Below are 55,900 nucleotides of genomic sequence, written 5' to 3' on the forward strand. Positions count from 1 at the left end.
GCTTGACGGGTGCGGGCGGGGCTGAGGGCATGCCCACAGCTTAGATACAACACGTACGCATGCCGCTGATCGTTCCAGCATGCGGACGCGCCGAAATCTGCCCCACGCACCGCGCAACCATCTCTGCTGGTTACATGTCCCACGTATGCGGCCTGCCTGTTTTGCCATTCAACTCGGCCGCATCTCAGGGGCATTCGACGTATTCGGGGTATATCAGTTGATAACTGCCACCAAGGGCATCCGTGTCCGCAGAGCCGCCGCCGTCGCCGTCACGGCGGGCGCGATGCTCGCCACCGGAGCCCTCACCGCGGCGCCGGCGCAGGCCGCGACGGCGCCCACCATCACCGCCAAGGGCGGATTCCTGATGAACGGTGCCAACGGCGCGACGCTCTTCTCCAAGTCGCCCGACACCAAGCGGCTCACCGCCTCGACCACGAAGATCATGACCGCGAAGGTCGTGCTCTCGCAGGCGAATCTGAACCTGAACACCAAGGTCACGATCAAGAAGGCGTACAGCGACTACATCGTCGCCAACGGCGCCTCGTCGGCCCGGCTGATCGTCGGTGACAAGGTCACGGTCCGTCAGCTGCTGTTCGGGATGATGCTGCCGTCCGGCTGCGACGCCGCGATGGCTCTCGCCGACAAGTTCGGTTCCGGCTCGACGGTCTCGGCCCGCACCAAGAACTTCATCGGCAAGATGAACTCCATGGCCAGGAGCCTGGGCATGGCGAACACGCACTTCGACTCGTTCGACGGCATAAGCCGCGGCTCGAACTACTCGACGCCGAAGGACCTGACGAAGCTCGCCCGCAGTGCGATGAAGACGTCCATGTTCCGGGGCGTCGTGAAGTCGAAGTCGTACACGGCGAAGACGATCACCAAGACCGGCTCCACCCGCACGATGGCAGCGTGGAAGAACACCAACACCCTGCTCGGCTGGAACGGCACGCTCGGCATCAAGACCGGCTCCGGCACCGAGGCCAAGTACTGCCTCGTCTTCAGCGCGACGAAGAACGGCGAGACGGTCGTCGGCGCCGTCCTCACCGCTTCCTCGGCGGCCAACCGCACGACGGACGTGAAGAAGCTCATCAACTACGGCTACGCACGCATCAGCTGACACCGGCACCTCAGAGCACTGTTGGAGAAGGGGCCCGCCACGACGTCCCGAGCGGACGGGCGGGCCCCTTCGCCGTTCAGCGACAGCTGTCCCCTCAAGGGCACCTGTTCAGTCGAGGACCGCGGTGGCTTCGATCTCGACCAGGTGGTCGGGGACGTCCAGTGCCGCTACGCCTATCAGCGTGGCCGGCGGGACCGGGGTGACTCCCAGCTTCGCGGCTGCCCGGGAGATCCCTTCCAGGAGCGGGGGCATCTTGTCGGGGGTCCAGTCGACGACGTAGAAGGTCAGCTTCGCCACGTCGTCGAAGGAGCCACCGACCTCGGCCAGGGCGGTGCCGACGTTGAGATAGCTCTGCTCGACCTGGGCGGCGAGGTCGCCTTCGCCGATCGTGACTCCCTCGGCGTCCCAGGCGACCTGCCCGGCGATAAAGACCAGCCTCGACCCGGATGCGATCGACACCTGCCGGTAGACGTCGATCTTGGGCAATCCGTCGGGATTCACAAAGGTGATGGCCATGCTGCCTGTCTCCTCGGTCTCTTGTGGTTACTCAGGAACCATAGGAGAGTGGTTGCTGACATGGAAGAACGCACTTTTCAGTGACTGGAGAACCTTATGGTGACCAAGCAGCTCACAGGCTCGCCCGAGGATGCGGACCTGGCGCGGGCGGACTCCTTGGCACGGGAGATCTTCTCCGACGTCGCCAACAAGTGGGCGTTCCTCATCGTCGAGAGTCTCGGTGATCGCACCCTGCGCTTCAGCGAGCTGCGGAACGAGGTCGAGGGCATCAGCCACAAGATGCTCACCCAGAACCTGCGCATGCTGGAGCGCAACGGCCTCGTCGAGCGCACGGTGCACCCCACCGTCCCACCGCGGGTCGAATACACCCTCACCGAGCCGGGTCAGGCTCTGCGCGCAACCGTCGATGGAATGTGCGGCTGGACCCACCAGTACTTCGGTCACATCGAGGCCGCCCGCCGCCGCTTCGACGCCTGACGGCCGGCTGGACGCCTACGCCAACTCGCTCCACCGGTCGGACTGAGCGCAACGACAGGTGACAGAGCGCCCTGCCTCGATCGAGGCAGGGCGCTCTGTCATTGCCGCCGAGGGCCGGCCCACGCGGCTCACGCCCAGGTGATCAACCTCTTCGGCTGTTCCAGAATCGCCGCCACATCCGCCAGCACCCTCGAGCCCAACTCCCCGTCCACCAGCCGGTGGTCGAAGGACAGTGCCAGTGTCGTCACCTGGCGGGGCTTGACCTTGCCCTTGTGGACCCACGGCTGGAGTTTGATCGCGCCGACGGCGAGGATCGCGGACTCTCCGGGGTTGAGGATCGGCGTGCCGGTGTCGACGCCGAAGACGCCGACATTGGTGATGGTCGCTGTGCCGCCCTGCATCGCGGCGGGGGAGGTCCTGCCTTCCCGCGCCGTCGACACCAACTCGCCCAGTGCCTCGGCCAGTTGGGGCAGCGTCTTGTCCTGCGCGTCCTTGATGTTCGGGACGATCAGGCCGCGGGGGGTGGCCGCGGCGATGCCCAGGTTGACGTAGTGCTTCTGGACGATCTCCTGGGCCGCCTCGTCCCAGGACGCGTTCACTTCCGGGTGACGCTTGATCGCGACCAGCAGGGCCTTGGCGATCAGGAGGAGCGGGTTGACCCGCAGGCCCTCCATCTCCTTGTCCTGCTTGAGCTCCTCGACCAGCTTGATCGTGCGGGTCACGTCGACCGTGACGAACTCCGTGACATGCGGCGCCGTGAACGCCGAGGCGACCATCGCCGCCGCCGTCGCCTTGCGGACGCCCTTGACGGGGATGCGGGTCTCGCGGGACGTGTCGTATGTCGGCATCGGGATCTGGGCCGGGGGTGCCGTCGACGCCGGCTCAGGGGCCTTCGGTGGTGCCACCGCCGCGTGGACGTCCTCGCGCGTGATGATGCCGTCCGGTCCGGAGGGGGTGACCGTGGCCAGGTCCACGCCCAGGTCCTTCGCCAGCTTGCGCACCGGCGGCTTCGCCAGTGGACGGTCCTGAGGGGCCGCGGAGGAGGGCGCCACAGGGGCAGGAGCCGCGGGGGCGGGAGCCGCAGGCGGCGGGGCCGCTGCCCCGTGTCCGTTCAGCTCTGTCTGGATCGCCGCCGACGCCGCCTGGACCGGGACCTCCGGGCCCTTGCGGGGGCGGCGCTTGGTCGAGGACGTGGCGACTCCGTAGCCCACCAGTACCGGCGTGCGGCCCGAGCCCGTGCTCTGCGGCTTGGGTTCTTCCGCGGGTGGTGGCGCGACCGGCGCCGCCTCCGAGGGTGCTGCCCCGCCTGCCACGTCCACCGCGATGATCGACGTGCCCACGTCCACCGTGGTGCCCTCGGGGAAGTGGAGTTCGCGGACCACGCCGTCGTAGGGGATGGGGAGCTCGACCGCGGCCTTGGCCGTCTCGACCTCGCAGACCACCTGGCCGTCCGTCACGGTGTCGCCGGGTCGCACGTACCACTTGAGGATCTCGGCCTCGGTGAGCCCCTCGCCCACGTCGGGCATCTTGAACTCGCGTACGGACGCTTCAGTCATCGTCGTCACGACCCTCTCCTCAGTACGCCAGGGCGCGGTCGACGGCGTCGAGCACCCGGTCCAGGCCCGGCAGGTACTCCTCCTCCAGGCGGGCCGGCGGATACGGGGCGTGGTAGCCGCCGACCCTGAGCACCGGGGCTTCCAGGTGGTAGAAGCAGCGCTCCGTGATCCGGGCGGCGATCTCGGCGCCCGAGCCGAAGAACACCGGTGCCTCGTGGACGACGACCAGGCGGCGGGTCTTCTCGACCGACGTCTGGATGGAGTCGAAGTCGAGCGGAGACACCGAGCGCAGGTCGAGGATCTCGAGGTTCTTGCCCTCCTCGGCGGCCGCGTCGGCGACCTCCTGGCAGAGCTTCACCATCGGGCCGTACGCGGCAAGCGTCAGGTCGGTGCCCTCGCGCACCACGCGCGCCTTGTGCAGCGGGCCGGGGATCGCCTCGGTGTTGACCTCGGCCTTGTCCCAGTACCGCCGCTTGGGCTCGAAGAAGATCACCGGGTCGTCGCTCTGGATGGCCTGCTGCATCATCCAGAACGCGTCCGAGGCGTTCGACGGGCTGACGATCTTCAGGCCCGCCACGTGCGCGAACAGGGCCTCCGGGGACTCCGAGTGGTGTTCCACCGCGCCGATCCCGCCGCCGTACGGGATGCGGATGACGACCGGGAGCTTGACCTTGCCCAACGCGCGCGCGTGCATCTTGGCGAGCTGGGTGACGATCTGGTCGTACGCCGGGAAGACGAAGCCGTCGAACTGGATCTCCACAACCGGACGGTAGCCGCGCAGGGCCAGGCCGATCGCCGTGCCGACGATGCCGGACTCGGCGAGCGGGGTGTCGATGACCCGGCTCTCGCCGAAGTCCTTCTGCAGGCCGTCCGTCACCCGGAAGACTCCGCCGAGCTTGCCGACGTCCTCGCCCATGATCAGGACCTTGGGGTCGGACTCCAGAGCGCGCCGCAGCGACTCGTTGATCGCCTTGGCCAAAGCCATGTTTTTTGACGTCACAGCTTCCGCTGCCATGATCAGGCCCCCTCTCCGTCAGCGAACGACGCCTGGTAGGCGGCGAACTGGGCTCGCTCCTCGTCGACGAGCGCATGCCCGTCCGCGTACACGTTCTCGAAGATGGCGAAGTGGTCCGGGTCCGGCATGGCACGGACCGCCTCACGCACTCGCCTGCCCAACGCTTCGCTCTCCGCTTCAAGTTCCGCGAAGAATCCCTCGTCCGCGTGGTTTGAGGCCTCGAGATAGGCGCGGAGACGGGCGATCGGGTCCTTCGCCTCCCAGGACAGCCGCTCGTCGTCGCCCCGGTAGCGGGTCGGGTCGTCGGAGGTGGTGTGGGCGCCCATGCGGTACGTGTACGCCTCGACGAGCGTCGGTCCCTCACCGCTGCGGGCCCGCTCCAGCGCCCACTTCGTCACGGCCAGACACGCCAGTACGTCGTTGCCGTCGACGCGGACGCCCGGGAAGCCGTAGCCCTGTGCGCGCTGGTAGAGCGGCACGCGGGTCTGCTTCTCGGTCGGCTCGGAGATCGCCCACTGGTTGTTCTGGCAGAAGAAGACCACCGGGGCGTTGTAGACCGCGGAGAAGGTGAAGGACTCGGCCACGTCGCCCTGGCTGCTGGCGCCGTCGCCGAAGTAGGCGATGACCGCGCTGTCGGCGCCGTCCTTGGCCACGCCCATCGCGTAGCCGGTCGCGTGCAGCGTCTGCGAGCCGATGACGATCGTGTAGAGCTGGAAGTTGTTGCTGTTGGGGTCCCAGCCGCCGTTGTTCACGCCGCGGAACATGCCGAGCAAGTTGGCCGGGTCGACGCCGCGGCACCAGGCGACGCCGTGCTCACGGTAGGTCGGGAAGACGTAGTCGTCCTCGCGGGTGGCCCGGCCGGAGCCGATCTGGGCGGCCTCCTGGCCGAGCAGCGAGGCCCACAGGCCCAGCTCGCCCTGGCGCTGCAGGGAGGTGGCCTCGGCGTCGAAGCGGCGGGTGAGCACCATGTCGCGGTACAGGCCGCGCAGGTCTTCGGGGGTGACATCGGCGACGTACGGGTCGTACTGGGCGTTCTTGACGCGCTTGCCCTCGGGCGTCAGCAGTTGAACCTGCTCGGGCTTGGTGCTCGGGGACTTCTTGGTCCCGGCGCTGCGTCGCGGCTTGCGCGCGGCAGTGCTCTCCACGGTCACGTGTGCTCCTCCGTCGGTCCGGCCCCCGGGGTTGCCGGGTTGACCAGTGCGGCTCACCTGGTCCGACACCCGTGCACGGGGTGGGTGCCACTCGGCCGGAACAGGCGTGACAGGTGCCCCGGCGAGCGCCCTGCAAGCATCACGTTACCCAGTGCTCCACATTTCTGGGAAACCCCATTTGACCTGCGATTTTGCTTGGATTTCCAAGTAAATCGGGAAGAGCCCGAAGGGGTACTGGTCACAGCCTTGCAGGAGGCCGGAGCAACGGCACGTTATCCCGCCGACCCAGGTCACCGGAAGGGTTTGTGTTCCGCCGTGTATGTGGCGCGGATTAGGCGGAGCCCGGAACGCCACTTCGAGGACGTCCTGTGACCTAAAGCGACCACTGACGACGTGCTGTGACAATGCCCAGCTCATGGGCTCGGCCGGTGCCCTAGCATCTGGCGCGTGCCGCGCCCCTGTGTACCACCCCTCGTGCCCCACGCGCCCCCGCTGGGCGCCCTGCTCCGCCAGTACGCCGCCGGTTCCGCCGTCGCCTGCGAACCCGTCGACGAGGGGCTCCTCAACCGCGGCTACCGGCTGCGCACGACCCGCGGCCGCTACTTCCTCAAGCACCACTTCGACCCCGAGACCGCCGACCCGACGGCGCTCGAACGCCGGCACCGCGCCACCCAGCGCCTCGCCGACCTCGGCGTCCCGGTGGCACCGCCCGTGGCCGCGCGCGACGGGCGGACAGTGGCGGTGGTCGGCGGCCACGCCTACGCCCTGCACCCGTGGGTCGAGGGCCGGCACCGGCACGGCGGCCAGCTCAGCGCGGAGCAGTGCGGACGGCTGGGGGCGCTGTTAGGGGTGGTGCACGCCGGCTTGGAGCGCGTGATGCCGGTGCGGAGGCGGGGACGTACGGAGCCTCCCCGCAGCGCCAACCCGACCGACACCTTCGCCCTCATCGACGACCTGCTCGCCCGCGTACGCCGCCACCGCCCCGCCGACTCCTTCGACGAACTGGCCCGGCACCGGTTGCGGGAGCGGCGCGTGCTCCTGGAGCGGCACGCGGACCGGCGCCCGCCGCGCGGAGGCTGTGTCGGCTGGGTGCACGGCGACTTCCACCCGTTCAACCTGCTCTACCAGGGGGACGCGCCCGCCGCGATCGTCGACTGGGACCGGCTCGGCGTACAGCCCCGCGCGGAGGAGGCCGTACGAGCCGCCGCGATCTTCTTCGTCCGTCCCGTCGGCACCCTCGACCTGCCCAAGGTGCGGGCGTACGCGCGCGCGTACCGGCGCACCGCCGGCGCCACGCCCTCCCAGCTCGCGGCGGCCGTGCACCGCGTGTGGTGGGAGCGTCTCAACGACTTCTGGATGTTGCGCTGGCACTACGAGCGGGGCGACACGCGCGCGGATCCCCAGTTCCCGGCCGCCTCGGCCCTCGCCGTGTGGTGGACACGGGAGTACGACGCGGTGTGCGAGGCGTTCAGCGGCTGACGTCCTGGCCTCCGCCGCAAAAAGCAGCACGCGCGCGTGCAGCCCGTTTCCGGGCCGTACGCGCGCGTGAACGCTGTCTTCCGGCGTGCCGGGTCAGCCCTCGGCGCCCGTGGTGTCACCGCCGTCGGTGCCCGTCGGCCCCCCCGACGGGGTCGGCTCTTCGGACGGCGTGAAGGACGGCGTCGGCTCCCCGGACGCGGTCGGCTCGTCGGACGGCGTGTAGGACGGCTCCGAAGAAGCCGTCTGGGACGGCGTGTAGGACGGCTCGTACGACGGCGTGTAGTTCGAACCGCCGCTCGTGTCCGAGTCGCTGTCCGTCTCCGTGTCGGTCGGCTCGTTGCTCGCCTCGTCGCTCGGCGACTCGCTGGTCTTCTGGTCCTCGGTGGTCTGCGAGGTCGTCGGCGACTGCTTGGTGCCACCGCCGCCGCCACTCCCGTCACCGCTGTTGAGCGCCAGCGCGACGCCCGCGGCGATGGCGATCACCGCGAGGACGGCGAGGATCCACAGCTTGCCGCGACCGCTGCCCCTGTTGCCGTTCCCCTCGAAACCGCCGTCGTCCCCGCCGCCGTATCCGGACGGCAGGATCTGCTGCGGGATCTGCGAGGTGCTGGAGCCGTCACTGTGATGCTGCATCACGGTGGTGCCGGCGAAGCCGCCGGCCGGGGTCTGCCGACCGTCGTGCGCGGTGACCGGGCCGGTGTTCCAGGTGCCGGTGTGGCCGCCCTGGTCGTACAGCATCTGCAGGCCGTACTGGACGAGCCCGCGCATCTCCTCGGCCGTCTGGAACCGGTCGTCCGGCTCCTTGGCCAGCGAGCGCATGACAAGGCCGTCGAGCTCCGGCGGGCAGGCGTCGGAGGCCTCGGACGGCGGCGTCGGGATGTCCTGGACGTGCTGGTAGACCACCGACAGCGGTGTCTCGCCGGTGAACGGAGGCCGCAGCGCGAGGAGTTCGTAGAGCAGGCAGCCCACTGCGTACAGGTCGGAGCGGTGGTCGACGGCCTTGCCGAGCGCCTGCTCAGGTGAGAGGTACTGCGGCGTGCCCATGACCATGCCGGTCTGCGTCATCGTCGTGGACGCGCCGTGCAGCGCGCGGGCGATGCCGAAGTCCATCACCTTCACGGCGCCGTTGTGCGTGATGATGACGTTCGCGGGCTTGATGTCACGGTGGACGATGCCGTGCTGGTGCGAGTAGGCGAGCGCCTCCAGGACGCCGGAGACGATGATCAGGGCCTGCTCGGGCCCGGGCGCCTCGGCGTTGATGAGGAGGTCGCGGATGGTGCGGCCCTCGACGATCTCCATCACGATGTACGGCACCGACTGGCCGCCCACGAAGTCCTCGCCGGAGTCGTACACGGCGACGATCGCGTGGTGGTTGAGCCCGGCCACCGACTGGGCCTCGCGTGTGAAACGGGCCTTGGAGACCGGGTCCTCGGCGAGATCGGAGCGCAGCAGCTTCACCGCCACCGTGCGGCCCAGGCGCACGTCCTCGGCCGCGAAGACCTCGGCCATACCGCCTCGGCCGAGTCTGTGGGTGAGCCGATACCGGCCATCGCCGACCAGCCCGCCATTACCCCACATCTCCGGCGCATCTGACATACCGCCGCCAGTCGCCTCGGGGTCGGACGGGCCCTGAGCGCGCTGCTGCTGTGCCATCAGTCCTCGCCGTCGTTTCTGCCCGCGGTGCGCGCGGTGTTGTTACGGTCTCCGTCGGCCACGCTACAGCCTCCACGCAAGCCTCCGGTCCGGTACGGGCTCCCGGACCGGCACGAGACGGACCGGCCATCAAACCCGTACTCCACGGTGTCGTGCAAATTCTGTGTACCGGCAGTACGGCCGCTGTAACGCTTCCGCGACGCTTCTTTCGCGTACGGTCACGGAACGGGCACCGCGCTTGACCTGTCAGTGCCGCGGGGCAGACTTGGGCCGGGAACAGGACATTGGATCACTGACTTCCGGCCGCCGGCGCCGATGGGGGACGCAGAACATGAGCCAGGACGGCGCACAGGGCCGGTACGCGGGGCGGGCGCTGGCCGGTGGCCGCTATCAGCTGCGCGACTTGCTCGGCACGGGCGGCATGGCGTCGGTGCACCTCGCGTACGACTCCGTGCTCGACCGGCAGGTCGCGGTCAAGACGCTCCACACCGAGCTGGGCCGCGAGCAGGCGTTCCGGGAGCGCTTCCGCCGCGAGGCCCAGGCCGTGGCGAAGCTCACGCACACCAATATCGTCTCGGTCTTCGACACCGGCGAGGACGATGTCGACGGCGTGACGACGCCGTACATCGTCATGGAGTACATCGAGGGCCGCCCGCTCAGCTCGGTGTTCGACGAGGACGTCCGGCAGTTCGGCGCGGTGCCCGCCGACAAGGCGCTGAAGATCACCGCGGATGTGCTGGCGGCGCTGGAGATCAGCCATGAGATGGGGCTGGTCCACCGCGACATCAAGCCGGGCAACGTGATGATGAACAAGCGCGGTGTCGTCAAGGTCATGGACTTCGGCATCGCGCGCGCCATGCAGTCCGGTGTGACGTCGATGACACAGACCGGCATGGTCGTCGGCACCCCGCAGTACCTCTCGCCGGAGCAGGCGCTGGGCCGGTCCGTGGACGCCCGCTCCGATCTGTACTCGGTCGGCATCATGCTGTTCCAACTGGTCACCGGACGGCTCCCGTTCGACGCGGACTCGCCGCTGGCCATCGCGTACGCGCATGTGCAGGAGGAGCCGGTGGCTCCGTCCTCGATCAACCGCGCCCTGCCTCCGGCCGTGGACGCGCTGGTCGCCCGCGCGCTGAAGAAGAACCCGAACGAGCGCTTCCCCAGCGCCGAGTCCATGCGCGACGAGTGCCTGCGGGTGGCCGCGTCCCTCCAGCCGGCCCCGCCGAACATCGTGCCGGGCGCGCAGACGCAGAGCGGCCAGGGCGTCGGCGCCTCGGTGTTCCCGCCGGTCGGCCAGACGCCCCCGCCGTCGGCCCCCGTCCAGACGCCGTACCAGCAGCCCCAGACCCCGAACCCGTACGGCACCCCGCCGCCGTCGATGCCGTCACCGGCGTACGGCTACCCCCAGCAGTCCGGCTACCCGACGCCCCAGCAGGCGGCGTACTCCCCGCAGCCGGGCCACTCGACCCCGCCGCCGTACACCATGTCGCCCCAGCCGCAGACCACTTCGGGCGGCGGCAGGAACAACCGGTCGGTCATCATCGGCTCGGCCGTCGTGTCCGTCGTCGCGGTGGTCGGCCTGATCGTGGCCCTGACGCTGAACAACGGCGGCACCGACGACGACGCGGGCGGCAGCGGCGGCTCGTCGGCCTCGGAATCGGCGACGAAGGCCGCCGGGTACCGGGAAGGCGACAGCACCAAGACCGTCGAGACGACCGAGTGCACCGAGCCGCGGGAGTCGTACCGGGACCCCGATCAGGTGCAGATGCCGAACCTGACGTTCAAGTACTGGCCGTCGGTCGTCGCCTGCCTCGACGCGGCCGACTGGAAGTACAAGAAGGTCGACATCAACGAGAACACGTACGGCCAGGGCACGATCATGCGGCAGACGCCCGAGGCCCGTACGGACTTCGACCCGGAGAACCCGCCGACGTTCACGTTCGAGGTCTCGACCGGCAACCCGGAGTGACGTGGCACAACTGCTACTCCGGCGGGAAGTTCAACCCCCTCTTCTGACGCCTGCGCGGCCGTTCCGCATCTCCCTGAACGACGCAGCGAAGGGCCCGGCAGCACAGGCTGCCGGGCCCTTCGCTGATCGTGGGCAGGTGGGTTGGTTACAGGTACGGTCCTCCCGAACGGCCGCCTGGCTGGCCCTCCTCGCCCGGCTCATGGCCGCCGACGCCCGGTGGGAGGGCGCGGCGCATCTGCTCCAGCTGGGCGCGTGCGGCCATCTGCTGGGCGAAGAGCGTGGTCTGGATCCCGTGGAAGAGGCCCTCCAGCCAGCCGACCAACTGGGCCTGCGCGATCCGCAGTTCCGCGTCGGAGGGGGTCGCCTCGTCCGTGAACGGCAGGGAAAGCCGCTCCAGCTCCTCGACCAGCTCGGGCGCCAGGCCGTCCTCCAGCTCCTTCACCGAGCTCGCGTGGATCTCCTTGAGCCGGACCCGGCTGGCCTCGTCGAGAGGTGCGGCGCGCACCTCCTCCAGCAGCTGCTTGATCATGCTGCCGATCCGCATGACCTTCGCCGGCTGCTCGACCATCTCGGTCACCGGGATCTCGCGGGAGTCCTCGTCCCCGTTGCCGCCACCGAGCGCCATGCCGTCCTGGCCCACGACCAGGATCTGCGGGTTCTCGGGCGACCGTTCGTTCCTCGGCATCTCCATGCCGCCATTCTCTCGCACCCGTACACCTCACCACTGAGGTGCCCCCGGTGACAGCTGATCCACCGTTTTCCAGTGCGCCTGATCTCGATATGCGCGCTTTCGACCCGTCGGCGGTACCCGGAGTGCCGGAACAGTGCGGAGATGTGAGGCTTGTTCCGTGATTCCGTGGTGGCGGGTGCTTCCGGGGCTGGTGGCGGGGCTGGTTCTGCTGCCGTTCGGAGGTGTTACGTCCGCGGCCGTCCTGTCGTACGGGGCTGTCTCGTCGTACGACATCCAGGTCGGCGCCTCCGCCTCGCCCTCCCCTTCCGATCAGCCGTCCCGGGCCGGAAGCCGGGCCGGGGAGGGGCGGGAGCGGCCGGGGCGGCAGGGTGTGGCCGAGCCGGTGGAGGAGGTGCCTCGGGCGACCCTGCCGCCTCGGCAGCCCCGGGAATCCACCACGCCGCCGCAGCCGGTGGAGCAGGCCGCCGAGGCGGAGAGCCCCGCCGAACCCGTGCTGCGGATCATGCCGCTGGGCAGCGGACTGGTCCTGATCGGGCTCGGGCTGGGGCTCGCGTTTCTCGGGCTGCGGCTGCGGCGGGGCTGAGCCTGTCCGGCACACCGGTGCTGCGGCTGCGGCGAAGCTGAGTCTGTCCGGCGCACCGGTGCTACGGCACTACGAGCAGCACCTTGCCGACGTGGCCGCTCTCCTCGACCACGCGGTGGGCGGCGGCCGCGTCGCTCATCGGGATCTCGCGGTCGACGACCGGACGGACGTGGCCGGCGTCGAGCAGGGGCCAGACGTGTTCGCGTACGGCCGCGACGATCGCCGCCTTCTCGCCGAGCGGGCGGGCGCGCAGCGAGGTCGCGCTGATCGCGGCGCGCTTGCCCAGCAGTGCGGCGATGTTCAGCTCGCCCTTGATCCCGCCCTGCATGCCGATGATCGCGAGCCGGCCGTTGACAGCGAGGGCCTGGACGTTGCGGTCGAGATACTTGGCGCCCATGTTGTCGAGGATGACGTCCGCGCCCGCGCCGTCGGTGGCCTTCTTGACCTCCTCGACGAAGTCCTGCTCGCGGTAGTTGACCAGGATGTCCGCGCCCAGATCGGCACAGCGCCGCAGCTTCTCCTCGGTGCCCGCGGTGACGGCGACCTTGGCGCCGACGGCCTTGGCGAGCTGGATCGCCATGGTGCCGATACCGCTGGAGCCGCCGTGCACGAGGAGGGTCTCGCCGGGACGCAGGTGGGCGATCATGAAGACGTTCGACCAGACCGTCGCGGTCACCTCGGGCAGTGCGGCGGCCTGCACCAGGTCGAGGCCCCGCGGCACGGGCAGCAGCTGACCGGCCGGGACGGCGACCTTCTCGGCGTAGCCGCCGCCCGCGAGCAGCGCGCACACCTCGTCGCCGACCGCCCAGCCGGAGACACCGGGGCCGACCGCGGTGATCCGCCCGGAGCATTCGAGGCCGGGGTAGGGGGAGGCGCCGGGCGGCGGGTTGTAGAAGCCCTGGCGCTGCAGGATGTCGGCCCGGTTGACCGCGCCGGCCGCCACCTCGACCAGCACTTCGCCCTCGCCGGGCACCGGATCGGGGACCTCGTGCCACACCAGCGCCTCGGGCCCACCAGGTTCGGGAATCGTGATCGCGTACATGGGCAGGACGCTACTCCCCTCTCCCTCTCTTCCCCGGGCTCCGGCCCTCTGCCGCTACGCCCCCGGACCGGTGCGCCTACGTCGCTGGACCGGTCCGCTTCGGTCCTTCGACCGGTCCGCCGGGAAATCCCTGTGCGGCACCGATGAGTTTGAGGGACGGTAAAGGTCTCCCCATGCGTAGCCCACGAACGCGGAAGGAAACCACCATGAGCCAGCAGAGCTCAGGCCTGGCCATCGAGACCGCGGGCCTGGTGAAGACGTTCGGCGAGACCAGGGCCGTGGACGGCGTCGACCTCGCCGTCCCGGCCGGCACGGTCTACGGCGTCCTCGGTCCGAACGGCGCCGGCAAAACCACCACTGTGAAGATGCTCGCCACCCTCCTGCGGCCCGACGGCGGCCAGGCCCATGTCTTCGGGCACGATGTCGTGCGCGAGGCCGACGAGGTGCGCGGCCGGGTCAGCCTCACCGGTCAGTACGCGTCCGTGGACGAGGACCTCACCGGAACCGAGAACCTGGTTCTGCTCGGCCGTCTTCTCGGGCACCACAAGAAGGCCGCCCGGGACCGTGCCGCGCAGCTTCTGGAGGCCTTCGGGCTGACGGACGCGGCCGGAAAGCAGGTCAAGAACTACTCGGGCGGCATGCGGCGCCGTATCGACATCGCCGCGTCCATCCTGAACACCCCCGAGCTGCTGTTCCTCGACGAGCCGACGACCGGGCTCGACCCGCGCAGCCGCAACCAGGTCTGGGACATCATCCGCGCGGTGGTCTCCCAGGGCACGACCGTGCTGCTGACCACGCAGTATCTGGACGAGGCCGACCAGCTGGCGTCCCGGATCGCCGTGATCGACAAGGGCAAGGTGATCGCGGAGGGCACCAAGGGCGAGCTGAAGGCGTCCGTCGGCGCCGGGTCCGTCCATCTGCGTCTGCGTGACGCGGCACAGCGCCCGCAGGCCGAGCAGGTGCTGCGGCTGGCCCTGGACGCGGACGTGCAGCTGGAGCCCGATCCGGTGGCGCTGACCGCGCGCGTGGGCGGCGGCGCGGCCAACGGACAGGGCGCCGCCGAGCAGGCGGCCCGGGCACTCGCCGAGCTCGCCCGCGGCGGCGTCATCGTCGACAACTTCTCGCTGGGCCAGCCCAGCCTGGACGAGGTCTTCCTCGCCCTCACCGGACACGACACCCACGAGCCGAAGGACAAGGTGTCAGCATGAGCACCGCGACCACCCCCGAGACCAAGGAACTCGCCCCCGTCAGCGCCGAATCGCTGGCCGCGCTGCTCGTCGCCGGCGAACGGCCGCCGAGGCCCAGCGCCCTGTCGGCCTCCCTCACCTTCGGCTGGCGGGCGATCCTCAAGATCAAGCACGTTCCCGAGCAGCTCTTCGACGTCACCGCGTTCCCGATCATGATGGTGCTGATGTACACGTACCTGTTCGGGGGCGCCCTGGCAGGGTCCCCGAAGGAGTACATCCAGTTCCTGCTGCCCGGCATCCTGGTGATGTCGGTCGTGATGATCACGATGTACACGGGCGTCTCGGTGAACACGGACATCGAGAAGGGTGTCTTCGACCGCTTCCGCTCGCTGCCCATCTGGCGGCCGTCGGTGATGGTCGGCTATCTGCTCGGCGACGCCCTGCGGTACACCATCGCGTCCATCGTGATGCTCACCGTCGGCATCATCATCGGCTACCGCCCGGACGGCGGGGTCGGCGGCGTACTCGCCGGGATCGCCCTGCTCGTCGCCTTCTCGTTCGCGTTCTCGTGGGTCTGGACGATGTTCGGGCTGATGCTGCGCTCCGAGAAGTCGGTGATGGGCGTCAGCATGATGGTGATCTTCCCGCTGACGTTCCTGTCCAATGTCTTCGTCGACCCGAGCACCATGCCGGGCTGGCTCCAGGCCTTCGTCAACAACAGCCCCATCACCCACCTTTCGTCGGCGGTGCGCGGACTGATGGCAGGCGACTGGCCGACCGACGAGGTCGCCTGGTCGCTGGGCTGGGCGGGCCTGTTCGTGCTGGTCTTCGGGCCGATCACGATGCGGCTGTACAACCGCAAGTGAGCCGTTTCGGACGGCGATTCAGTCCTGCGGCAGCGGGCGGACGTCGGGTGCGACATGCGTACCCGGCGTCGCCCGCACAATGGTGATCAGCCGGTCCGTCAGCTCCAGCGTCCCGATGGCGGGATCGTCGTATCCGAGCACCCGATGCCCGCGTACGACACTCACCACCAAGTCCTCCGTCTGCCGTGGGCTCTTGCCCACCTCGGCCTTTATGACGGGCCGTTCGATGATGTCGAGCCCGCTGCCCTGCTGGATGAGGTCCTCCATCACCATGCCGGCGGCGGGGCTGAGTACCGAGAGGCCGAGCAGCCGGCCGGCCGCGCTGGCGCTGGTGATGACCGCGTCGGCGCCGGACTGCTTCAGCAGCGGTGCGTTCTCCTCCTCCCGCACCGCGGCCACGATCTTGGCAGCGCGGTTGAGCTGCCGGGCCGTCAACGTGACCAGGACGGCCGTGTCATCGCGCTGCGTCGCGATGATGACCTTCCGCGCCTTGTGCACCTCAGCCCGCTTCAGCACATCGCTGCGTGTCGCGTCGCCCACGATCCCCGCATACCCCTCGGCCGTCGCGGCGTCGATCGCCTTGGAGCTGGGGTCGACCACAACAACCTGCTCCGCCTTGACCCCCGACGCGCACACGGTCTGGATCGCCGAGCGCCCCTTCGTCCCGAATCCGACGACAACAGTGTGATCACGCAAGGTGGACCTCCAGCGGGCCAGGCGCCATTCGTCCCGGGTCCGTTCGGTGAGGACCTCGAGGGTGGTGCCGACCAGGATGATCAGGAACATCACGCGCAGTGGCGTGACGACGAAGATATTGGTGAGCCGGGCGGCATCGCTGACCGGGGTGATGTCGCCGTATCCGGTGGTGGAGAGGGTGACGGTCGCGTAGTACCAGGCGTCGAGAAAGTCGACGGAACCGTCGGAGTTGTCGTTGTAGCCCCCGCGGTCGGCATAGACGAGCAGCGCGGTCACCACCAGGACCAGCAGGGCCAACGCCAGCCGCTTGGCGACCTGCCGAAAGGGGTGCGTCACCACCTTCCGCGGAAGCCTCACCCGATGGGTTGTCAGATGTTCACCCGCCTCGCGGGCGATCACGTCATGGCCCGGTTGTTTCACGTGAAACACACCTCGATACCGGCGAACGCCCAGGGCAGATCGAGCAGTTCCACCTCCTGCCCCGGTCGGGCACCGCCCGGTGGTACGACGGCCAGCGCGTCGGCCGCCGCGATGCCCCGCAGCATCGCCGGGCCGTTGTAGTGCAGCGGAACAGCACTGTCGACGCGCAGCGCCACGGGGATGAGCCGGGTGTCGTACGGATGCCCGTGCGCCGCGTCCTGGAGCGGCAACGCCAGCGGCTCGGGGGCGGGACGGGCGGCGAGGGTGCGCAGCAGCGGTTCGGCGAGCGTGAGCAGGCCGGAGACGGCCGCGAGGGGGTTGCCGGGCAGGCCGACTAGGTGCTGGTCGTCCTTGATACGGGCCAGCAGCATGGGGTGGCCGGGGCGCACCTCGACGCCGTTGACCAGCAGCTCCGCGCCGATACGGCTCAGAGTGGGGTGGACGTGGTCGACGGGGCCGGAGGCGGTGCCGCCGGTGGTGACGATCAGGTCGGCGTCGGAGGAGGTGATGGCCTTGCGCAGGGCCTTCGCGTCGTCGCCGATCCGGCGCACCGCGATGACCTCGGCGCCAAGCCCTCGCAGCCAGGGGGGCAGCATCGGGCCGAGCGCGTCCCGGATCAGCCCGTCGTGCGGCAGCCCTTCCGTCAGCAACTCGTCGCCGAGGATCAGGACTTCGGCGCGGGGGCGGGGGACCGCGGTGACGGTGTCGTATCCGGCCGCCGCGGCGAGCCCGAGCACGGCCGGGGTGACCAGGGTGCCGACGGGGAGGAGTTGGTCGCCGGTACGGCATTCCTGGCCGCGTGGGCGGATGTCCTGGCCGTGGCCCACCTCGCGGGTCGCGTGCAGGCGGCCCTGGGTGTCCGTGCGGCCGTGCTCGCTGCGGATGACGGCGGTGGTGTCCAGGGGGATGCGGGCACCGGTGGCGATCCGGACGGCCTCGCCGTCGGTGAGCGGTTCGGGCTCGGCGTGCCCGGCCAGCACGCCCTCGTCGCGTACGTCCCAGGGTCCGGGCCCGGCGACCGCCCAGCCGTCCATCGCGGAGGTGTCGAACGAGGGCAGGTCGGTGAGGGCGGTGAGGGGAGCGGCCAGGGTGAGGCCGAGGGCGGCGTCGAGGGTGACGGAGACGGGGGCGCGGCGGGCCCCCGAGCGGCCCGCGCGCTCGGCGATCCTCCGAGCCTCGGACCATGGCGTGGCCTGGTGGCGAGGGTGTGCCGAGGATGCCGGGGACGCCGCGGCACTCTGCGGGGCGGGCACGGCGTGGTCCTCACGACCGCTGTCTTCCTTCACGAGGGCCAGCACCTCCTCGACGTCGAATTCCTCGGCGTCGTCGCCGGTCCGGACGGAGCGGGCGGTCATCCGGCGTCCGGGGTGCGGTCGGGTTCGCCGGCGCTCGAGGTACTCCCGGGCTCGGCGGCCTCCTTCGCGGCGTCTGTCTCGGCCTCTTCGGCCCAGCGCAGCGCCAGCGCGGCGGCCTTGCGCGCGGCCTCCGCGACGGCTTCGGGGCCTCCTCCGGCCTGCGCCGCCGCGTAGCCGACGAGGAAGGTGGTCAGCGGCGCCGCGGGCCTGGCCACTCCGTGGGCGGCGTCGCGCGCTAGGTCGAGCAGGACGCCTTTGTCGACGTCGAGGTCGAGGCCCAGCTCGTCCTTGACTGCGGAAATCCATTCATCCAACACGTGCCCATGCTCCCTGATACGTGCCCTGGCAGTGGCGATGTCGTCCCAGGTGTCGCAGTCGAAGGACGCGACGGGGTCCGGGACGCGGGTGAGGTCGAGCCCGCCGGTCAGCCGGCGCAGAGGCAGACCGGTGAGGCCGCCGTGCTCCCGGGTGAGCGCGGCCAGCCCACGGCGCAGCGCCCGCGCCTGGTAGGCCGCCACCAGCGGCTGGTCGCGGCCGTCGGGGTCGGTCAGGACCGCGCCGTCGGCGGAGCCGTCCCACAGCGTCGCCAGCAGCCGCCCGACGGTCCGCTCGCCGAGGAACGGCAGATCGGCGGAGAGTACGACGACGTACGGAGCCGTGGTGTGCCGCAGCCCGGCGTCGAGCGCGGCGAGCGGTCCGCCGCCGGGAGGGTCCTCGCGGGCCCAGGTCACGGCCCGCACGGTGGGGCGGGGATCGGCGACGACGACGGTGCTCCGCGCCCCGGCGCAGGCCGTCAGCACCCGGTCGAGCAGCGCCCGCCCGCCGACCCGCACCCCGGGTTTGTCCACACCGCCGAGCCGGCGTGCGGCGCCGCCGGCGAGGACGACGGCGTCGTACGCGGCGCCGGGTTCGCTGGAGGGCTCGTACGCGGTCACTCCCCGAGTATGCGTGCCGTCATGATCGGAGGGAACGGCCACGTGCCTTTCTCACCACGTGCCTTTCTCACATGGTGCGCAGCAGCACCGCCGGCTGTTCCACGCAGTCCGCCACATGCCGGAGGAAGCCGCCGGCCGTGCCGCCGTCGCACACCCGGTGGTCGAAGGTGAGCGAGAGCTGGACGACCTGCCGCACCGCCAGCTCGCCCTGGTGCACCCAGGGCTTGGGGACGATACGGCCGACGCCGAGCATGGCCGCCTCGGGGTGGTTGATGATCGGCGTGGAGCCGTCGACCCCGAACACCCCGTAGTTGTTCAACGTGAAGGTCCCGCCCGTGAGTTCCGCGGGCGTCAGCGTCCCCGTCCGGGCCGCCTCCGTCAGCCGGGCGAACTCCGCGGTCAGCGACTCGGCGTCCCGCGCGTGCGCGTCCCGTACGACGGGCACGACGAGCCCGCGCTCGGTCTGCGCGGCGAAGCCGAGATGGACCTGGTCGAGCCGGACGATCTCCCTGGCCTCGACATCGACCGTGGAGTTGAGCTCGGGGAACCGGGCGAGGGCGGCCGTGCAGATGCGTGCCAGCAGGGCGAGAAGGGAGATCTTCGTCCTTCCGGCCCCGTTCATCGCTTCGCGCGCCCGCATCAGCTCCGTCGCGTCGGCGTCCACCCAGCAGGTCGCGTCCGGTATCTCCCGCCGACTGCGCGACAACTTGTCGGCGACCGCGCCCCGAATGCCCTTGAGGGGGATACGGGTGCCGCCGGGCGTGGAGGTGACCGGGGCCCCGGCGGGCGCGTGCGTCACCCGGGCGACGAGCGATTCGGCGGGCGTGTGAGCGAGGGGGGAGTCGGCGGGGGCGCACGGGGCGGCGGCCGTCGGGGCGGCCGAGGAAGGTGTGGTGGCGGACGGCTCGGTCGCGGACGACATGGCCGTACGCGGCGACGGTCGGGCGGGCGACGCGGCGGCCGCCCGCAGCGCGTACTCCACATCGGCCCGCAGGATCAGCCCGTCCGGTCCCGAGCCCGTCAACTCCCGCAGATCCAGCCCGTTCTCCCGAGCGAGCCGCCGCACCAGGGGCGAGATCACGGCGACGGGACCGTCGGCCCGGTGGCCGTTGCCGGAATCGGGCGCGATGTCTGTGGTGGCGTGGGTGATGTCGAGGGCGTCGGGCGTCGGCGAGGCCGCACTCGTACGAGCGGACGGATCCGTCGGAGCCGTACGAGCCGTCGGCCGTACCCTCCGGCGGCGGGCCGGGGCGGCGCCGGTGCCGTAGCCCACGAGCACGTTGCCTGAGCCTTCGTGGGGGTGCCCAGCCGAGCCGCTGCGCGTGCCCTCACCGGAACCCACACGCGCGTCCTCACGCGAGCCCTCGTCCGATCCCGTGGCCGGACCGCCGGAGGCCGCCGCCCCCACGGCCACCGTCAACAGCGGCGCCCCCACGGGAAGCTCCGTGCCCTCCTCGCCGAAGCGGGCCGTGACGACGCCGCCGTACGGGCAGGGCACCTCGACCATTGCCTTGGCCGTCTCGACCTCGACGACCGGCTGATCGACGGTGACGACGTCGCCGACCTGGACCAGCCAGCGCACGATCTCCGCCTCCGTGAGCCCTTCGCCGAGGTCGGGAAGCTTGAACTCCAACACCTGTGCCATCAGCTCTGGGCCTCCCATTGCAGACGCCCCACGGCGTCCAGGATCCGGTCCACGCCAGGCAGGTGGTGACGCTCCAGCATCGGCGGCGGGTAGGGGATGTCGAACCCGGCCACACGCAGCACCGGCGCTTCCAGGTAGTGGAAGCAGCGCTCCGTGACACGGGCCGCGATCTCCCCGCCCGGGCCGCCGAACCCGCCCGACTCGTGCACGACCACCGCGCGCCCGGTCCGCCGCACCGAAGCGGAGACCGTCTCGTCGTCGAACGGCACCAGGGAGCGCAGGTCGACGACTTCGAGGTCCCAGCCCTCGGCCCGCGCCGCCTCGGCGGCTTCGAGGCAGACGGGTACGGACGGCCCGTACGTGATGAGCGTGGCGCTCCGGCCCGAGCGCCGCACCACCGCGCGGCCTATCGGTTCAACGGCCGTCGGCTCCTCGGGGTTCCAGGACTCCTTGGACCAGTACAGCCGCTTGGGTTCGAGGACGACGACCGGGTCGTCGGAGGCGATGGCGGCGCGCAGCAGGCCGTAGGCGTCGGCGACGGTGGCGGGCGTGACGACATGGAGCCCCGGAGTCGCCATGTAGTACGCCTCGGAGGAGTCGCTGTGGTGCTCGACGCCGCCGATGCCTCCGCCGTAGGGGACCCGGATGGTGATCGGAAGCGGCATCGTCCCGCGTGTGCGGTTGCGCATCCGGGACACATGGCTGATCAGCTGCTCGAAGGCGGGGTAGGCGAACGCGTCGAACTGCATCTCCACGACCGGCCTGAGGCCGTACATCGCCATGCCGACCGCCGTGCCGAGGATGCCCGCCTCGGCCAGCGGCGTGTCCGTGCAGCGGTCCTCGCCGAACTCCTTGGCGAGCCCGTCGGTGACCCGGAAGACCCCGCCGAGGGTGCCGACGTCCTCGCCCATGACGTGCACGGCGGGGTCGGCGGCCATGGCGTCGCGCAGCGCGCGCGTGAGGGCCTGCGCCATGGTCGCGGGTTTGAGGGCGACGGTGGTCATCGGTGCGTCCCTTCCCGTTCGGCCTCCAGCTCCGCCGCCAACTGCTCCCGCTGCTCGCGCAGTTGCGGTGTGGGCTCGGCGTACACGTGGGCGAACAGGTCCATGGGGTCGAGCGCCGGGTCCTGGTTCATGTGCTCGCGCAGGTCGGCGGCGAGCCGCTCGGCGTCCTCGCGCGCGTGCCGGATGCCGTCCTCGTCGATCAGGCCCCGCTCGGTCAACTCCCGCTCCAGGAGGGCGATCGGGTCGTGTGCGCGCCAGGTCTCGACCTCGGTGTCGGCGCGGTACCGCTTGTCGTCGTCGGCGTTCGTGTGGGCCTCGATGCGGTACGTCACGGCCTCGACCAGCGTCGGACCGCCGCCCGCGCGCGCGTGCCGTACGGCGTCGCTGAGGACCTCATGCACGGCGGCCGCGTCGTTGCCGTCGACCAGGCGGCCGGGCATGCCGTAACCGACGGCCTTGTGGGCCAGCGACGGGGCCGCGGTCTGCTTGGCGAGCGGGACGGAGATCGCGAAGCCGTTGTTCTGGACCAGGAAGACGACCGGGGCCTGCCATACGGCGGCGAAGTTGAGCGCCTCGTGGAAGTCGCCCTCGCTGGTGCCGCCGTCGCCGACCAGCGCGAGCGCGACCACGTCGTCGCCCTTGAGGCGGGCGGCGTGCGCGAGGCCCACGGCGTGCGGGAGCTGGGTGGCGAGCGGGGTGCACAGGGGGGCGACGCGGTGCTCGTGCGGGTCGTAGCCGGTGTGCCAGTCACCGCGCAGAAGCGTCAGAGCCTGCACGGGGTCCACGCCACGGGCGACGGCGGCCAGCGTGTCGCGGTAGCTCGGGAAGAGCCAGTCGCGCTCCTCGAGGGCGAGCGCGGCGGCCACCTCGCAGGCCTCCTGGCCGGTGCTGGAGGGGTACACGGCGAGGCGGCCCTGCTTGGTGAGGGCGGTGGCCTGCGCGTTGTACCGGCGTCCGCGCACCAGATGGGCGTAGAGCCGGCGCAGCAGGGCTGGGTCGGCCTTCGCGGCGGCGTCCGTGCCGAGCACGCGGTACGGCTCCGCGTCGGGCAGCAGCGGCGCGGGGTCCGTACGGGGCTGCCAGGCGGGCGGCGGCGTTGGCCGATATGCGCCCCGCTGCTCCATGACCGTCATCACGGCACCTCCTCATGGGAGTGGCTTGGAGAGGCGCGTCGGATGTGATGCGCCTCACCTACCGATTGTTCGGTCGTCGGCACATTTTGGCTACAGGCACCTTCAGGCTGTGGACAAACGGTTCTCCACAGCCTGAGATGGACGCAGTACGTCCATGGTAGAGAGGCGGGGGGACATGGCACCTGAACAAATGGCCGAAGGTCCCGAGGGCGGCCCCCTGCCGCCCGCGCGGCCCCTCGACGCCATCGATCAGGACATCCTGCAGATGCTCCAGGCGGACGGCCGCGCGTCGATACGGTCGGTCGCCGAACGTGTCCATGTCTCGCGCGCCAACGCCTACGCGCGCATCAACCGCCTCATCGAGGACGGCGTCATCCGCGGCTTCGGGGCCCGCGTGGACCATGAACGCGCGGGCCAGGGGACATCGGCGTACATCACCCTGAAGATCGTCCAGAACACCTGGCGCACGGTGCGCGAGCAGCTCAAGCAGCTCCCCGGGGCAGCCCATATCGCCCTGGTGGGCGGAGACTTCGACGTGCTGCTGCTCGTGCACACGTCCGACAACCGGGCGCTGCGGGAGCTGGTACTGACCCGCATCCAGGCGATCCCCGAGGTGCTCAGCACCCGCACGCTGCTGGTGTTCGAGGAGGAGGACCTGGAGCCGCAGGGCTGACCCGGACGTCGGTCTAGGAGGACTTGCGCAGTCCCCCGAACACCAACTGCGCGACCGCGTCGGCCACTTCGCGCTCGTTCATGCCGCGCCCGTCCGGCCGGTACCACTCGACGATCGAGTTGATCATCCCGAAGACCAGCCGGGTCGCCAGACGCACCTCCACATCACCGCGCACATCCCCGTCGGCGGCTGCCGCCTTCAGCAGCTCGGCGACCCGGTGGTCGAAGTCGCGGCGCTGCTCCAGGGCCCACCGCTCGGTGTCCGTGTTGCCGCGCACGCGCAGCAGCAGCGTCACATACGGCAGTTCGGCGATCAGCACCTCGACCATGCGCCGCACGACGTACTCCAGGCGCTCGGCGGCACGCCCCACGCGCGCGTGCTCCTCGTCGAGGATCCCGAAGAGCCCGTCCAGCGCCCGGCTCACCGCGCGGCGCAGCAGCTCCTCCTTGCCGGCGACGTGGTGGTAGATCGACGACTTGGAGATGCCGGCCGCTTTGGAGAGGTGCTCCATGGAGGTGCCGTCGTAGCCGCGCTCGTTGAAGACCCGCACGGCGACGGTGAGCAGCGACTCCGGGGTGTACGTGTCCCGCTTCGCGGTGGTCATGACGTGCTGCCCTCCCGCCTGTCGGTGGCGTACGCATGGCGGTAGAGCGCGAGCGAGGGCGCGTAACGTCCCGAGGGGTCGCGCATATGCAAGTCGTCGAGGAGGGCGTACGCCCAGTTGCGGCCGAGTCTGCGGCTCCATTCGAAGGGGCCCAGGGGGTAGTTCACGCCCAGCCGCATCGCGGTGTCGATGTCCTCCTCGGTGGCCACCCCCTTGGCGACGGCGTCGTGCGCCAGGTCGACGATCCGCGCGACCGTGCGGGCGACGATCATGCCGGGTACGTCGCCGATGACGCTGACGTCCTTGCCGAGTGCCTGGAACAGGCCGATCGCCTCGGTGAGGGTCTGCGAGGCGGTGTCCTGGGAGGCGGACAGGGCGATACGGGTGGCCCTGCGGTAGTCGAGCGCGAGGTCGAAGTAGACGACGTCCCGGAACTCCACGGAGGTCTGGCCGTCGGCGAGCGCCAGCTGTCCGCCGCCCGGCAGCACCAGGCGGGTGCCGTGGTCCTCGTCCTCCTCGCGGACGGCGATGCCCGCCTCGCGTATCAGCGCGAGCAGTTCGGCGGCGGGGCCCAGGTCGCCCTCGGCGACGACGTACGCGGGCGGCTGGGCGCGTTCCGCGGTGTGCGGCTCGGCGGGCTCGGCGCCCTCCTGGTAGTCGTACCAGCCCTGTCCGGTCTTGCGGCCGAGCCGGCCCGACTCGACCAGGCGCCGCTGGGCGAGCGAGGGCGTGAAGCGCACGTCCTGGAAGAAGGACTGCCACACGGAGTGCGTCACCGACTCGTTGACGTCCTGGCCGATGAGGTCGGTCAGCTCGAAGGCGCCCATCTTGAAGCCGCCGGACTCGTGCAGGATCGCGTCGATGGTGGCGGGGTCGGCGCCCTGGGCCTCGTAGACCGCGAAGGCCTCGGCGTAGAAGGGCCGTGCGATGCGGTTGACGATGAAGCCGGGGGTGTCGGCGCAGGCGACCGGGGTCTTGCCCCAGGCGCGCGCCGTCTCGTACGCGCGCGTGGCCATCGTGACGTCGGTGGCGTGCCCGGAGACGACTTCGACCAGCGGCAGCAGCGGGGCCGGGTTGAAGAAGTGCAGGCCGACGAGACGGCCGGGGTTGCCGAGCGCGCCGCCGATGGCCGTCACCGACAGGGACGAGGTGTTGGTGGCGAGCAGACAGTCCGCGCCGACGATGCCTTCCAGCTCGCGGAAGAGGTCCTGCTTGACGTCGAGCCGCTCCAGGACGGCCTCGACGACCAGGGCACAGTCCGCGAGGTCGGTGAGGCTCTGGGCGGGCAGCAGACGGGCGCGTGCCGCGTCCCGGTCGGCGGCGGTGAGCCGGTCCTTCTCGACGAGCCGGTCGAGGCGGGCGCCGATCGCGGCGGACGCCTCCTGGGCCCGCCCGGGGACGGTGTCGTACAGCCGCACGGGGTGGCCGGCGACCAGCGCGACCTGGGCGATGCCCTGGCCCATGGTGCCGGTGCCGACGACGGCCACGGGGCTGCTGAGGTCGAGTGCTGTCATGTGCGCGATCCTCCCGCACGGGGTTTTCCACAGATGCGGCGGACCCCCTTGTCCCGACCGATCGTTCGGTTACTCTAACTCTGTCCGGCTGTTTCCGCCCAGGTCATGAGCTCAAAGAAGAGTTCTTGAGACGAGGAGTTGGTCCCGTATGGCCGCCGAACTCACCGCGCACCAGCTGATCGCCGCTCACCGGCCCACCCTCGACCAGGCGCTGGAAGCGATCCGCACGCGCGCGTACTGGTCTCCGCACCCCGAGCACCCCAAGGCCTACGGCGAGCAGGGCAGTCTGGACGCGGCAGCCGGCAAGGCCGCCTTCGACGCCCTTCTGGGCACCCGCCTCGACCTCGGCCAGCCCGGCACGGACGGCTTCACGGGCGGCGAGGTCTCGCCGTACGGCATCGAGCTGGGCGTCACGTATCCGCACGCGGACATCGAGGTCCTGCTGCCCGCGATGAAGGCCGGTCAGCGCGCCTGGCGGGACGCCGGCGCGGAGATCCGGGCCGTGGTGTGCCTGGAGATTCTCAAGCGCATCAGCGACCGGACGCACGAGTTCGCGCACGCGGTCATGCACACCTCCGGCCAGGCGTTCATGATGGCGTTCCAGGCGGGCGGCCCGCATGCGCAGGACCGTGGCCTGGAGGCGGTGGCGTACGCGTATGTGGAGCAGGTCCGCACCCCCGACACCGCGGAGTGGACCAAGCCCCAGGGCAAGCGCGACCCGCTCGCGCTCACCAAGCAGTTCACGCCGGTCCCGCGCGGGATCGCCCTGCTGATCGGCTGCAACACCTTCCCGACGTGGAACGGCTATCCGGGCCTGTTCGCCTCCCTGGCCACCGGAAACGCGGTCCTGGTCAAGCCCCACCCGCGCGCGGTGCTGCCGCTCGCGCTCACCGTGCAGGTCGCGCGCCAGGTGCTGGCCGAGGCGGGCTTCGACCCCAACCTGGTGGCGCTGGCCGCCGAGCGCCCTGACGAGGGCATCGCCAAGACCCTGGCCGTGCGCCCGGAGATCCGGATCATCGACTACACCGGTTCGACGGCCTTCGGTGACTGGCTGGAGGCCAACGCCCGCCAGGCGCAGGTCTACACGGAGAAGGCGGGCGTCAACTCGGTGCTCGTGGAGTCGACCGGCGACTACAGGGGGATGCTGTCCAACCTGGCCTTCTCGCTGTCCCTGTACAGCGGTCAGATGTGCACCACCCCGCAGAACCTGCTCATCCCGCGCGACGGCATCCGCACCGAGGAGGGCCCCCGGACCTTCGACGAGGTCGTCGCCGACCTCGCCCGCGCGGTCGACGGCCTGCTCGGCGACGACGCGCGCGCCAACGCGCTGCTCGGCGCGATCGTCAATCCCGATGTGAAGGCTCGTCTGGAGGCGGCGGCGAGCCTCGGCGAAGTCGCCCTCGCCTCACGGGAGATCAGCAACCCGGAGTTCCCGGACGCGGTCGTCCGTACGCCGGTGATCGTGAAGCTGGACGGGACCAAGCCGGACGCCGAGGCCGCGTACATGAGCGAGTGCTTCGGGCCCGTCTCCTTTGCCGTCGCGGTCGACTCGGCGTCCGATGCGGTGGAGTTGCTGCGGCGGACGATCCGCGAGAAGGGTGCGATGACCGTCGGTGCGTACACCTCTGACGAGGAGGTCGAGCAGGCGGTTGTCGAGGTCTGCCTGGAGGAGTCGGCGCAGTTGTCGCTCAACCTCACCGGTGGGGTGTATGTGAACCAGACGGCCGCGTTCTCCGACTTCCATGGGTCGGGGGGCAATCCGGCGGCGAACGCTGCGTTGTGTGATGGGGCGTTCGTGGCCAACCGGTTCCGGGTTGTTGAGGTGCGGCGGGAGGCCTAAGAGCTCGGGGGTTCGGTGATCGCGCGGCTGCCGGTGCGTTGTGGCTTGTCGCGCAGTTCCCCGCGCCCCTATAGGGGCGCTTCCGTGCCCGTGCTCCAGTGGTAGAGGGTCATTCCCACGCTCGTCGCCAAGTTGTAGCTGGAGACCTGCGGGCGCATCGGCAGGGAGAGCAAATGGTCGGTACGCGCGCGTAGGTCGGCCGACAGGCCGCTGCGCTCGGAGCCGAAGGCGAGAACGGCGTCGTCCGGGAGCTTCACGCCCCGGATGTCGTCGCCCTCGGGGTCCAGGGCGAACAGCGGCCCGGACGGCAGTTCGTCGACGGTCAGCCGCTCCACGGCGGTCGCGAAGTGCAGGCCCGCTCCGCCGCGTACGACCGTGGGGTGCCACGGGTCGAGGGTGCCGGTGGTGACCACTCCGGTCGCGCCGAAACCGGCGGCCAGACGGATGACGGCGCCCACGTTGCCGAGGTTGCGCGGGTTGTCGAGGACGACGACGGGTGCGGTGCGGGGTGAGTGCGCCAGCTTCTCCAGGTTGGCGGCACGGGGCGGTCGTACGGCCAGGGCCGCCACCGCGGTCGGATGCGGGCGCGGCACGAGGGACCTGTACGTCGGCTCCGGGACCTGCGTGAGCAGCGCGGCCAGGGTGTCTCGTACGTCCGGAGCCAGCTCGTCGGCCAGGGCGAGTGTGGCCGCCCGGTCGACGGCCACCGCCACCGGGACAGCGGCTTTGAAACGCACCGCGTGCTTGAGGGCATGGAAGCCGTCGAGCAGGACGGAGGCGTCGGCGAGCCGGTGCCAGGAGGTCACGGGATCGGCGGCGGTCATGCCGTGAAGCCTACGTGCGTGTGCTCGGGGTTCTCCGGGTTGTCCGGGTTGTCAGGGGCTGACGCGTCCCCGGTCCGCTGGCCCGGCACCTTGGGGCCGTCCTTGCCCCGGAACACGCGTCCACGCGCGCGTGCGGCCCAGTCGCCCAGCCGACGCAGGAACGACGTCGGCAGGAATACCGCGTCCGCCGCGATCATCGCCAGGGAGAAGAAGGGCAGTCCGAGGACGACGGCGATCACGGCGTGCTCGGTGATCATCGCGGCGAGCAGGACGTTCTTGACGCGTCGATGGAACAGCGTGAACGGGAAGGCGACCTGGACGGCCACGGTGCCGTATGTCACGAGCATCACCGCCGTGCCGCTGGCCGACAGCAGGTCGGCGAGGGCGGGCCAGGGTGAGAAGTAGTCGAGGTGCAGGGGGTAGTAGACGGCGGTGCCGTCCTGCCAGCGGGAGCCCTGGATCTTGTACCAGCCGGCCGTCGCGTAGATCAGACAGGCCTCGGCCATGATCACGAGCAGGGCGCCGTTGTGGACGATGTTGCCGACCACATCGAGCAGGATCCGCGGCTCGTCACTCCTGGCCAGGCGTCCGACGACCCACCACACGGCCAGGGCTACCCACACAGCCCAGATGATCACCGGCACGGTCAAGTCGCCGTCGAGCTGGCCCGCCGCGGTCACCACCACCAGCACCAGCCCGAGCGCCCCCCACAGGGCGGGCCCCACCCGGTCCACCACACGCTCTCCACGCGCGCGTGCCGCACGCACGCGCCGTTCCCGGCGCTCGTCCAGCGACCACACCTGGCCACAGCGCGTGAAGACGAGGTACATGCACATCAGGTGCAGGACGTTGTCGCCGCCGTCCCCCATGAAGATGCTGCGGTTCTGCAGCGAGAGCACGCCGACCATGAAGAGCACGGACATGGTGCGGGTGCGCCAGCCCAGCAGCAGCAGGACGCTCGTGAGGACGGCGAGCGCGTACACGGCCTCGAACCAGAGCCGGCCGTCGGACCACATCAGGGCCGTGAAGGCGCCGTTCGTCGAGATCAGTTGCTCGGCGAGTCCAAATGTCCAGGGGCCGTCGGGGCCGTACAGCTCCTGGCGGTGGGGCAGCTCCCGCAGCAGGAAGAGCAGCCAGGTCGCGCTGAACCCGATGCGGATGACGGCGGTCTGGTACGGGCCGAGGGCGGCCCCGGTGACACGGGCGATGCCGCCCGACACGGCCTGCGCGTAGCGGTTCACCGGGCGCCTCCCCCGAGGTCGCCGGCCGAGACCGACCACCAGGGCAGCACCCGGAACACCGGCTGGTCGGAGACCTGCTCCGCGCTCCACTCGGGCGGGCGGACGTTGGTGGTGCGGGAGCGCAGCTGGACCCGCTCGATCGTCTCGCCCCGCCCGGCCGCGTTGTCGCGGTCGAGGCGCAGCAGCACGATCCGGCGCAGATAGGTCTCCGAGAGGGCGCCGCGCAGGCCCGACGGGCGGTTCTCGGCGTCGTGGGTGGCGAGGAAGAAGTCCCACGCGCGACGCAGTTCGTTCTGCTGGGTGTGGCTCGGCAGCAGATTGCCGTCGATGGCCCGGCCGTCCTGCGCGGACAGGTCGTACCAGCCGGTGGTCTCCCTGCCGCCGTCGGGCCTGCCGATCTGGGCGCGGACCTGGACGGCGATGTTCTGCTGCAGCGGGTTGGGCGCGAAGAGCTTCCAGTTCTGCTCGAACTCGGGGTAGATCCAGTCGTCTATCGCGCGGCCGTGCTGCTTGGTGACCGTGTTCGACGGGGCGACGTGCAGGAACACCATGCCGATGTGGACACAGACGGCGACCGCGACGCAGGCGAGCGCGAGCGCGACGCCGATCTGGTAGCGGAGGGAGAGCGCGGCGAGAGCGGTGCGGGGGCCGGCGGCCGGTTCGCCGGACGTCTCGCGCCCGTCCGGTTCGACCACCCCGCCCGCCCCGTCCGGGGCGTTCGAGCCACCGTCGTACGCGTCGTCCATTCCGCCCCGTTCCCGATTCCGCTCAGTCTTCCGGCCACCTGGACGGGAACGGTACTCAGCCCCGCGCGCCCGGCACACCCCATCGGCCCGTCCGCCGGTCGGGCCGGTTGTCCACAGGTGGTCCCGGCAGGTTATCCACAGCGGTTGACACCTTACGGCGGCCGTCACACCATGGAATCGCACGAACCGAACGATCGGTCGGGAGCAGGTTCCAGGCAGAGCCCAAGGTCGAGGGGGCCCCATGGCGACAGCAGCCGCGCAGCAGACGGCCGGCACACAGGCGTACGGCGCAGGAGAGGGCACCGTCGACACGGCGGCGTACGAGCGCGCGTTCGACGCCGCGGTGGCCGCCGACGAGCGCATCGAGCCGCGCGACTGGATGCCGGACGCCTATCGCGCGACGCTGGTGCGGCAGATCGCCCAGCACGCGCACTCCGAGATCATCGGCATGCAGCCCGAGGCGAACTGGATCACGCGCGCGCCGTCCCTGCGCCGCAAGGCCATCCTGATGGCCAAGGTCCAGGACGAGGCGGGGCACGGCCTGTATCTCTACAGCGCGGCCGAGACCCTCGGCACCGGCCGCGACGAGCTGCTCGACAAGCTCCACACCGGCCGCCAGAAGTACTCCTCGATCTTCAACTACCCCACCCTGACCTGGGCGGACGTCGGCGCGATCGGCTGGCTGGTGGACGGCGCCGCGATCACCAACCAGGTCCCCCTGTGCCGCTGCTCATACGGCCCGTACGCGCGCGCGATGGTCCGCATCTGCAAGGAGGAGTCCTTCCACCAGCGCCAGGGGTACGAGCTGCTGCTCGCCCTCAGCCGCGGCACCCCGGAGCAGCACGCGATGGCGCAGGACGCCGTGGACCGCTGGTGGTGGCCGTCCCTGATGATGTTCGGCCCGCCCGACGACGAGTCCGCGCACTCCGCGCAGTCGATGGCGTGGAAGATCAAGCGCCATTCGAACGACGAGCTGCGCCAGCGCTTCGTCGACATCTGCGTCCCCCAGGCCGAGTCCCTGGGCCTGACGCTCCCCGACCCGGACCTGAGGTGGAACGAGGAGCGGGGGCACCACGACTTCGGTCCGATCGACTGGTCGGAGTTCTGGGCCGTCCTCAAGGGCGACGGCCCGTGCAACGAACAGCGCATCACCCAGCGCAGGCAGGCGCACGACGAAGGCGCATGGGTCCGGGAAGCCGCCGCGGCGTACGCGGCCAAGCACTCGGCTCCTGCCCCGCGCGCCCATGAGACGGGAGCGGCACACGCATGACGAATACCGACTGGCCCCTGTGGGAGGTCTTCGTACGCTCCCGCCGCGGTCTCTCGCACACCCACGCCGGCAGCCTGCACGCGCCGGACGCGGAGCTCGCCCTGCGCAACGCGCGCGATCTGTACACCCGGCGCGGCGAGGGAGTCTCGATCTGGGTCGTGCCGTCGTCCGCGATCACGGCGTCCTCACCGGACGAGAAGGACCCGTTCTTCGAGCCGGCCGCCGACAAGCCGTACCGGCACCCGACGTTCTACGAGATCCCGGAAGGGGTGAAGCACCTGTGACCGTCGCCGTTCCCACCACGGCCGCGCTCGCCCTCGGCGACGACGCGCTGGTGCTCTCCCACCGCCTGGGCGAGTGGGCGGGCCACGCGCCCGTGCTCGAGGAGGAGGTCGCCCTCGCCAATATCGCCCTCGACCTGCTGGGCCAGGCCCGGATCCTGCTGTCGATGGTCGGCGACGAGGACGAGTTGGCCTATCTGCGCGAAGAGCGCGCCTTCCGCAACCTCCAGCTGGTCGAGCAGCCGAACGGCGACTTCGCCCACACCATCGTCCGCCAGCTGTACTTCTCCACCTACCAGCACCTGCTCTACGCCCGCCTCGCCACCGCGGACGGCCCCTTCGCGCCGCTCGCCGCGAAGGCCGTCAAAGAGGTCGCCTACCACCGCGACCACGCCGAGCAGTGGACCCTGCGGCTCGGCGACGGCACTGAGGTCAGTCATGAGCGGACGCAGCACGCGTGCGAGGCGCTGTGGCGGTTCACCGGCGAGATGTTCCGGCCGGTCGAGGGCCTGGATGTGGACGCCGACGAGCTGCAGGCCGCCTGGCTGAAGTCCGTGTCAAGCATCCTCGACCGCGCCACCCTGACCGTCCCCGAAGGGCCGCGGTCCGGTGCGTGGGCCGCCGGGGCGGGCCGTCAAGGCCTGCACACCGAGCCCTTCGGGCGGATGCTCGCCGAGATGCAGCATCTGCACCGCAGCCACCCGGGGGCGTCATGGTGACCCTCACCGCCCTGGAGGCGGAACTCCTCGAGGTCGCCGGTGCGGTGCCCGACCCCGAACTGCCCGTGCTCACCCTCCAGGAGCTGGGCGTCCTGCGCGCGGTGCACGTCCGCGGCACGGACTCGGTGGAGGTCGAGCTGACCCCGACGTACACCGGCTGCCCGGCGATCGAGGCGATGTCCCTGGACATAGAGCGGGCGCTGCACGAGCACGGCATAGGGCAGGTGTCGGTCCGTACGGTGCTCTCGCCCGCCTGGTCGACGGACGACATCTCGGCCGAAGGGCGCCGCAAACTGCGGGAGTTCGGCATCGCACCGCCGCGGGTGCGTGAGGCGGCCGAGCCGATGCTGATCGAGCTGGGCCCGACCCGCACCACGGATCCCGTTCTCTGCCCGCACTGCGGATCGGCGGACACCGAGCTGCTCAGCCGGTTCTCCTCCACCGCGTGCAAGGCGCTGCGGCGGTGTCTGTCCTGCCGCGAACCGTTCGACCACTTCAAGGAGTTGTGATGGCCCGCTTCCACACGCTCCCGGTGGCCGCCGTCGACCGGCTCACCGACGACTCGGTGGCCCTCACCCTCACCGTGCCGCCGGAACTGCGGGAGGAGTACCGCCACGCCCCCGGCCAGCATCTCGCGCTGCGCCGCAGGGCCGACGGTACGGAGATACGGCGCACCTACTCGATCTGCTCCCCGGCGCCCGGCCCCGAGGGTCCACGGACCCTGCGGGTGGGGGTGCGGCTGGTGGAGGGCGGGGCCTTCTCGACGTACGCGCTCAAGGAGATCAACGTCGGTGACGAGCTGGAGGTGATGACCCCGGCGGGCCGTTTCACGCTGGAGCCCGCGGCCGGCCTGTATGCCGCGATCGTGGGCGGCAGTGGCATTACCCCGGTTCTGTCGATCGTCTCGACACTGCTGGCGCGTGAGCCCGGGGCCCGGTTCTGCCTGATCCGCAGCGACCGTACGACCGCGTCGACGATGTTCCTGGAGGAGGTCGCCGACCTGAAGGACCGCTACCCCGAGCGGTTGCAGCTGGTGACGGTGCTCTCCCGGGAGGAACAGCAGGCGGGTCTGCCGTCCGGGCGGCTCGACCAGGACCGGCTCACCGGGCTGCTGCCGGCGCTGCTGCCGGTGGACGACGTGGCGGGCTGGTTCCTGTGCGGGCCGTACGGGCTGGTGCAGGGGGCCGAGCGGGCCCTGCGCGGACTCGGAGTGGCGCGGACCCGTATCCACGAGGAGATCTTCCACGTGGACCCCTTGACCACCCTCGCGACTCAGGTCCCGGCCCCCGCCCACAGCGCCGTGACGGCACGGCTCGACGGCCGCGGCGGAACCTGGCCCGTCCAGGACGGCGAGTCCCTGCTGGAGACGGTCCTGCGCAACCGGCCCGACGCGCCCTACGCCTGCAAGGGCGGGGTGTGCGGGACATGCCGGGCCTTCCTGGTCTCCGGCGAGGTGCGGATGGACCGCAACTTCGCGCTGGAGCCGGAGGAGACGGAGTCGGGGTATGTGCTGGCGTGCCAGTCGCATCCGGTGACGGAGAAGGTGGAGCTGGACTTCGACCGCTGAGCGCTCCGCGAGCTGTGCCCCTTCGGGGCGCTGCCCGGCCGTTCCTTCGTCAGGGCCGTCACCCTTACCCGGCGCCGCCCGCCCGTTCCCTTCTCCTAGAACCTGTTCTATCTTGACGCTCCGTCAGATCAGCGGATCCGCCGGAGGGACAGGGACTGTGGACTTCACCTTCACCGAGGAGCAGCAGGCGGCGGCCGAGGCGGCGCGGGGAGTGTTCGGCGGGGTCGCGCCGGATGCCGTGCCCAGCCCGGCGCTCACCCTGGGCGCCGTGGCCGACGACTTCGACCGGGAGCTGTGGGCCAGGCTCGCCGACGCGGACCTGCTGAGCCTGCTCCTCGCCCCGGAGTACGGCGGGGCGGGCCTCGACGCCGTCGCACTGTGCCTCGTCCTGCGGGAGTCGGCGAAGGTGCTGGCGAGGGTGCCGCTGCTGGAGAGCTGCGCGGCCGCCGCGGCCGTACAGGCTTATGGCAGCGAGGAGTTGAGGTCCGAGCTGCCGGCGCGGGCGGGCCGGGGTGAGGTGGTCCTGACCGTCGCCGCCGCCGGCCGTACCGGGCACGACCCGGCCGAACTCGCCGTCACCGCACGCCATGAAGGCGACCACTGGACGCTGGACGGGCTGCAGACGGCGGTGCCCTGGGCGTACAACGCGGACTTCGTCCTCGTACCGGCCCGGACGGACGCCGACCGGACCGTCCTCGCGGTGGTGCCCCGGGTCCACGAGGGGGTCGCGCTCGCCGAGCAGTTCTCCACGAACGGGGAGCGGCTGGCCGAACTGCGCCTGGACTCCGCGCGGATCGTGGCCCGCGATGTCATCGACGCCGACGGCGCCTGGGAGTGGCTGCGCGATCTGCTGGCCACCGGGACCTGCGCGCTGGCCCTCGGGCTCGGCTCCCAGGTACTGCGGATGACCAGTGAATACACGGGCAAGCGCGAGCAGTTCGGGTTCCCGGTGGCCACGTTCCAGGCGGTCGCCGTGCAGGCCGCCGACCGCTACATCGACCTGCGCGCGATGGAGGCCACGCTGTGGCAGGCCGCATGGCGGATCGCGTCGGGGGCACCGGGGGCGCTACCTGCCGCCGGGGACGTGGCCGTCGCGAAGATCTGGGCGGGGGACGGCGTACGGCGGATCGTGCAGACCGCGCAGCATCTGCACGGCGGTTTCGGTGCAGACACCGACTATCCACTGCACCGGTACCACGCCTGGGCCAAGCACCTGGAACTGTCGCTCGGCCCGGCGTCGGCACACGAGGAGGCACTGGGCGATCTACTGGCGGCGCATCCCCTGGGCTGACCCGCCGACACGGCTGCCCGAGCAGCGCTACCAGGACGACCGCCGCGCCCACGTCATGGAGCCCGAAGGCCCGGAGCCCGAACGCCAGGAACCCGAGGACCCCCAGCCCCAGCGCCTGTTCCTGCGGGCCGGCCCCTAGAGGACGTACCCGGGCTGTCCCTGGTCCGTCACGACCGGTCGGCCCGCGTGGGCCCACATCTCCATGCCGCCGTCGACGTTCACGGCGTCGATGCCCTGCTGGACGAGGTACATCGTGACCTGGGCCGAACGTCCGCCGGAACGGCAGATCACATGGACCCGGCCGTCCTGCGGCGCCGCCTCGGTCACCTCGCCGTACCGGGCCACGAACTCGCTGATGGGGACGTGCAGTGCCCCTTCGGCGTGACCCGCCTGCCACTCGTCGTCCTCGCGGACGTCCAGCAGGAAGTCGCCGTCCTTGAGGTCTGAGACCTCGACCGTGGGCACACCAGCTCCGAAACTCATGCCCCCGACGCTACCGGACCGCCCGCACGGCCCGACGCGGCTACGGCAGCAGCTCCGCCAGCTTCGCCTCGCGCTCGGCGACCTGGGCCAGCAGTTGCTCGGCGACCTCCTCCAGAAGGCGGTCGGGGTCGTCCGGGGCGATCCGGAGCATGGCGCCGATCGCGCTCTCCTCCAGTTCGCGGGCGACGACCGCGATCAGTTCCTTGCGCTGGGCGAGCCATTCGAGGCGGGCGTAGAGCTCCTCGGCTGGGCTCGCCTGCCGCTCCTCGGGGACCGGTCCGGCGGCCCACTCCGCGGCCAGCTCCCGCAGCAGCGCCTCGTCGCCACGGGCGTAGGCGGCGTTGACCCGCGTGATGAACTCCTCACGCCGTTTGCGCTCGCCCTCCTCCTGCGCCAGGTCGGGGTGGGCCTTGCGGGCCAGCTCACGGTAGAGCTTGCGGGCCTCGTCGCTGGGGCGCACCCGCTGCGGAGGCCGTACCTGCTGCTCGGTGAGCATCGCGGAGGCCTCCGGGGACAGCCCGTCCCCGTCCATCCAGCCGTGGAACAGCTCCTCGACGCCCGGCATCGGCATGACGCGCGCCCGCGCCTCGTCCGCCTTGCGCACGTCCTCGGGATCGCCGGTGCGGGCGGCCACGGCCTCGGCGATCTGCGCGTCCAGTTCGTCGAGCCGGGCGTACATCGGGCCGAGCCTTTGGTGGTGCAGCCGCGAGAAGTTCTCCACCTCCACCCGGAAGGTCTCCACCGCGATCTCATACTCGATGAGCGCCTGTTCAGCAGCCCGCACGGCCCGCTCCAGCCGCTCCTCGGGCCGGGGAGCGGCGTCTTCGGACGCGGCACCAGTGTCTTCGGACGCGGCACCGGCGTCTTCGAGCCCGGCCGCACTGTCCTCGGCCTCGGGCAGCCCGTCCTGCGGCGTCACCCCCGCCTCTCCGGCGACGCCACCCTGCTCAGCTTCCGACCTCGTCACGCGACCAGCGTAGGCCACGCCCCGGCCGACCCCGACGGCCTCAGCGCTCCGCTGGATATGCGGTTCGTTCCCCGCGGGCCGATGGGGGCTGATCGCGCAGTTCCCCGCGCCCCTTGCGGAGCGCGGTCACACCCCTGTCTCCGCCTTGAGCCGCCCCGCCCGCACCGCCGCCACCAGCTCCGCGTGGTCCGCCTCCGTGCGGTCGGCATAGGCCACCGCGAACGTCGCCATCGCCTCGTCCAGCTCCTCGTTCTTGCCGCAGTAACCGGAGATGAGGCGGGGGTCGGCGCTGTGGGAGTGGGCGCGGGCCAGGAGGGCGCCGGTCATGCGGGCGTAGTCGTCTATCTGGTCGGTGGAGAGGGCGGCGGGGTCGACGCTGCCCTTGCGGTTGCGGAACTGGCGTACCTGGAAGGGCCGGCCGTCGACCGTCGTCCAGCCCAGCAGGATGTCGCTGACGACCTGCATCCGCTTCTGGCCCAGCACCACACGGCGGCCCTCGTGGTCCACCTGGGGCGCCTCGAACCCCGCCGTCACCAGGTGCGGAACCAGCACTGAGGCCCTGGCCTCCTTCACCTGCAGCACCAGCGGCTCGCCCCGGTGGTCCAGCAGCAGGACGACGTACGACCGCGTGCCCACGCTGCCCGTGCCGACCACCCGGAAGGCCACGTCGTGCACCGTGTGCCGGGCCAGCAGGGGGAGGCGGTCCTCGGAGAGCGTCGTCACATACTCCTCCAGGGACACCGCCACGGCCGCCGCCTCCGCGTCCGGCACCTGCCGCAGCACCGGAGGGGCGTCGACGAACCGCCGTCCGCCGTCCTCGGTCGGCACCGTCGACCGCTCCGCGAAGCGCCCGCTGGTGTTGGCACGTGCCTTTTCGGAGACCCGCTCCAGCGTGCCGAGCAGGTCATGGGCGTCGGTGTGGGAGACGAGCTCCTCGTCCGCGATGGCGTGCCACGCGTCCAGGACCGGGAGCTTGGCCAGCAGCCGCATGGTGCGGCGGTAGGAGCCCACCGTGTCGTGCGCCGCCTTGCGGCAGGTGTCCTCGTCGGCGCCCGCCTCCCGGGCCGCGAGCACCAGTGAGGCGGCGAGCCGCTTGAGGTCCCACTCCCAGGGGCCGTGGACCGTCTCGTCGAAGTCGTTCAGATCGATGACCAGGCGGCCGCTCGCGTCGCCGTACAGACCGAAGTTGGCCGCGTGGGCGTCTCCGCAGATCTGGGCGCGGATCCGGGTCATGGGGGTGCGGGCCAGGTCGTAGGCCATCAGGCCCGCGGAGCCGCGCAGGAAGGCGAAGGGGGTCGCCGCCATGCGGCCGATCCGCAGCGGCGTCAGTTCGGGAAGCCGGCCGCGGCTGGACTCCTCGACCGCGCTCACCGCGTCGGGGCGGGAGCCGTCCAGGTCGAGCGCGGCGTGTGTGCTCCGCGGAACCAGCCTGCGCAGCGCCTTGCCCTCTTCCTTCGGCGACTGCGCCCCCGCGGCGGACCACTGGGCGAAACCCCGCACGCGCGGCAGCCGGCGCGCCGCCCCGGCCTCCACGGCAGCCTCCTGGACCGCCTCAGCCATACCCGCATCCACCTGGGTCACAACGACCGCCTCCCCCGCACACGCACGAACATCAACTCGTGCCGACCGTACAACCGGCAGCCAGAACGCGTCAGACCCTGTGGACAACTCCACAACTGTGGAAAACCCGTCATCCGCGAACTGTGGAAACCCGTCATCCGCGCCCGGGGCTAACAGCCACCGCCCCGCTCGCTCTCCGGCAGATGCTTCTCCGCCCACTCGCCGAGCTCCCGCAGGGCGGGCCCCAGCGCCGCTCCCGCCTCCGTCAGGCGGTACGACACCCGCAGCGGCGGGCCTTCGTCGACCTCGCGCACCAGGAGTCCCGCGGTGGCGAGTTCGGTGAGCCGGTCGGAGAGCATGCGCTCGCTGATCCCGGGGACGGCCCGGCGCAGATCGGCGAAGTGCGTGGGCTGTTCCACCAGCACGGACACGATCGGGCCGGTCCAGCGCTTGCCGAGCAGCTGGAAGACACGGCTGATGCCGCCGTCCACCTGCTTGCACGTCGACTCGTCGTGAATCCGCTCACCCGCCATGGGCTCAGGGTACTGCCCCGACGTATAGGGATGAAAAAAAGTAAGTACCTGTGTTATCCATAGTCGAGTACGAAAACTTAGCCCGCCGTTCCCGTGCGGGCACCGCTCTCTTTGGAGACCCCATGGCCACGCTGCTCCACATCGACTCGTCCGTGTTCCCCAGCGGCGCCTCCGCGTCCCGCGCCGTCACGGACGCCTTCCGCAAGACCTGGGAGGAACAGCACCCCGAGGGCACGGTGATCTATCGCGATCTCTCCGTGAGCCCCGTGCCGCACATCACCGCCGACGCCCACACGGCCGGCTTCGCCGACCCGGCCGCGCACAGCCCCGAGCAGGCGGACGCCTTCGCGGAGCGCCTGCGGCTGATCGAGGAGTTCGAGCAGGCGGACGCCGTGCTGATCGGCGCCCCGATGTACAACTACGCGATCCCGTCCACCCTGAAGGCCTGGCTGGACCACGTGATCCTGATCGGCCGCACCGCGCGCGCCGAGGACTCGAAGGTCAAGGGCACCCCGGTCACCGTGGTCGCCAGCCGCGGCGGCTCCTACGCCCCGGGCACCCCGCGCGAGGGTTCCGAATATGTACAGAACTACCTGTCGGCGATCTTCGCCGAGACCCTCGCCATGGACCTCGACTTCATCGTCCCGGAGCTCACCATGGCCCCGCACAACCCGGCGATGGCCGAGCTGGTCCCCCTCTTCGAGGCCTCCCGCGAGCGTGCCCTCGACGACGCCGCCACCAAGGCCAAGAAGCTGGCACAGCGCTTCGCCGCGTAACGGCCTTCGAGGGCGTCCACAGGGCGATTCCGCGGTGTGATTGTCCTCTCACCCGCGGCCCCTCGTCCCGCCCGTCCGGGGAACGCAAAAGCCCCGCAGGTCCAAGACCTGCGGGGCTTTTGTCTGATGTGCGCGAGGGGGGAGTTGAACCCCCACGCCCTTGCGGGCACTGGAACCTGAATCCAGCGCGTCTGCCTATTCCGCCACCCGCGCATTGGGTGTGTCCTCGGGGCTTTCCCCCATGGGTTCGGCGCCCTCCGACACGCAGAACATTAGCACGCGCACCAGGGTGGGTTCACATCCCTTATCCCGGGGAAGCCGCCGACCAGCGACGTCTGTGCCGTCGGCCGGACCGGGCGGCAAACCTCCGAACCCCGGGCTACGTATCAACGTGTACCGGTTCACGTATCAACCTCGTACCGGTACCGCCCGTCTCCCCAGGAGCCGGTCGGGGTCCACAGTCAGGTGCGGGACACTTGTCTGCGGCCGCCTCTACGATCCTTGGCAGGACTGTGTCCCCGAGGGAGTTCGAAGGGGACCTGTGGAGGGAACTTCGTCAGGCGTCGACAACCGCCGACTGGGCCGACAGGGGGAACCAGCCGATTCACCGGCGCGTGGATACGATCAGTAAGCAGTACCAGGTAAGAAGCAGTACACAGGACGACAGCCTAGGAGGAGGTGCCCCATGGGAGTCCTGAAGAAGTTCGAGCAGCGTCTCGAAGGTCTGGTCAACGGCACCTTTGCCAAGGTCTTCAAGTCCGAGGTGCAGCCCGTGGAGATCGCGGGCGCGCTCCAGCGTGAGTGCGACAACAACGCCACCATCTGGAACCGCGACCGCACCGTCGTACCCAATGACTTCATCGTGGAACTGAGCACGCCCGACTTCGAGCGGCTCAGCCCCTACTCCGGCCAGCTCGGCGACGAGCTCGCCGGCATGGTGCGCGACTACGCCAAGCAGCAGCGCTACACCTTCATGGGCCCCATCAAGGTCAACCTGGAGAAGGCGGACGACCTCGACACCGGCCTGTACCGGGTGCGCAGCCGTACGCTCGCGTCCTCCACCGACCAGCAGGCCCCGGCAGGCGCCCCCGCGGCCCCGCCGGCCGCCGGACGCCCCGGCGGCGGGTACGGCTACCCGCAGCCCGCCGCGCCCGCGGGCGCCCCGCCCATGCCGGCCGCGCCGCCGCCCGGCGGCCGCCCCGGCGGTTACGGCTACCCGCAGCCCGCGGGCGGCCAGCGTCCCGCCGCCCCCGCGGCCGGCGGCCGCACCCGCTACTGGATCGAGATCAACGGCACCCGCCATCAGATCTCCCGCGCGACGCTGGTGCTGGGCCGCAGCACCGAGGCCGACGTGCGGATCGACGACCCCGGCGTCTCCCGCCGGCACTGCGAGATCCGGACCGGAACGCCCTCGACGATCCAGGATCTCGGGTCCACCAACGGCATCGTGGTGGACGGGCAGCACACCACCCGCGCTACGCTCCGCGACGGCTCGCGGATCGTCGTGGGCAGTACCACCATCATTTACCGGCAAGCCGAAGGGTGAAGCGGGGGCAATGTCAGAGCTGACCCTCACGGTCATGCGGCTGGGTTTCCTGGCCGTACTGTGGCTGTTCGTGATCGTGGCCGTGCAGGTCATCCGCAGCGACCTGTTCGGAACGCGCGTCACGCAGCGCGGCTCACGGCGGGAAGCGGGCCGGCAGCAGCAGGCCGCCGCCCGTCAGGCGGCGCCTCCGCAGCAGCGCCAGCAACCCGCCACCGGCGGTCGCAGGGGCCGTAACGCCCCGACGAAGCTCGTCGTGTCCGAGGGCACCCTCACCGGCACGACCGTCGCGCTGCAGGGCCAGACCATCACCCTGGGCCGGGCGCACGACAGCACGATCGTGCTGGACGACGACTACGCCTCCAGCCGTCATGCCAGGATCTACCCGGACCGCGACGGCCAGTGGATCGTCGAGGACCTGGGCTCGACCAACGGCACGTACCTGGACCGGTCCCGGCTGACGACCCCCACACCGATCCCGCTGGGCGCGCCGATCCGCATCGGCAAGACCGTCATCGAGCTGCGGAAGTAGTACGACAATGAGCGAGCGGAGCGAGCACGCAGCGGCGGTCCACACCCCGGACCCCGGCGCGCTCCCGACCGGAGGGTGGGCACCGTGCGGATGTACCCGGAGCCGACGGGCGAGGTGCGCATGAGTCTGTCACTGCGCTTCGCCGCCGGATCGCACAAAGGCATGATCCGGGAAGGCAACGAGGACTCCGGATACGCCGGGCCCCGGCTGCTCGCCATCGCCGACGGCATGGGTGGCGCCGCGGCCGGCGAGGTCGCCTCCTCCGAGGCGATCTCCACGATCGTCGCCCTCGACGACGACGTCCCCGGCTCCGACATCCTCACCTCGCTCGGCACGGCCGTACAGCGCGCCAATGACCAACTGCGCGCGATGGTCGAAGAGGACCCGCAGCTGGAGGGCATGGGGACCACCCTCACCGCCCTGCTGTGGACCGGGCAGCGGCTCGGTCTCGTACACGTCGGCGACTCGCGCGCGTATCTGCTCCGCGACGGCGTCCTCACCCAGATCACCCAGGACCACACCTGGGTGCAGCGACTGGTCGACGAAGGCCGCATCACCGAAGAGGAAGCCACCACCCACCCCCAACGCTCCCTGCTGATGCGGGCGTTGGGCAGCGGCGACCACGTCGAGCCCGACCTCTCCATCCGCGAAGTCCGCGCCGGCGACCGCTACTTGATCTGCTCCGACGGCCTCTCCGGCGTCGTCTCCCACCAGACGCTCGAGGACACCCTCGCCAGCTACCAGGGCCCCCAGGAGACCGTGCAGGAGCTGATCCAGCTCGCACTGCGCGGCGGCGGCCCCGACAACATCACCGTCATCGTCGCCGACGTCCTCGACCTGGACACCGGCGACACCCTCGCCGGGCAGCTCTCCGACACCCCGGTCGTGGTCGGCGCGGTCGCCGAGAACCAGCACCAGCTGAACGACAACGGCATCATGCAGACCCCGGCCGGACGCGCCTCAGGCCTCGGCCGTCAGGTCCCCGGCCAGGGCGGCGGCGAGTTCGGCCCGCCCGGCTCCGGCGACACCACCGGCTACGTCCCCGAGGGCAGCTTCGGGGACTACACCGACGACGACTTCATCAAGCCGCGTCGGCGCGGCAGGTGGCTGAAAAGATCCCTCTACGGCGTCCTCGCGCTGGCCGTCATCGGCGGCGGGCTCTACGGCGGCTGGCGCTGGACGCAGACGCAGTACTACGTCGGCGTCAACGACGAGCATGTCGCCCTGTACCGCGGCATCAGCCAGGACCTGGCCTGGGTCTCGCTGTCGGACGTGGAGAAGGACCACCCCGAGATCGAACTCAAGTACCTGCCGCCGTACCAGCAGAAGCTCGTCGAGGGCACGATCGCCGAGGGCGACCTGAAGCAGGCCCAGAAGAAGATCGACGAACTGGCCGTGCAGGCGTCCGCGTGCAAGAAGCGGTCCGAGCAGCAGGCGACCGAGAGCACGAACAACTCCAAGACAGGCGAGGGCGAGGCCGGAGGCACCACGGGAACCACCCGTTCCTCCTTCACGTCCAAGGCGACACCGACACCCACCAATCCGCCGGGGACTACGGCTCCGAATCCATCAACGTCCCCGACCGCACCCACCCCCACGCCCGGCCCGACTCTCTCGGAGGAAGAGCAGAAGGTCGTCTCGCAGTGCGGTACGCAGTAGGCAAGCCGTGAGAGGCCCCGTCACACGATGAGCAGTTCTCCCAACACGTCGACGCACCACACGTCCACGATCGGCTCGATCGGCACCCCGAGCCGGCGCAACACCGAGCTCGCCCTGCTGGTGTTCGCCGTCCTCATCCCGGTCTTCGCCTACGCCAACGTCGGCCTCGCCATCAACGACGAGATCCCGGCCGGCCTGCTGAGCTACGGCCTGGGCCTCGGCCTCCTGGCCGGCGTCGCCCATCTCGTCGTACGCAAGTTCGCACCGTACGCGGACCCGCTGATGCTGCCCCTGGCCACGCTGCTCAACGGACTCGGGCTCGTCGCGATCTGGCGTCTTGACCAGTCCGAGATGCTGAACGAGATCGGCGTGGCCGGCGGCAAGGCGACCAACCAGCTGCTGTACACGGCCATGGGCATCGCCCTGTTCGCCGTCGTGATGATCTTCCTCAAGGACCACCGGGTCCTGCAGCGCTACACCTACATCTCCATGGTCGGCGCGATCATCCTGCTGCTCCTGCCGCTCGTCCCGGGCCTCGGACTGGACGTCTTCGGCGCCAAGATCTGGATCAAGATCGGCTCCTTCACCATCCAGCCCGGTGAGTTCGCGAAGATCGTCCTCGCGGTCTTCTTCGCCGGCTACCTGATGGTCAAGCGGGACGCGCTCGCCCTCGCCAGCCGCCGTTTCATGGGCCTGTACCTGCCGCGCGGCCGCGACCTCGGCCCGATCCTCGTCGTCTGGGCGATCTCGATCCTCATCCTGGTCTTCGAGACCGACCTCGGTACGTCGCTGCTGTTCTTCGGAATGTTCGTCATCATGCTGTACGTCGCCACCGAGCGGACCAGCTGGATCGTCTTCGGTCTGATGATGTCCGCGGTCGGCGCTGTCGGCGTGGCCAGCTTCGAGCCCCACATCCAACAGCGCGTCGACGCCTGGCTCGACCCGATGCGGGAGTACACACTCAGCCAGGAGGGCGTCGTCGGCCACTCCGAGCAGGCGATGCAGGCGCTGTGGGCCTTCGGCTCCGGCGGCACCCTCGGCACCGGCTGGGGCCAGGGCCACTCCGAGCTCATCCGGTTCGCCGCCAACTCCGACTTCATCCTCGCCACCTTCGGCGAGGAACTGGGCCTGGCCGGCGTCATGGCGCTGCTGCTGCTGTACGGCCTGATCGTCGAGCGCGGTGTGCGCACCGCGCTCGCCGCCCGCGACCCGTTCGGCAAGCTGCTCGCCATCGGCCTGTCCGGCGCCTTCGCGCTGCAGGTCTTCGTCGTCGCCGGCGGCGTCATGGGCCTGATCCCGCTGACCGGTATGACCATGCCGTTCCTGGCGTACGGCGGTTCCTCCGTCATCGCCAACTGGGCGCTCATCGGCATCCTGATCAGAATCAGCGACACCGCCCGCCGCCCGGCCCCGGCCCCCGCACCCAACCCCGACGCCGAGATGACCCAGGTGGTTCGACCGTGAACAAGCCCCTGCGCCGGATCGCGCTCTTCTGCGGACTGCTGATCCTCACCCTGCTCATCCGGGACAACTGGCTGCAGTACGCCCAGGCCGACAGCCTCAGGGAAGACCCCAAGAACCGCCGCGTCGCCATCGAGCGCTACGCCACCCCGCGCGGCGACATCATCGTCGACGGCAAGGCCATCACCGGCCACGCCACGACCAAGGGCGACTTCAAGTACAAGCGCACCTACAAGGACGGCGCCATGTGGGCGCCCGTCACCGGCTTCGTCTCCCAGGCCTACGGTGCCAACCAGCTGGAGTCCATCGAGGACGGCATCCTCACCGGCAACGACGACCGGCTCTTCTTCCGCAACACCCTCGACATGATCACCGGCAAGCCGAAGGAGGGCGGCAATGTCGTCACCACCCTCAACGGCGCCGCGCAGAAAGCCGCGTACGACGGTCTGAAGGCCCAGGGCGGCAAGGGCGCCGTCGCCGCGATCGAACCGTCCACCGGCAAGATCCTGGCGCTGGCCTCCTTCCCGTCGTACGACCCCTCGACGATCGCCGGTGGCAGCACCTCGGACGAAGAGGCGTGGAAGAAGCTCCAGAAGAAGGCGAACCCCGACGACCCGATGCTGAACCGGGCGCTGCGCGAGGTCTACCCGCCCGGCTCCACCTTCAAGGTCGTCACCGCCGCCGCCGCGCTGGAGAACGGCCTGTACACGGACCCCGACGGCAAGACGGACACGCCGCTGCCGTGGACCATGCCGGGCACCACCACCGTGCTGAAGAACGACGGGAACATCCCCTGCAAGAACGCGACGCTCCGGGTCGCCCTGCAGTGGTCCTGCAACACCGTCTTCGGCAAGATCGGTTCCGACCTCGAGAACGAGAAGATGCTGGAACAGGCCAAGAAGTTCGGCTTCAACGAGGAGCAGTTCACGCCGGTCCGCACCAGCGCCTCCGTCTTCTCCGACGACATGAACAAGTCGCAGACCGCGCTGTCCTCCATCGGCCAGTTCAACACCGCCACGAGCCCGCTGCAGATGGCCATGGTCGCCTCGGCCGTGGCCAACGACGGTGAGCTGATGAAGCCGTACATGGTCGACGAACTCCAGGCGCCGAACGTCGACCCCGTCGAGAAGACCGAACCCGAGCCGATGAGCCGCCCGCTGTCGGCGAAGAACGCCCAGATCCTCCAGTCGATGATGGAGACCGTCGTCTCCGAAGGCACCGGCAAGAACGCACGGATCGACGGCGTCACCGTGGGCGGCAAGACCGGTACCGCCCAGCACGGCGTCGGGAACAGCAAGAACCCGTACGCCTGGTTCATCTCCTACGCCAAGACCGACGAGGGCTCACCGGTCGCCGTGGCCGTGGTCATCGAGGACGACAACGCCGTCCGTGAAGACATCTCCGGTGGTGGCCTCGCGGCGCCCATCGCGAAGAGCGTGATGGAGGCGGTCATCAACAGCAAGCGATGAGAACCCCGTCACGTCGCCTTCACATCGGCGCACGGTGCGATACCGGTCCTGTATCGGCTGACGGGCTTGGCCAGGTCACACAAAGCGAGCCGGGTACGGTAGGCCCGGACGGCAGCCTCCGATCCGCACACGAGTGCGGATCGGGACCGACGGAGAGGGCTGGTAGGTAGCTTATGGAAGAGCCGCGTCGCCTCGGCGGCCGGTACGAGCTGGGCCAGGTGCTCGGCCGCGGTGGCATGGCGGAGGTCTACCTCGCCCATGACACCCGCCTCGGCCGCACCGTGGCAGTGAAGACGCTGCGCGCGGACCTCGCACGCGATCCGTCCTTCCAGGCCCGCTTCCGCCGGGAGGCCCAGTCGGCCGCCTCGCTCAACCACCCCGCGATCGTGGCGGTCTACGACACGGGCGAGGACTACATCGACAACGTGTCGATCCCGTACATCGTCATGGAGTACGTCGACGGCTCCACGCTCCGCGAGCTGCTGCACTCCGGCCGCAAACTGCTGCCGGAGCGCGCCATGGAGATGACCATCGGCATCCTCCAGGGCCTGGAGTACGCCCACCGCAACGGCATCGTCCACCGCGACATCAAGCCCGCCAACGTCATGCTGACGCGCAACGGCCAGGTCAAGGTGATGGACTTCGGCATCGCCCGCGCCATGGGCGACTCCGGCATGACGATGACCCAGACCGCCGCCGTCATCGGCACCGCACAGTACCTGTCGCCGGAGCAGGCGAAGGGCGAGCAGGTGGATGCCCGCTCGGACCTCTACTCGACCGGCTGCCTGCTGTACGAACTCCTCACCGTCCGCCCGCCGTTCGTGGGCGACTCCCCGGTGGCGGTCGCGTACCAGCACGTCCGGGAAGAGCCCCAGGCGCCGTCCGTCTTCGACCCCGAGATCACGCCCGAAATGGACGCGATCGTCCTGAAGGCGCTGACCAAGGACCCCGACTACCGCTACCAGTCCGCCGACGAGATGCGCGCCGACATCGAGGCCTGCCTCGACGGTCAGCCCGTCGCCGCCACGGCGGCCATGGGTTCCGTCGGCTACGGCGGCTACCCGGACGACCAGCCCACCACCGCCCTGCGTTCCGCCGACGCGGGCGCCACCTCGATGCTGCCGCCGATGAACCCGGACGACGGCGGCTTCGGCTACGACGACCGCCCGGACCGGCGACGCCAGAAGAAGTCGAACACCTCGACGATCCTCCTGGTCCTCGCGGGTGTGCTGGTGCTGGTCGGCGCGGTGCTCATCGGCAAGTGGGTGGTCGACGGCTCCGGCGGCGCGAGCAACGACACCGTGGTGGTGCCGAACTTCGTGGACTTGTCGCTGGAAGACGCCCAGAAGCAGGCCAAGAACGCGGAGCTGACCCTCGACCCCACGGAGAAGGCCTGCGAGGAGACGCCCAAGGGCTCCATCTGCTCGCAGAGCCCGCAACCCCCGACCGAGGTCAAGAAGGGCAGCACGGTCGAGGTCGTGGTGTCTACGGGCGCGCCGAAGGTGGCGGTGCCGAGCGTCATCGGCGACCCCCTCGAGGATGCCAAGGCGACGCTGGAGGACGACAAGTACGGGTTCACCGTCAAGACGGAGACGAAGGAGTCCCCCGAGGACCCCGGCACCGTCCTCGAACAGGACCCGACCTCCGGCCAAGAGGTGGAGAAGGGAACCACCGTCACCCTCACCATCGCCAAGGCCGAGGCAAAGTCCACGGTCCCGGACGTCACCGGCCAGAGCTGTGACGCGGCCAAGGCCCAGATGGAAGCCAACGACCTCACCGGCAACTGCGTCGAGGTCGACACCGCCGACCCGAACCTGGTCGGCAAGGTCATCAACACCACGCCGACGGCCGGCTCCTCGCTCGACAAGGGCTCCACGGTCCAGATCAACATCGGCAAGGCCCAGCAGCAGACCCAGGTCCCGGACGTCCGCAACCAGACGGTCGCTCAGGCCAGGCAGTTGCTCCAGTCACGCGGCTTCACGAACATCCAGTTCGCGAACGGCAGCGACCAGAGCGACACGGCGATCGTGATCGACCAGGACCCCGACGAGAACAGCGGCGTCGGCGACCCCGCCGGCACGACGATCACCCTCACGACCGTCGGCTTCGGCAACGGAGGAAACGGCAACGGAGGAAACGACGGCGGCATCATCGGAGGCAACAACTCCGACTGATCCCCAAGTCCGAGACATACGAGAGCCCCGCCCCCTCTGCACGAGGGAGCGGGGCTCTTTCTCTACGGCGATGGAGCTCCCGCAACGAGCTCAGTCAGCGCAGCTCCTCCGGCGGCGTCCGCTCCGCATCCACCTTGTCCACCCGCTCCAACTCCCCCCACACCACATACCGATACCGGGACGTGAACACCGGCGTGCAGGTCGTCAGCGTGATGTACTTGCCGGCCTTCTCCTTGCCCGACTCCCTCGGGATGGGCGAGAGCACCTTGACGTTGTACTTCGAGGTCTCGGGCAGGACGGCGTAGACCTTGTAGACGTACCACTTGTCCTTCGTCTCGAAGACGATCGGGTCGCCCTTCTCGATCTTGTCGATCTTGTGGAACTTGGCGCCGTGGCCGTCACGGTGGGCGGCGAGGCTGAAGTTGCCGTTCTTGCCGCTGGTGGGGAGCGTGGCCTTGACGGGGTCGACGTAGTAGCCGGCGACGCCGTCGTTGAGGTTCTTCGAGGACGTGCCCTTCTCGACGAGGATCTCGCTCTTGCTCATCGCGGGGACGTGCAGGAAGCCGATGCCGTTCTTGCTGTCGAAGGCGACGGGGCCGGAGTCTCCGTCACGGGCCCAGGTGTCGCGGACCTTGTCGGCCTGCTTGTCGGCCTCCCGGTCCGCGATGACGTTCGTCCACCACAGCGAGTAGACGACGAACAGACCGAGCACCAGGCCCGCGGTGATGAGGAGTTCACCGAAGACACTCACCGCCATGGCGATCCGCCCGGGCCCGCGGCGGCCCGGGGCGGGCGCGGATCGGGACGCGTCGGTGCGCTCTGCGTGCTCGGTGTCGTCAGTGGTCGCTGCCACGTTCATCCGCCCTTACGAGACGAGCGCATCCGGCTTCCCCTTGCTGCGCGGCCGTTCCTCGACCATCTTGCCCCAGACGATCATCCGGTACTTACTGGTGAACTCCGGCGTGCACGTCGTCAGCGTGATGTAGCGGCCGGGCGCGGTGAAACCGCCGGCCTTGGGCACGGGGTCCAGCACGCTCACATTGCTCGGCGCGGTCACCGGCAGAATCGACGCCATCTTGTAGACGTAGTACGTGTCCTGCGTCTCGACGACGATCGGATCGCCCGGCTGAAGCTTGTTGATGTACCGGAACGGCTCGCCATGCGTGTTGCGATGCCCCGCCAGCCCGAAGTTGCCGGTCTTCGCACTGGGCATCGCCGTCTTCAGCGCGCCCTCGGCGTAATGGCCGACCATCCCCTTGTCCAGCACCTTCTTGTTGCTGATGCCCTCGGCGATCGGCACCACCACGTCCAGCTTCGGGATGTACAGAAGGGCGAAGCCCTGCCCCGGCTCGAAGCTCCCCGGGGCGCGTTTCCCGCTCGCCCAGTCCTGCTGGAGGTTGCTCGCCGCCTTCCCGGCCTGCGCATGCGCCCGGACGTTCGTCCACCACAGCTGGTAGGTGACGAACAGCAGCATCAGCACGCCGGTGGTGATGAACACCTCACCGATCGCCCGGCTGGCCATGACACCGGCGCTCGGCTTGGTCGCCCGCGCCCGCCGACGAGCCTCCACGCGCGACAGCGGCCGCTCGCCCTCCGCCTCGGCCGGTGACGCCGCCTCCTGCGGCTCCCGCGCCCCGCCATGCCGCCCGTGACGGCGCTTGGCTGCCTTTCTGCGGGCCGCTCGGCCGCCCAGGGCGGGTCCGGTGGCCGACGATGCCGAGGAAGCGCCAGAAGCCGATATGGACGCGCCGCCGGCTGTCGGAGGCGGATCGGGTATCCGCAGGGCGACGGTCTCGTCATCGACGGGAGGCAGAAAGGCCTCACCGCCCGGCGGCTCCTGCGCCGCGTAGGCCTGCGTTTCCTCCACCCCGTAGGCCTGCGTCTCCCCGGCCCCGTACGCCTGCGGCCCCTGGCCGTACCCCTCCTGCATTCCCTGGCCGTACGTCCCCTGCCCGCCCTGCCAGTCCTCGCCCTGCCGGTTCTCGCCCTGCCAGTCCTCGAACGCACCCGGCGCCTCGTACGGCTGCTCGCCGTACGAGGTCCCCTGGTCGCCGGCGTTGCCGTAAGCGGCCGCGCCGGACTCGCGCTCGGGGCGCAGGGCGGTCACGCCGAGGCCCTGCCCACCACCGGGGCGAGCCCCGCCGACCTCGCCACCGCACCCTGGTCACCGCACTCCACCAGCCAGTTGGCCAGCATCCGGTGACCATGCTCGGTCAGCACCGACTCGGGGTGGAACTGCACACCCTCGACCGGGAGTTCACGGTGACGCAGGCCCATGATGATGCCGTCGTGCGTACGGGCGGTGACCTCCAGCTCGGCCGGGACCGTCTCCGGCTCCGCCGCCAGGGAGTGGTAGCGGGTCGCCGTGAAGGGCGACGGCAGGCCCGCGAAAACGCCCTCGCCACGATGCTCGACCAGCGACGTCTTGCCGTGCAGCAGCTCGGGCGCCCGGTCCACGACACCGCCGTACGCCACCTGCATCGACTGCATGCCGAGGCACACGCCGAAGACGGGCACCCCGGTGGCGGCGCAGTGGCGGACCATGTCCACACAGACCCCGGCGTGCTCCGGCGTACCCGGGCCCGGCGACAGCAGCACCCCGTCGAAACCGTCCTGGGCGTGCGCCGTCGACACCTCGTCGTTGCGCAGGACCTCGCACTCGGCGCCCAGCTGGTACAGGTACTGGACCAGGTTGAAGACGAAGCTGTCGTAGTTGTCGACGACGAGAATGCGCGCGCTCACTGGTTGTCCACCGTCACATCGTTGAAGGGAAGCAGCGGTTCAGCCCACGGAAAGACGTACTGGAAAAGGACGTAGACCACGGCCACGACCAGCATGAGCGAGATCAGCGCCTTCACCCATGCGTTCCCCGGCAGATGCCGCCAGATCCAGCCGTACATGCCGTCCCTTCCGTCGCACCACGGCACCAGACTCACGCCGTACCGCACCAGACTAACGGCGCAGGGCTTCTGGTTTCCCGGCCTCCACAGGCTGGGTGGAGTCGAGGTGAGCCCAGACGATCAGCCGGTGACTGCTTCCCCACTCCGGATCGCAGGTGGTCAGCGTGAGATAGCGGCCCGCACGTGTGTACCCCGATTTACGTGGCACAGGATCGATCACCTCAACGTCGGTGGGAACGGTTTTGTAGGGCCCTTTGTCGATCCTGTACGTGAACCACGTCGCCCCGTCCGTCAGCACCACCGCATCTCCCGCCCTCAGCTCGGGAAAGTCCTTGAACGGGTCTCCATACGTGCGCCGATGCCCCGCGACCGAGAAGTTGCCCTTCTGACCGAGCTGGGCGGTGCGCGCGTAGTGACCGAGGCCCTTCTTGAGCGTGCCGGTGGCGGTGCCCTCGAGCACGGGCTTGTTCCACGTGAAACCAAGACGCGGGATGTACATGATCGCGAAAGGCTTGCCGCTCTTGTACGGCGCCGGCTCCGCCGGGGTGGCCGAAGCGCCGGGGGCCGCCGACGGCGCGGGCTGCACCGCTCCGCGTGCCCACTGCTCCTCGAGCTGGTCGATCTGGTCGCCCATGACGTTGTCGGCCTTCACGCCGATCCAGAACAGCACATAGACGACGAACAGGACTATCAGGGTGCCTACGGTGATACAGAGCTCGCTGACCGCCCTGACGACGACACGCACCGGCAGCTCCCGAACAGACTCACTCCACGGGCTGGGCGTACTGCAGATCCACTGTGCCCGAGTAGCCGGGCAGAGTCACCGCCCCGTCCTCCTCGACTTTCCAGCCGAGCCCGTACACGTTGACGTACACCATGTAGTTCTGGATCGCCGGGGACGCGGTGAGCGCCTTCTGCAGCTTCTCCGGGTCCCCGACCGCCGTGATCTTGTACGGCGGTGAGTAGACGCGGCCCTGAAGAATCAGGGTGTTGCCCACACAACGCACGGCGCTGGTGGAGATCAGCCGCTGGTCCATGACCTTGATGCCCTCGGCGCCGCCCTGCCAGAGGGCGTTCACCACGGCCTGGAGGTCCTGCTGGTGGATGACCAGGTAGTCGGGCTGCGGCTCGGGATAGCCGGGGAGCTTGGCGGTGGCGTCCGGCGGAGCGTCGTTGAGGGTGACCGTGATCGCCTCACCGGTGAGCTTCTGGGTGCCCGCGTTCTTCTCCAGGCCCGCCAGCCTGGCGTCCTCGGCCTTGCTGCTGCCGTCGTCCCGCTCGGCGAGCGCGTCGATGTCGTCCCGCAGGCCCGCGTTGGACTCATCCAGCTCGCCGTTGTTGTGGCTGCGCTCCTGAATCAGGTCGGACAGCTTCAGCAAGGAGTCATCCGTACGGATATTGGTGCCTTTGGCAGTATTGAAACTGGTGAAGAAAATGAGCCCCGCGAGAGCGAACACACCCGCCGTGAGCACCCGCACCGGGCGGAAACGGCGTCCGCGGGCAGGGCTGGATCCCGTCCCGGGGAAGTCGGCAGAATTGCTCAACGTACCCTTATCTCCTTCGGCGCCGCGGAAGCACTACGCTAACGGACGCCCGGGGGAGCACTAAGAGTCCCCTTGTACGCAGCCCCGGAGCCCGCCCCAGTTCCCTGCGCGGCCACGCAGCGCATCGACAGGAGAGACCCTCGTGCCGAAGTCACGTATCCGCAAGAAGGCCGACTACACGCCGCCGCCGGCGAAGCAGGCGACCTCCATCAAGCTCACCAGCCGCACCTGGGTCGCGCCCGTCATGCTGGCCATGTTCCTCCTCGGCCTGGCATGGATCGTGGTGTTCTACGTCACCGACGGCTCGCTGCCCATCGACAGTCTCGACAACTGGAACATCGTCGTGGGCTTCGGCTTCATCGCCGCGGGATTCGGTGTTTCGACCCAGTGGAAGTAGCGGCCACGGGCCGGTGAACACAGTTCTGCCCAGGGCTATCCGCTGAGTTATCCACAGCGTCGTCCACAGTGTGGAAAGAACGACGATCTGTGGATAACCCATCGAGTGTTGACGCCGGTGTGACAGACCTACCGGCAACCGAAAGCACGTTCGCCCCCTGTGCCTGACCTGCGGAAACGCAGCTCGGGCACAGGGGGCGCAGCCATTCCCGCACAGCGTGCACTAGATCCGCCACAGACTGTGGACAACGCTGGGGATTCAAGTGAGCTGGGCAGTCCTCAACAGAGTCACTCCGACGATCACGACCAGCAGCAGCACACAGCTGCCGTACTGGACGAGGTTCCGCCGCTCGCGGGGGGCGTGGACCATGGCGTAGCCGATCAGGAGGCCGCCGACGAGCCCGCCGATGTGGGCCTGCCAGGCGATGCTGCTCCAGCCGAAGGTGAAGATCAGGTTGATCACCAGGAGGGCGATGATCGGCCGCATGTCGTAGTTCAGGCGGCGGACGAGGACGGCGGTGGCGCCGAAGAGGCCGAAGATGGCGCCGGATGCGCCGAGCGAGGCCGTGGTCGGGGACTCGAGCAGATAGGTCAGGGCGCTGCCCGCCAGGCCCGAGACCAGGTAGAGGGAGATGTAGCGGGCTCGGCCGAGGGCGGCTTCGAGGGGGCCGCCGAGCCACCACAGGCTGAGCATGTTGAAGGCGATGTGCCAGATTTCCTCGTGCGTGAACATCGAGGTGAACAGGCGGTACCACTCGCCTGCCGCGACGCCTTCGGTGGGCGTGAAGGGGGCCGGGGGCCATTCGCCGATGAGGAACAGGTCGCCCAGGAGCGTCGACGATGACTGGACGGCGATGAAGACCGCGAGGTTGATCCCGATGAGGATCTTGGTGAGCAGTCGGGGGTCGGCAGTGACCGTGCCGCCGGCGATGGTGCGGGGCCGGGACGCGGTGGGCGAGACGCCGGTGCCGGTGCCTTCGCGGACGCAGTTGGGGCATTGGAAGCCGACTGAGGCGCTGACCATGCACTCGGGGCAGATGGGGCGCTCGCAGCGGGTGCAGCGCACGCCGGTCTCGCGGTCCGGGTGCCGGTAGCAGACAGGTGCGCTCTGCGCGGGGCCCTGGTCCTCTGGGCCCTGTGGGCTGCCTGGCGCCTGGTCCATGGGATCCCCTCGTCTCGTACGCAGCTGAACCGCCCCGCCCATCCTTACGGATGAGCGGGGCGTTTGGTTCCCTGCGGGAGGTACCGGGCCCTTCGGACCCGGGCTCTGTCCTAGCCTTCGCGGGTCTCGACGACGACCGACTCGATGACGACGTCGTTGACCGGGCGGTCGGTGCGCGGGTTGGTCTGCGCGGACACGATGGCGTCGATGACCTTCTGGCTCGCACCGTCGATGACTTCGCCGAAGATGGTGTGCTTGCGGTTCAGCCAGGTCGTCGGGGCGACCGTGATGAAGAACTGCGAGCCGTTGGTGCCCGGACCGGCGTTGGCCATGGCCAGGAGGTAGGGCTTGTCGAAGGAGAGGTCCGGGTGGAACTCGTCCTCGAACTGGTACCCGGGTCCACCGGTGCCGTTGCCCAGCGGGTCACCGCCCTGGATCATGAAGCCGCTGATCACCCGGTGGAAGACCGTGCCGTCGTAGAGCTTGTTGGTGGACCGCTCGCCGGTGGCGGGATTGGTCCATTCACGCTCGCCCTTGGCGAGCTCGACAAAGTTCTGGACCGTCTTGGGCGCGTGGTTCGGCAGGAGCCGGACTTCGATGTCGCCGTTGTTGGTCTTCAGGGTGGCGTAGAGCTGCTCAGCCACGATCTGCCTTCCGTTGTCTTCCTGTGACCCCCTGATCCTCGCATGGTCCACGCCGTACGTCGCCCGTCGCCCGGTTCCGCACCGGTTTGCCTGCGTGTCGCTGGGGAGAAATCCGGGCGAGTGGCCTCGGGGCGGGGGCGCGAAGCGGCGATCCGTGGCATTGTCGACGACAAGCTCCTGTTGCCCCGTATTCATCCGCTATTGCACTTGATTCATGACCCGGATGCCCGCCCTCACATGCTCAAGGGCTGCCTTGCAGGCATGATCCGTAAAAGGGTGGATAGCCGAAATACCGTACGCCACCGAGGAGGAGGATCCCGTGACCCGCATCGACAGCGTGCGCGCCGCGACCGGCTCGGCGAAGGACAGCGTGCTGCACGCCGCGGAAGTGGTGGCGCCCTACGCCGACACGGCCAAGGACAGGGCCACGCACTATGCGCACGAGGCACGCGTACGGCTCGCGCCGAAGGTGTCGCTGGCCGCCGAGCAGGCGCGCGCTCAGTACGGCACGCATGTCGTGCCGCGTCTGGAGCAGGCCCGCACCCATGTACCGCCGAAGGTCGACCATGCCGCCCATGAGGCCGCCGTCCGCACCCGCAAGGCCGCTCGGCAGGCCGCCGACTACTCCAAGCCGCGGCTTGAGCAGGCGGTGGCTGCGGCCGCGCCCGTCAAGGACGAGGCCGCTGCCCGGAGTGCCGCCGCGTTGGCTGCACTACGCAGCCATGTCTCGGCCAAGGACATCCAGAAGTTGGCCCGTCGGCACGAGCGGCGTGCTCGAGTCGGCCGGGTCGCCAAGGCGCTGGCGGTTCTCGGCGTGTTGGCGGGCGGTGCTTTCGCCGCCTGGAAGTGGTGGGACAAGCAGGCCAACCCGGACTGGCTGGTCGAGCCGCCCGCCGCGACGGAGGTGCCCGAGGGTGGCCGGCTGACCTCGGTGGACGGCAGCGGTCAGGACGTGCTCGATCCCGAGGTGCAGGCCAAGGAGGCTGAGGAGGAGGCCGCCAAGCGCGACGAAGGTCGGTGAGCGTTCCGGCCGGTCG

55 protein-coding genes and 1 tRNA gene (1 of these 56 running past the window's edge) are annotated in these 55,900 nt (G+C 70.0%); 24 read left to right on the forward strand and 32 right to left on the reverse strand.

The genetic code is table 11. The features are described from left to right. On the reverse strand, positions 1 to 31 hold the 5' portion of the coding sequence (locus KCH48_RS12840) for a GntR family transcriptional regulator (protein ID WP_210573286.1). Its footprint begins 632 nt before the window's first position; 31 of the gene's 663 nt are visible here — the first part of the coding sequence; its start codon is at positions 29 to 31; its stop codon lies beyond the left edge, outside the window. 186 nt (positions 32 to 217) lie between these two features. Between KCH48_RS12840 and KCH48_RS12845 the strand changes: the two genes are divergently transcribed. Then, the gene (locus tag KCH48_RS12845) at positions 218 to 1,117 is read left to right on the forward strand and encodes a D-alanyl-D-alanine carboxypeptidase family protein (protein ID WP_246885204.1); all 900 of its coding nucleotides are present in this window, start codon (positions 218 to 220) and stop codon (positions 1,115 to 1,117) included. A 108-nt stretch (positions 1,118 to 1,225) separates the two neighbouring features. Here KCH48_RS12845 and KCH48_RS12850 read toward each other — a convergent pair whose 3' ends face one another. Beyond that, positions 1,226 to 1,633 (reverse strand): RidA family protein, encoded by a 408-nt coding sequence (locus KCH48_RS12850; RefSeq protein ID WP_210573290.1) that lies wholly within the window; start codon positions 1,631 to 1,633, stop codon positions 1,226 to 1,228. Between the two features lie 96 nt (positions 1,634 to 1,729). Between KCH48_RS12850 and KCH48_RS12855 the strand changes: the two genes are divergently transcribed. After that, the gene (locus tag KCH48_RS12855; RefSeq protein ID WP_210573298.1) at positions 1,730 to 2,110 is read left to right on the forward strand and encodes a helix-turn-helix domain-containing protein; all 381 of its coding nucleotides are present in this window, start codon (positions 1,730 to 1,732) and stop codon (positions 2,108 to 2,110) included. 128 nt (positions 2,111 to 2,238) lie between these two features. Here KCH48_RS12855 and KCH48_RS12860 read toward each other — a convergent pair whose 3' ends face one another. Genes KCH48_RS12860 through pdhA (KCH48_RS12870) form a run of 3 tightly spaced genes read right to left on the reverse strand, consistent with a single transcriptional unit; the run spans position 2,239 to position 5,832 of the window. Continuing rightward, entirely contained in the window at positions 2,239 to 3,675 is a 1,437-nt protein-coding gene (locus KCH48_RS12860; protein WP_210573300.1) for a dihydrolipoamide acetyltransferase family protein, read from the reverse strand. Between the two features lie 10 nt (positions 3,676 to 3,685). Next, positions 3,686 to 4,681, reverse strand: a complete 996-nt coding sequence (locus tag KCH48_RS12865) for an alpha-ketoacid dehydrogenase subunit beta (protein ID WP_210573302.1) — start codon at positions 4,679 to 4,681, stop codon at positions 3,686 to 3,688. A gap of 2 nt (positions 4,682 to 4,683) precedes the next feature. Next, on the reverse strand, positions 4,684 to 5,832 hold the full coding sequence (gene pdhA / locus KCH48_RS12870) for a pyruvate dehydrogenase (acetyl-transferring) E1 component subunit alpha (RefSeq protein ID WP_210573304.1): 1,149 nt from the start codon (positions 5,830 to 5,832) through the stop codon (positions 4,684 to 4,686). Positions 5,833 to 6,306: 474 nt separating this feature from the next. Here pdhA (KCH48_RS12870) and KCH48_RS12875 point away from each other — a divergent pair, with 474 nt between their 5' ends. After that, complete coding sequence (locus tag KCH48_RS12875; protein ID WP_210573306.1) at positions 6,307 to 7,311, forward strand: phosphotransferase; 1,005 nt, start codon at positions 6,307 to 6,309, stop codon at positions 7,309 to 7,311. Positions 7,312 to 7,404: 93 nt separating this feature from the next. Here KCH48_RS12875 and KCH48_RS12880 read toward each other — a convergent pair whose 3' ends face one another. Beyond that, positions 7,405 to 8,964: a protein kinase gene (locus KCH48_RS12880; RefSeq protein WP_210573307.1), complete on the reverse strand. Its 1,560-nt coding sequence runs from the start codon at positions 8,962 to 8,964 to the stop codon at positions 7,405 to 7,407. Positions 8,965 to 9,295: 331 nt separating this feature from the next. Here KCH48_RS12880 and KCH48_RS12885 point away from each other — a divergent pair, with 331 nt between their 5' ends. Next, positions 9,296 to 10,933 (forward strand): Stk1 family PASTA domain-containing Ser/Thr kinase, encoded by a 1,638-nt coding sequence (locus tag KCH48_RS12885; RefSeq protein ID WP_210573312.1) that lies wholly within the window; start codon positions 9,296 to 9,298, stop codon positions 10,931 to 10,933. 145 nt (positions 10,934 to 11,078) lie between these two features. On the opposite strand, the gene KCH48_RS12890 is transcribed toward KCH48_RS12885, so the two are convergent. Continuing rightward, positions 11,079 to 11,624 (reverse strand): bacterial proteasome activator family protein, encoded by a 546-nt coding sequence (locus tag KCH48_RS12890; protein ID WP_210573313.1) that lies wholly within the window; start codon positions 11,622 to 11,624, stop codon positions 11,079 to 11,081. A gap of 157 nt (positions 11,625 to 11,781) precedes the next feature. On the opposite strand from KCH48_RS12890, the gene KCH48_RS42205 reads away from it, so the two are divergent. Next, positions 11,782 to 12,207 carry a hypothetical protein gene (locus KCH48_RS42205; RefSeq protein ID WP_307840874.1) on the forward strand — a complete coding sequence of 142 codons (426 nt, stop codon included), beginning with the start codon at positions 11,782 to 11,784 and terminating at the stop codon, positions 12,205 to 12,207. 61 nt (positions 12,208 to 12,268) lie between these two features. On the opposite strand, the gene KCH48_RS12900 is transcribed toward KCH48_RS42205, so the two are convergent. After that, positions 12,269 to 13,249 carry an NAD(P)H-quinone oxidoreductase gene (locus KCH48_RS12900; protein WP_210573315.1) on the reverse strand — a complete coding sequence of 327 codons (981 nt, stop codon included), beginning with the start codon at positions 13,247 to 13,249 and terminating at the stop codon, positions 12,269 to 12,271. A gap of 206 nt (positions 13,250 to 13,455) precedes the next feature. Between KCH48_RS12900 and KCH48_RS12905 the strand changes: the two genes are divergently transcribed. Both KCH48_RS12905 and KCH48_RS12910 read left to right on the forward strand, forming a co-directional pair. Further along, positions 13,456 to 14,457 carry an ATP-binding cassette domain-containing protein gene (locus tag KCH48_RS12905; RefSeq protein WP_210573320.1) on the forward strand — a complete coding sequence of 334 codons (1,002 nt, stop codon included), beginning with the start codon at positions 13,456 to 13,458 and terminating at the stop codon, positions 14,455 to 14,457. Continuing rightward, entirely contained in the window at positions 14,454 to 15,302 is an 849-nt protein-coding gene (locus KCH48_RS12910; RefSeq protein WP_210573322.1) for an ABC transporter permease, read from the forward strand. Before KCH48_RS12905 ends, KCH48_RS12910 begins: the two co-directional genes overlap by 4 nt. An 18-nt stretch (positions 15,303 to 15,320) precedes the next feature. Here the strand turns inward: KCH48_RS12910 and KCH48_RS12915 are convergent, their stop codons facing one another. From KCH48_RS12915 to pdhA (KCH48_RS12940), 6 genes are all read right to left on the reverse strand, one after another. Further along, positions 15,321 to 16,418, reverse strand: a complete 1,098-nt coding sequence (locus KCH48_RS12915; protein WP_210573328.1) for a TrkA family potassium uptake protein — start codon at positions 16,416 to 16,418, stop codon at positions 15,321 to 15,323. Continuing rightward, the gene (locus tag KCH48_RS12920; RefSeq protein WP_210573331.1) at positions 16,415 to 17,773 is read right to left on the reverse strand and encodes a molybdopterin molybdotransferase MoeA; all 1,359 of its coding nucleotides are present in this window, start codon (positions 17,771 to 17,773) and stop codon (positions 16,415 to 16,417) included. The genes KCH48_RS12915 and KCH48_RS12920 overlap by 4 nt, the downstream gene beginning before the upstream one ends. Then, positions 17,770 to 18,708 (reverse strand): NTP transferase domain-containing protein, encoded by a 939-nt coding sequence (locus tag KCH48_RS12925; protein WP_210573333.1) that lies wholly within the window; start codon positions 18,706 to 18,708, stop codon positions 17,770 to 17,772. Before KCH48_RS12925 ends, KCH48_RS12920 begins: the two co-directional genes overlap by 4 nt. Positions 18,709 to 18,775: 67 nt before the next feature. After that, entirely contained in the window at positions 18,776 to 20,353 is a 1,578-nt protein-coding gene (locus KCH48_RS12930; RefSeq protein ID WP_210573334.1) for a dihydrolipoamide acetyltransferase family protein, read from the reverse strand. Then, positions 20,353 to 21,357: an alpha-ketoacid dehydrogenase subunit beta gene (locus tag KCH48_RS12935; RefSeq protein ID WP_210573336.1), complete on the reverse strand. Its 1,005-nt coding sequence runs from the start codon at positions 21,355 to 21,357 to the stop codon at positions 20,353 to 20,355. The genes KCH48_RS12930 and KCH48_RS12935 overlap by 1 nt, the downstream gene beginning before the upstream one ends. Beyond that, complete coding sequence (pdhA, locus tag KCH48_RS12940; protein WP_210573338.1) at positions 21,354 to 22,490, reverse strand: pyruvate dehydrogenase (acetyl-transferring) E1 component subunit alpha; 1,137 nt, start codon at positions 22,488 to 22,490, stop codon at positions 21,354 to 21,356. The genes KCH48_RS12935 and pdhA (KCH48_RS12940) overlap by 4 nt, the downstream gene beginning before the upstream one ends. A 190-nt stretch (positions 22,491 to 22,680) precedes the next feature. Between pdhA (KCH48_RS12940) and KCH48_RS12945 the strand changes: the two genes are divergently transcribed. After that, positions 22,681 to 23,163 carry an Lrp/AsnC family transcriptional regulator gene (locus tag KCH48_RS12945; protein WP_210573817.1) on the forward strand — a complete coding sequence of 161 codons (483 nt, stop codon included), beginning with the start codon at positions 22,681 to 22,683 and terminating at the stop codon, positions 23,161 to 23,163. Positions 23,164 to 23,176: 13 nt separating this feature from the next. Here KCH48_RS12945 and KCH48_RS12950 read toward each other — a convergent pair whose 3' ends face one another. Together KCH48_RS12950 and KCH48_RS12955 are read right to left on the reverse strand one after the other, a co-directional pair. Then, positions 23,177 to 23,767, reverse strand: coding sequence for a TetR/AcrR family transcriptional regulator (locus KCH48_RS12950; protein WP_210573340.1), 591 nt, complete (start codon positions 23,765 to 23,767; stop codon positions 23,177 to 23,179). Then, a complete protein-coding gene (locus tag KCH48_RS12955; RefSeq protein ID WP_210573341.1) occupies positions 23,764 to 25,281 on the reverse strand; it encodes a 3-hydroxyacyl-CoA dehydrogenase in 1,518 nt (505 codons plus the stop codon). The genes KCH48_RS12950 and KCH48_RS12955 overlap by 4 nt, the downstream gene beginning before the upstream one ends. Before the next feature lie 148 nt (positions 25,282 to 25,429). On the opposite strand from KCH48_RS12955, the gene paaN reads away from it, so the two are divergent. Then, the gene (gene paaN / locus KCH48_RS12960; protein WP_210573343.1) at positions 25,430 to 27,121 is read left to right on the forward strand and encodes a phenylacetic acid degradation protein PaaN; all 1,692 of its coding nucleotides are present in this window, start codon (positions 25,430 to 25,432) and stop codon (positions 27,119 to 27,121) included. 68 nt (positions 27,122 to 27,189) lie between these two features. On the opposite strand, the gene KCH48_RS12965 is transcribed toward paaN, so the two are convergent. The 3 genes from KCH48_RS12965 to KCH48_RS12975 are packed head-to-tail and all read right to left on the reverse strand — an operon-like array spanning position 27,190 to position 29,932. Next, entirely contained in the window at positions 27,190 to 27,945 is a 756-nt protein-coding gene (locus tag KCH48_RS12965; RefSeq protein WP_210573345.1) for an RNA methyltransferase, read from the reverse strand. Then, a complete protein-coding gene (locus KCH48_RS12970) occupies positions 27,942 to 29,186 on the reverse strand; it encodes an HTTM domain-containing protein (protein ID WP_210573347.1) in 1,245 nt (414 codons plus the stop codon). Before KCH48_RS12970 ends, KCH48_RS12965 begins: the two co-directional genes overlap by 4 nt. Then, positions 29,183 to 29,932, reverse strand: coding sequence for a DUF5819 family protein (locus KCH48_RS12975; protein ID WP_246885205.1), 750 nt, complete (start codon positions 29,930 to 29,932; stop codon positions 29,183 to 29,185). Before KCH48_RS12975 ends, KCH48_RS12970 begins: the two co-directional genes overlap by 4 nt. 241 nt (positions 29,933 to 30,173) lie before the next feature. On the opposite strand from KCH48_RS12975, the gene paaA reads away from it, so the two are divergent. The 6 genes from paaA (at position 30,174) to KCH48_RS13005 (ending at position 35,060) form a co-directional block, all read left to right on the forward strand. Next, positions 30,174 to 31,202 carry a 1,2-phenylacetyl-CoA epoxidase subunit PaaA gene (gene paaA, locus KCH48_RS12980; RefSeq protein WP_210573349.1) on the forward strand — a complete coding sequence of 343 codons (1,029 nt, stop codon included), beginning with the start codon at positions 30,174 to 30,176 and terminating at the stop codon, positions 31,200 to 31,202. Continuing rightward, on the forward strand, positions 31,199 to 31,486 hold the full coding sequence (gene paaB / locus KCH48_RS12985; protein ID WP_073944895.1) for a 1,2-phenylacetyl-CoA epoxidase subunit PaaB: 288 nt from the start codon (positions 31,199 to 31,201) through the stop codon (positions 31,484 to 31,486). The genes paaA and paaB overlap by 4 nt, the downstream gene beginning before the upstream one ends. Continuing rightward, entirely contained in the window at positions 31,483 to 32,202 is a 720-nt protein-coding gene (paaC, locus tag KCH48_RS12990) for a 1,2-phenylacetyl-CoA epoxidase subunit PaaC (RefSeq protein ID WP_210573356.1), read from the forward strand. The genes paaB and paaC overlap by 4 nt, the downstream gene beginning before the upstream one ends. Continuing rightward, on the forward strand, positions 32,196 to 32,711 hold the full coding sequence (gene paaD, locus KCH48_RS12995) for a 1,2-phenylacetyl-CoA epoxidase subunit PaaD (protein WP_210573365.1): 516 nt from the start codon (positions 32,196 to 32,198) through the stop codon (positions 32,709 to 32,711). Before paaC ends, paaD begins: the two co-directional genes overlap by 7 nt. Continuing rightward, positions 32,711 to 33,769, forward strand: coding sequence for a 2Fe-2S iron-sulfur cluster-binding protein (locus tag KCH48_RS13000; RefSeq protein ID WP_210573367.1), 1,059 nt, complete (start codon positions 32,711 to 32,713; stop codon positions 33,767 to 33,769). Before paaD ends, KCH48_RS13000 begins: the two co-directional genes overlap by 1 nt. A gap of 157 nt (positions 33,770 to 33,926) precedes the next feature. After that, the gene (locus tag KCH48_RS13005; RefSeq protein ID WP_210573369.1) at positions 33,927 to 35,060 is read left to right on the forward strand and encodes an acyl-CoA dehydrogenase family protein; all 1,134 of its coding nucleotides are present in this window, start codon (positions 33,927 to 33,929) and stop codon (positions 35,058 to 35,060) included. Positions 35,061 to 35,195: 135 nt separating this feature from the next. Here KCH48_RS13005 and KCH48_RS13010 read toward each other — a convergent pair whose 3' ends face one another. The 4 genes from KCH48_RS13010 to KCH48_RS13025 all read right to left on the reverse strand — a co-directional run bounded on the left by KCH48_RS13010 (position 35,196) and on the right by KCH48_RS13025 (position 38,603). Then, positions 35,196 to 35,525, reverse strand: a complete 330-nt coding sequence (locus tag KCH48_RS13010) for a rhodanese-like domain-containing protein (protein WP_210573821.1) — start codon at positions 35,523 to 35,525, stop codon at positions 35,196 to 35,198. Positions 35,526 to 35,583: 58 nt separating this feature from the next. Continuing rightward, positions 35,584 to 36,510 (reverse strand): hypothetical protein, encoded by a 927-nt coding sequence (locus KCH48_RS13015; protein ID WP_210573371.1) that lies wholly within the window; start codon positions 36,508 to 36,510, stop codon positions 35,584 to 35,586. A gap of 126 nt (positions 36,511 to 36,636) precedes the next feature. Then, entirely contained in the window at positions 36,637 to 38,070 is a 1,434-nt protein-coding gene (locus tag KCH48_RS13020; protein WP_210573378.1) for a DUF2252 domain-containing protein, read from the reverse strand. A 170-nt stretch (positions 38,071 to 38,240) separates the two neighbouring features. Beyond that, positions 38,241 to 38,603 (reverse strand): helix-turn-helix domain-containing protein, encoded by a 363-nt coding sequence (locus tag KCH48_RS13025; protein ID WP_210573380.1) that lies wholly within the window; start codon positions 38,601 to 38,603, stop codon positions 38,241 to 38,243. A gap of 122 nt (positions 38,604 to 38,725) precedes the next feature. Here KCH48_RS13025 and KCH48_RS13030 point away from each other — a divergent pair, with 122 nt between their 5' ends. Next, entirely contained in the window at positions 38,726 to 39,379 is a 654-nt protein-coding gene (locus KCH48_RS13030) for an FMN-dependent NADH-azoreductase (RefSeq protein ID WP_210573381.1), read from the forward strand. Positions 39,380 to 39,508: 129 nt separating this feature from the next. Here the strand turns inward: KCH48_RS13030 and KCH48_RS13035 are convergent. Beyond that, positions 39,509 to 39,592, reverse strand: a tRNA-Leu gene (locus KCH48_RS13035). 472 nt (positions 39,593 to 40,064) lie between these two features. On the opposite strand from KCH48_RS13035, the gene KCH48_RS13040 reads away from it, so the two are divergent. From KCH48_RS13040 to pknB, 6 genes are all read left to right on the forward strand, one after another. Further along, entirely contained in the window at positions 40,065 to 40,925 is an 861-nt protein-coding gene (locus KCH48_RS13040; protein ID WP_210573383.1) for a DUF3662 and FHA domain-containing protein, read from the forward strand. A 10-nt stretch (positions 40,926 to 40,935) separates the two neighbouring features. Further along, positions 40,936 to 41,454: an FHA domain-containing protein gene (locus KCH48_RS13045; protein WP_210573385.1), complete on the forward strand. Its 519-nt coding sequence runs from the start codon at positions 40,936 to 40,938 to the stop codon at positions 41,452 to 41,454. Positions 41,455 to 41,574: 120 nt separating this feature from the next. After that, positions 41,575 to 43,113, forward strand: a complete 1,539-nt coding sequence (locus KCH48_RS13050; RefSeq protein WP_246885208.1) for a Stp1/IreP family PP2C-type Ser/Thr phosphatase — start codon at positions 41,575 to 41,577, stop codon at positions 43,111 to 43,113. 27 nt (positions 43,114 to 43,140) lie between these two features. After that, a complete protein-coding gene (locus KCH48_RS13055) occupies positions 43,141 to 44,577 on the forward strand; it encodes an FtsW/RodA/SpoVE family cell cycle protein (RefSeq protein WP_210573387.1) in 1,437 nt (478 codons plus the stop codon). Beyond that, positions 44,574 to 46,043: a penicillin-binding protein 2 gene (locus KCH48_RS13060; RefSeq protein ID WP_210573389.1), complete on the forward strand. Its 1,470-nt coding sequence runs from the start codon at positions 44,574 to 44,576 to the stop codon at positions 46,041 to 46,043. The genes KCH48_RS13055 and KCH48_RS13060 overlap by 4 nt, the downstream gene beginning before the upstream one ends. 173 nt (positions 46,044 to 46,216) lie before the next feature. Continuing rightward, positions 46,217 to 48,217: a Stk1 family PASTA domain-containing Ser/Thr kinase gene (gene pknB / locus KCH48_RS13065; protein WP_210573391.1), complete on the forward strand. Its 2,001-nt coding sequence runs from the start codon at positions 46,217 to 46,219 to the stop codon at positions 48,215 to 48,217. Between the two features lie 94 nt (positions 48,218 to 48,311). Here the strand turns inward: pknB and KCH48_RS13070 are convergent, their stop codons facing one another. The 6 genes from KCH48_RS13070 to KCH48_RS13095 are packed head-to-tail and all read right to left on the reverse strand — an operon-like array spanning position 48,312 to position 52,661. Next, a complete protein-coding gene (locus KCH48_RS13070; protein ID WP_210573393.1) occupies positions 48,312 to 49,076 on the reverse strand; it encodes a class E sortase in 765 nt (254 codons plus the stop codon). Positions 49,077 to 49,082: 6 nt separating this feature from the next. Beyond that, positions 49,083 to 50,324 carry a class E sortase gene (locus KCH48_RS13075; RefSeq protein ID WP_210573395.1) on the reverse strand — a complete coding sequence of 414 codons (1,242 nt, stop codon included), beginning with the start codon at positions 50,322 to 50,324 and terminating at the stop codon, positions 49,083 to 49,085. Further along, the gene (locus KCH48_RS13080; protein ID WP_210573397.1) at positions 50,321 to 50,959 is read right to left on the reverse strand and encodes an aminodeoxychorismate/anthranilate synthase component II; all 639 of its coding nucleotides are present in this window, start codon (positions 50,957 to 50,959) and stop codon (positions 50,321 to 50,323) included. Before KCH48_RS13080 ends, KCH48_RS13075 begins: the two co-directional genes overlap by 4 nt. Then, positions 50,956 to 51,153 carry a hypothetical protein gene (locus KCH48_RS13085; protein ID WP_210573855.1) on the reverse strand — a complete coding sequence of 66 codons (198 nt, stop codon included), beginning with the start codon at positions 51,151 to 51,153 and terminating at the stop codon, positions 50,956 to 50,958. The genes KCH48_RS13080 and KCH48_RS13085 overlap by 4 nt, the downstream gene beginning before the upstream one ends. Positions 51,154 to 51,169: 16 nt before the next feature. Further along, entirely contained in the window at positions 51,170 to 51,862 is a 693-nt protein-coding gene (locus KCH48_RS13090; RefSeq protein ID WP_210573399.1) for a class E sortase, read from the reverse strand. 19 nt (positions 51,863 to 51,881) lie between these two features. Continuing rightward, positions 51,882 to 52,661, reverse strand: a complete 780-nt coding sequence (locus KCH48_RS13095; protein WP_210573401.1) for a DUF881 domain-containing protein — start codon at positions 52,659 to 52,661, stop codon at positions 51,882 to 51,884. Between the two features lie 142 nt (positions 52,662 to 52,803). On the opposite strand from KCH48_RS13095, the gene crgA reads away from it, so the two are divergent. Then, positions 52,804 to 53,058 carry a cell division protein CrgA gene (gene crgA, locus KCH48_RS13100; protein WP_210573403.1) on the forward strand — a complete coding sequence of 85 codons (255 nt, stop codon included), beginning with the start codon at positions 52,804 to 52,806 and terminating at the stop codon, positions 53,056 to 53,058. 258 nt (positions 53,059 to 53,316) lie between these two features. On the opposite strand, the gene KCH48_RS13105 is transcribed toward crgA, so the two are convergent. Together KCH48_RS13105 and KCH48_RS13110 are read right to left on the reverse strand one after the other, a co-directional pair. After that, positions 53,317 to 54,219 carry a rhomboid family intramembrane serine protease gene (locus KCH48_RS13105; protein ID WP_210573405.1) on the reverse strand — a complete coding sequence of 301 codons (903 nt, stop codon included), beginning with the start codon at positions 54,217 to 54,219 and terminating at the stop codon, positions 53,317 to 53,319. 110 nt (positions 54,220 to 54,329) lie between these two features. Further along, positions 54,330 to 54,863, reverse strand: coding sequence for a peptidylprolyl isomerase (locus tag KCH48_RS13110; protein WP_210573407.1), 534 nt, complete (start codon positions 54,861 to 54,863; stop codon positions 54,330 to 54,332). Between the two features lie 319 nt (positions 54,864 to 55,182). Between KCH48_RS13110 and KCH48_RS13115 the strand changes: the two genes are divergently transcribed. Beyond that, the gene (locus KCH48_RS13115) at positions 55,183 to 55,884 is read left to right on the forward strand and encodes a DUF5324 family protein (RefSeq protein ID WP_210573409.1); all 702 of its coding nucleotides are present in this window, start codon (positions 55,183 to 55,185) and stop codon (positions 55,882 to 55,884) included. Positions 55,885 to 55,900 lie beyond the last annotated feature (16 nt).

The organism is Streptomyces sp. GESEQ-4 (genome assembly GCF_017948455.1).
Classification (GTDB): Bacteria; Actinomycetota; Actinomycetes; order Streptomycetales; family Streptomycetaceae; genus Streptomyces.

Bases quoted from the DNA above. Each gene is read 5' to 3' on its own strand.
- KCH48_RS12850 (WP_210573290.1), bottom strand. From the start codon at position 1,633: ATGGCCATCACCTTTGTGAATCCCGACGGATTGCCCAAGATCGACGTC.
- KCH48_RS12855 (WP_210573298.1), top strand. From the start codon at position 1,730: ATGGTGACCAAGCAGCTCACAGGCTCGCCCGAGGATGCGGACCTGGCG.
- KCH48_RS12865 (WP_210573302.1), bottom strand. From the start codon at position 4,681: ATGGCAGCGGAAGCTGTGACGTCAAAAAACATGGCTTTGGCCAAGGCG.
- KCH48_RS12880 (WP_210573307.1), bottom strand. From the start codon at position 8,964: ATGGCACAGCAGCAGCGCGCTCAGGGCCCGTCCGACCCCGAGGCGACT.
- KCH48_RS12885 (WP_210573312.1), top strand. From the start codon at position 9,296: ATGAGCCAGGACGGCGCACAGGGCCGGTACGCGGGGCGGGCGCTGGCC.
- KCH48_RS12890 (WP_210573313.1), bottom strand. From the start codon at position 11,624: ATGGAGATGCCGAGGAACGAACGGTCGCCCGAGAACCCGCAGATCCTG.
- KCH48_RS12900 (WP_210573315.1), bottom strand. From the start codon at position 13,249: ATGTACGCGATCACGATTCCCGAACCTGGTGGGCCCGAGGCGCTGGTG.
- KCH48_RS12905 (WP_210573320.1), top strand. From the start codon at position 13,456: ATGAGCCAGCAGAGCTCAGGCCTGGCCATCGAGACCGCGGGCCTGGTG.
- KCH48_RS12910 (WP_210573322.1), top strand. From the start codon at position 14,454: ATGAGCACCGCGACCACCCCCGAGACCAAGGAACTCGCCCCCGTCAGC.
- KCH48_RS12920 (WP_210573331.1), bottom strand. From the start codon at position 17,773: ATGACCGCCCGCTCCGTCCGGACCGGCGACGACGCCGAGGAATTCGAC.
- KCH48_RS12930 (WP_210573334.1), bottom strand. From the start codon at position 20,353: ATGGCACAGGTGTTGGAGTTCAAGCTTCCCGACCTCGGCGAAGGGCTC.
- KCH48_RS12935 (WP_210573336.1), bottom strand. From the start codon at position 21,357: ATGACCACCGTCGCCCTCAAACCCGCGACCATGGCGCAGGCCCTCACG.
- pdhA (WP_210573338.1), bottom strand. From the start codon at position 22,490: ATGACGGTCATGGAGCAGCGGGGCGCATATCGGCCAACGCCGCCGCCC.
- KCH48_RS12945 (WP_210573817.1), top strand. From the start codon at position 22,681: ATGGCCGAAGGTCCCGAGGGCGGCCCCCTGCCGCCCGCGCGGCCCCTC.
- KCH48_RS12950 (WP_210573340.1), bottom strand. From the start codon at position 23,767: ATGACCACCGCGAAGCGGGACACGTACACCCCGGAGTCGCTGCTCACC.
- KCH48_RS12955 (WP_210573341.1), bottom strand. From the start codon at position 25,281: ATGACAGCACTCGACCTCAGCAGCCCCGTGGCCGTCGTCGGCACCGGC.
- paaN (WP_210573343.1), top strand. From the start codon at position 25,430: ATGGCCGCCGAACTCACCGCGCACCAGCTGATCGCCGCTCACCGGCCC.
- KCH48_RS12965 (WP_210573345.1), bottom strand. From the start codon at position 27,945: ATGACCGCCGCCGATCCCGTGACCTCCTGGCACCGGCTCGCCGACGCC.
- KCH48_RS12975 (WP_246885205.1), bottom strand. From the start codon at position 29,932: ATGGACGACGCGTACGACGGTGGCTCGAACGCCCCGGACGGGGCGGGC.
- paaA (WP_210573349.1), top strand. From the start codon at position 30,174: ATGGCGACAGCAGCCGCGCAGCAGACGGCCGGCACACAGGCGTACGGC.
- paaB (WP_073944895.1), top strand. From the start codon at position 31,199: ATGACGAATACCGACTGGCCCCTGTGGGAGGTCTTCGTACGCTCCCGC.
- paaD (WP_210573365.1), top strand. From the start codon at position 32,196: ATGGTGACCCTCACCGCCCTGGAGGCGGAACTCCTCGAGGTCGCCGGT.
- KCH48_RS13000 (WP_210573367.1), top strand. From the start codon at position 32,711: ATGGCCCGCTTCCACACGCTCCCGGTGGCCGCCGTCGACCGGCTCACC.
- KCH48_RS13020 (WP_210573378.1), bottom strand. From the start codon at position 38,070: ATGGCTGAGGCGGTCCAGGAGGCTGCCGTGGAGGCCGGGGCGGCGCGC.
- KCH48_RS13025 (WP_210573380.1), bottom strand. From the start codon at position 38,603: ATGGCGGGTGAGCGGATTCACGACGAGTCGACGTGCAAGCAGGTGGAC.
- KCH48_RS13030 (WP_210573381.1), top strand. From the start codon at position 38,726: ATGGCCACGCTGCTCCACATCGACTCGTCCGTGTTCCCCAGCGGCGCC.
- KCH48_RS13040 (WP_210573383.1), top strand. From the start codon at position 40,065: ATGGGAGTCCTGAAGAAGTTCGAGCAGCGTCTCGAAGGTCTGGTCAAC.
- KCH48_RS13045 (WP_210573385.1), top strand. From the start codon at position 40,936: ATGTCAGAGCTGACCCTCACGGTCATGCGGCTGGGTTTCCTGGCCGTA.
- KCH48_RS13050 (WP_246885208.1), top strand. From the start codon at position 41,575: ATGAGTCTGTCACTGCGCTTCGCCGCCGGATCGCACAAAGGCATGATC.
- KCH48_RS13055 (WP_210573387.1), top strand. From the start codon at position 43,141: ATGAGCAGTTCTCCCAACACGTCGACGCACCACACGTCCACGATCGGC.
- pknB (WP_210573391.1), top strand. From the start codon at position 46,217: ATGGAAGAGCCGCGTCGCCTCGGCGGCCGGTACGAGCTGGGCCAGGTG.
- KCH48_RS13070 (WP_210573393.1), bottom strand. From the start codon at position 49,076: ATGAACGTGGCAGCGACCACTGACGACACCGAGCACGCAGAGCGCACC.
- KCH48_RS13105 (WP_210573405.1), bottom strand. From the start codon at position 54,219: ATGGACCAGGCGCCAGGCAGCCCACAGGGCCCAGAGGACCAGGGCCCC.